Raw genomic sequence first — 57,671 nt, forward strand, 5'->3', positions numbered from 1 at the left:
CTGGCAATGTTACAGAAATCTGTCTGGAAAGCATAGTGGGCGGCAAAGGACCTATATCCTTTCGTAGCTCTGGCATGCAGGCCAAAACCCTCACTTACAGCTACCTTGGCATTGTCAAAGATAAGCCTTCTAGGGATGCCCTTGAAATAATCAAGCATTCTCTGCTGGGCTTCCAAAAAGGATTCCAGATTCTGTGAATAAAATGCCTGTACAAATATGTCGCAGCTGTAGCAGAGCCTTCCGCAGAAGAAGTTGATTTTTGTTTTCTTACCATCCAGATAGATGGTGGCTTCACCCCAGTCGATTTGAATGGCATCGCCTGCATCGTATTCCAATGGGATATCGGCCTGGGGAGGGACAAGCTGTTCTGCCCGTAGATTTCGTACCACTTCCCGAACTGTAGAATAGGAACCAGTAAAGCTTTTTTCTACAACAAGCCGGTCATAGATTCGTTTAGCAGTATGCTGCTGTTTGGACAGCTTTTCTTCCATGTCCTGCTTTAGGCAGGCAATGATAAAGTTTGTGATGTCATCTGTAATGACGTTGTTTGTGCGGGTGTAAGATTTGCGCACATCTGGATGTGTATTGCCTTCACAATACTTTTTGACGGTCTGTCTGGAAATGCCTAGACGTTTAGCAATAGACCGCTGGGATTCACCCTCCGTATAGAGAGTACGGATTTGAGAGTATAAATCCACTTCAATAATCACCTTTCTTTCATCTCCTTGTAAGATTTTTGTACTTCTCAATCTTACAGGAATTTATTTCAAGGTGGTAAACTAATTCAGTGTCAAATAGTGTTGAAGTGGTACACTTTTATAATATCATTTACATGTAGAGTTTAAATCTTAGTGTTTCGCTATTAGGAACTTACTGTGTAGCAAAGAATATTTTAACACATGTTTAGCTATGGCTAAGAAATATTAGTCATGACAAAATTGAGATATAAGGTTTGTTAGAAAATTTATATTTTGTGTGGGGTGTGCAATGGAAATACCTGAATATCTTTTAGAGTGTTTACAAATTAAGAAAATTGAAATGGGTACAGAGGTAAAATCATTTCAAGATGATATGAAAGCATACCTCATTATCTATCCGATTGAAGAAAAGAAAGTGCAAAAATACAAAACAAACTTGCTCCCAATTGTTACCTATGAAATTCGTTATATTCGACATAAGGACACATATACAGATGAAGATTGGGGCGATGATTACGATTATGTTTTAGCCGATACAACAACGAGGATTAAAAGGTCTTTTGTTCAAAGGACTGAAAACGACATGGAACTGGTAAAGCATTTATCCGATTTTACGCTGGATTTCAATCAGTTTAAGCGGTTACTCCCTTTTGGAAGTTTTAACAGTGCATTGGTGAACAATCCTATTAACTGCTATTTGGAAGATACTCAGATGTTTCCACATTTATGGATAGAAGACTATACTACAAAATAAGCATAACGCCGTTCAAGTCTGAAAAACGGTTTATTCATGATTATAGTTGTTTTCGACAGCTTGAAATGACTTAACAATCGTTAGCTACAACGGTTTTAAAGTTCAGTAATAACATGACGAATTTATATACTACGTTATGGTAATGAATCAGTTAATTGTTCATGATAAATGTTTTATGAAAATAGTGAGGTTGATATGAGTAAAAAAATCAAGGATGAATACACGGAATTATTGTGTGAGTGCGAGCGTTCGCAAACATCTAAATTATGGAAATCCTATCAACAATATGTATTGCAATTAAAAACAGAATCAAATTTAGATAGAGAAGATACACTCATTCTTGTAAATGGATTGGCAAAACTGGGATTATATAAACAAGCATTTGGTATTATAGAATCGCTTGACAACCGTAACCATAAAGAAAACAAAATATGGTACGAACTTAAAGTAAATAGTGAGCAAACAGGAGATAATCTTAAAGTTTTTAAATATCTTACATCTAAGAAGTTTGATATTGACCGTATAGCAACAAAACCATTTAGAGACAAAGTAACCAAAGAATTTCAGCAAGCCAAGATAAAGCAAAAATAAGGCTATGGCCTGATAACAGTTAATAAACATAACCGAATCAAACGGCTAAAAATCAAGTGATTTAGCTAATTTATATTAAGCACTATGTGTTTACGGAACATTTATCAATATTTTTCGTTTAACTATAAAACATATAAAAATCCAAAGCAATCGACTGAACAACTATCTGTTTGAAGTGAAAAGTGCCTAAGAAAATCCCAAAAGAAGAAGGGATTATTAAAGTACGAAAAAACCACGGAAAGCGCTGATTAAATCAGCGTAGCCGTGGTTTTTCAGTAGATACGGAGGCAAAATCTCTAAACTAAAATTTAAAGAGATTTTTGCAACACTCCCTTTCAGTTTCCTTGAATTGGCAAGGGACTAAGCTGTTTTTCCGCCTGGCTGGGGAGTTAAGGCATTTGAAAAAAGTGTACATGACTAAGTTCCACATACCCAATATAGGACTTATTCGATATCGTGGAACCGTCAGTGCCAATTAATTTATTTCTTTATAAGTTCAGGACCCAGTGTCACTCATCTGGTGGGATTTCTTTTTGTTGAAGTACATCAGCAGTGTTAATATTAATAAAGCGCTTGAAACTGCTCAGCTAGCTCATAAAGGTGCTAACATTCCATAGTCAGTCCACTAACAAAATAACAGCCATCATTTCTGGCGGCTTGGATTACAGATTAACTTTCCTGCATTCTGCAGGCAGTTCACTGAACCCAAGAAGCAGATTTTTAAGAAAATTTTGAGGTACTTACATAACTTTTCTCCATTCCCACCTTATTAATGATAAATCTAAATAAACAACGATTGGATAAAACATAACAAAAACTGCTCTATTCGGTACATTATTTCTTGAATTAACTACATTTAATTCCATATAAATCATCTCCAAGTTATTCTAAATATGTAAAATACCGGTAATAAGAAATTATGAATTTGAGGAAATACTTTAAAATTCTAATTACAACAGACTATGTGATTCAGTTCCTCTTTTATGTGGATCAACAGGGAAGGCAAGTGACAATGGCAAAAGATGCAACAGAAATGTTATTCCAATATGTCAGGTGCAGCGAATCTAAAAATCCTTCCAGAACTCAAATGATGGAATTGCTTAGTGACACTAGGATGTGTAATCTTGTTCAGGAAATATAATATTGAAGTAGTTATCAAATGATTATCATCATGATAATATTTGAAAATAAATGCAGAATGCTAGAAATGATTTGAAAATGGAGGAAAAAGTATGAAGAAGATTTTACCAATCGTATTGGCTGCTTCACTTGCATTATCCGCATGTGGAAGTAAAACAGTCTCAGAACCAACTGATGGGGTAGCCACAATTCAAGAGACAACGCAGGTGGAAACTGAGACAACGGAAGGTGTGAACGCGAAAGGTTTTGAAGCGACATATGTGGGGAATGGCAGTCTTCCCATTGTTGAGGTTGATGGCAAGCGATATTTCGATTTTTCGTCAGATGACTTTCTGAAGAAGATAAACAACTCCTATAAAGAAACTATGAAGGAACCTGCAGTGTTCAAGATTTCGGACAAAAAGGCCGATATGAACCAAGTTGTTTTTGAAGGCGACAATGGGCTTTACTGTATGGTAGAAACAGACGAGAAGACTAACAAAATCGCTGCTGTCTATGTCATGGGAGGACAGGAAGAGGGAGTTGAACTGAGCAAGATGGCGATTAACATGACCCCCATCCTGATGATCCTTGACCCGAATATGGATTCCAAATATGCTGGAGCGCATCTGGTCGATATTGCACTGGCAGCGCAGATCAACTTTAGCCAGTCCCAGTATGCCTATGAGGGCGTTCATCAAGGGATTCGGGAGCGAATCTATGGGGAAGACAATTTTATCATCTTTAACTTTGCGCCAGCAGACGAATCAGACGAACCAGAGGAGGCTGCGGAATCAGTTTCCGCTGGATCCAAACCGGATTTTGGCAAGCTTTCTGATGACCTGTACAGCTACCAGATTCAAGTGAATGACGATGTATATCAACTCCCGATGACATTTGACCAGTTTACAACGTTTGGCTGGCAGTATGACGGTGACGCTTCCCAAACAATGTTGGCGGGCTCTTATAGTACGTCTTTCAAATTTAAGCTGGGTAAGATGCAGTGTTATGCTGGTATTGCCAACTTTGATGTGAATACCCGTCCATACAGTGAATGTTATATCACTTCCTTGAAGTTTGAGACTTCGATGCTGAAAGATGCAGGGGATGTCACGGTCACTTTGCCAGGCGGAGTCAGTCTCGGGGGGAATTATGATGAGGCGGTCACATTGTATGGCACACCGGGATATGAGTATGACAATGAGACCAGCCGGAGAACCGTTACATATTCCATGTCAACCCGCCAGGAGATAAAGATCGGATCGGTTTTCCAGAACCGGGAGATTATAGGAGATATTGAAGTTGAAAATATGACTAAGCCTGAAGGTTTTGTGGGCGGGGAAGTCAGTGGCGATGTGCCGGAGATTGTGGCAAAATATAAAGAACCAAGTAAGATGAGCGAGAAGTTTGAAGACTTTATCGTAAACTTTGGCGGAAATCTGTACCAACTTCCGGCACCAGTCAGCGTATTTATGGAGAATGGCTGGAATATCGTAAAAGACGCCAGTAAGGAAACTATACCAGGCGGCAGTGCCAGTTGGGTGACACTGATGAAGGACAATCAGGCTCACAAGATGTTGGTCTCAAACTATGATGAGAATGCCACCAGCATCGAAAATGGATTTGTAACTCATCTTGTCAGCGATGTCTATGACAAGAAGACCCCGATTTTCACGGCTAGGGAACTGACAGTAGGAATGACGTATGAGGAGTTGAAGAGTGCATTAGCGGATGTGGATTACGAAAAAGATGAGAGCAGTAGCAAAATGTTTGATTATATCAAAATCTGTCCAGTAGACTCTAAAATCAACTATTACAGTATCAGCGTCTTAAAGGAGACAAATCAGGTAACTAAGATTGAGGTGCAGTACTCGCCGAAGCGGGCGGAATTGATGAACCGATAGTATTTTTTATTTATTCGGAAAGAAATTTTGGCTTCTTTAAAAGAAAATCCAATGTATGTTTCCAATTCATTCAGGAGAGCGGTGCAAAAAGCATGGGGAAAAGATTCAGATTTGTTTATCTTATGTAACATGCGAAGAACGGCACTTCTAACAGGGAAAAGGAGACGGTTAAGGAGAGAACGAGCTTTCAGAAAAAGGTGTCGAAGGCAATTGTTTATTCTTACCGTATTTTGCCTGCTTGCGAAAATAATCCATCTTTGATTCTTTGGAAACACTGGAAAACACTGGAAAACATAGGGCTGCCGTACCGGTTTGATTTCACCGGTACAGCAGCCTTTTTATGGTAATTGGGTATAAATTTCTTTATCATTTAAAATATCCAATGTAATTTTTCCTGCTGTGGAGCCATTGGCCTGTGTCTCCCCCTGAATATTGGTTGCAAACACATAGGTTTCCTCTCCTGTCTCCACAAAGCCGATGAACCAGCCGTTTACATTTTCCCCATCAACAGTTCCTGTTCCTGTTTTTCCGTACAGGGAAGCACCCTTGGAGGAAGAGAGGAATATGGAATCTTTTACTGCTTTTATATTTTCCTGACGAAAAGGAAGCTTATCCTGGCAGAAACGGGCCAAAAGCTTTACCTGTTCCACCGGTGAGATTTTTAAGGAGGACTCGATCCAGTAACGCCCCAGGCCGCCGGATAAGTCCCTGTTGCCATAACCGATGGTGTCCAGATATTGTTTTAACCGGAAAAGCCCGGTCTTTTCGTCCAGGGAAGTGAAATACCAGTTAACCGAATGCTCCATGGCGGAGTCAAGAGTCTGGTCCTGGTTCCAGGCTTTAAAAGGATAGCTGGTCCCATCCCAGGACCGCAGAGAGGCTTCCGGTGTTATGGATCCATGTTCCAGGGCGGCTAAGGCACTGTAGATCTTATAAGTGGAATCAGGGGAAACCCTTCTTGTTCCCGCATCCCGGTTATAGATGCAGTATTGCCCTGAATTCAGCTCATACAGAACAAAGCTGCCTTTGTATCCGCAGAAATAGGAGGTTAAATCCAGCTCGCTTACATTTTCTGCAGCAAAAACATATTGGGAACCGGTGTAGGCATCTGCAGACAGCAGCGGAGTACAACCCAGCACCACGACTGTGATTAAGGTGAAAATAATCCTGCTTTTCACCTTATGCCACCTGGATTCCCTGCGGTAACAGGCAATGTTTAAGATGCGCTTTTTTATTTCTTTTTTTGAACCCCCGATTCTGGCGGCGGAATAGGAAAAAAGGGATATCTTTTCTGCAAAATTTATCAGCGTACTTCCATAATCTAAGTAGCTGTCCGGATCCAGAAGGGATAAGACCGACGAATCGCAGGCGATCTCCCGGTCGCTTTGCATTTCACTGAAAGCAAACCAGACAAGGGGATGGAACCAGTAAATGATCTGTGCCAGGGCCATAAGCCTGTTCACCAGAAGGTCCTTGTGTTTACAGTGTAAAAGCTCATGGAGAAGGATATACCGGATCTCTTTTTTGGAAAGCTCCGAAAGCATATGGATGGGAACAATGATGCAGGGCTTCCATAATCCGGCTGCAATGGGAGAGGATATATAAGCGCTGCTGTAGACCGGAATTTCTTTTTTTATACCTGATTCTTCCCTGCATGTTGCAAATAGATCCCGTACCTCTTTGTTCTGAAGAGGAAGAGAGGATTTTTTCAACTGCCTGATTTTCCAGCAGGAATAGATGTTAAAGCCGGCCATCAATACCATGCCGGCGATCCAGATTCCTGTTAAGACAGAGGGGAGGGCCGGAGGTGCTGCACGGCTTACGGAAACAGAAAAGTCCTGCAGAAAATATTCGGTGGCTGCCGCGGTTTTATAGGCAGCTCCCATGGTTGCGGCATTCCCAGGAGAAAAGCAGCCGCCTAAAAACTGCAGCAGCTTAACCGCACATCCAGGAAACAAAACAGAACAGGGCAGAAACGGGATGGCCAGCACAAACAGAAACAAAAACCACAGATGGTACCGGATTCTCGGAGTCAACTGACGTTTGAATACTTTCCTGGCCAGCAGGATAGCCGCCAGAAGAATGGCCAGGACAATGCTGTTAAGACAGAGGCGTATCATAAATGAACCGGGCATAATCAGTTTTCTTCCTCCTGTCTGTTGAGAAGAAGCTTTCTTAACTCTGCTAAGTCCTCCCCTGATATATGGTCACTGTTTATATAGCTGGTCACCATGCCGGAGATTTTTCCATTGTAAAAACGGTTTAAAAAATGATCATTTTCTTTCTTTAAATATTCTTTTTTCTCCACAAGCGGGGTATAGACGAAAACACGGCCTTCCTTCCGGTAGGTGACGGCACCCTTTTGGACCAGCCTTTTTAAGAGGGTGTGGATGGTCTTTGGGTTCCAATTGGTGGTTTTCGTCAGTGTATCCGTCACTTCGTTGGTACTGATGGGGGAATCATTCCATAGCACCTTCATTACCTCATACTCTGCTTCGGATATTTGCGGCAGATGATTCATATGCGGTCTCCTGTTCTTACAATTGTAATAAAAATATTATAAGTGCAGGGAGCCGGCATGTCAATGGGTTGAAAGGTTCGTGTTAGTGACAGAGGCGATAAGTGTATCACAGATTGTATCTGGCATAGAGTGATCCTTCTTGAAATGATCCGTTTTAAAAATATAAACTGATTTTAAACATGCAACCGTCAGATATTGCATTTACATAACATCCATTTTTCCGTAAAATGAATCCATAAACAAACATGGGAGGTTAAAGAGATGAAATTAAAGAGATTAAGCGGCATTCTGATGGCAGGGCTTATGGCGGCAGGAACATTGGCCGGATGCTCAGGGGGCAAGGCAGATGCCACAACAGCGGCAGCAGGGGGACAGACAACTGCACAGGCAGGAACGGAACAGACCCAGGCAGCAAGCGGGGAGAAGACCGTTATTAAGGTTTGGTCCAAAGACCGGCACGACGCCACTTATGTTCAGAAAAAGGTTGACGAATACAATGCCAATAACACCGATAACATTCAGGTGGATTACCAGCTTTATACGGATAATTACGTACAGGCCATTGATATGGCGGTACAAAGCGGAGAGCTTCCTGATATTTTGGTACAGCAGGACCAGATGTTTGACAAATATGTAAACGAAGGCCAGTGGGCAAACTTTTATGATTACATGGATTCTGATATGAAAGAATACTTTAAGTCCGTAGTTTATCCCGGTTACAATGAACTGGATGGAAAGCTGTATTTCATTCCAACCAGCGGAACTACCTGCCGCCTTTTCTATAATAAAGAGATCTTTGAACGTGCAGGGATTACGGAGCCGCCAAAAACCCTGGAAGAGGTGGTGGAGTATGCCAGAAAAATCAATTCCCAACTGTCCAAAGAAGGAATTTATGGATTTGCAGAAAACATGAAAAGCGCCAGCTCCGGCTTACAGCGTTCCATGAACATCGGCTTAGAGAGAGAGACCGGACTGGTACGGGGGTATGATTTTGCCAAGGGAGAATATGACTTTACCCAGTGGGCAGATACTTTAAAGCTTTGGAAGGAACTGCTGTCTGACGATTGTGCCTTCCCTGGCTGCGAATCTCTGGATATCGACCCATTAAGAACCCAGTTTGCAGCCGGCAAGATCGGTATGTATATGTCCTACAGCCATGCAGAGCCAGGAGTATACCAAAATCAGTTCCCCATGGATTCCTCTAAATGGGATTGCGTTCCCATTCCCACCGTGGGCGGAAAAACCACTGGAAAGCAGTATTTTACCGGTACAGGAAGCTATGTTTTAAATGCCAAGAGTCCTAACGTGGAAAAGGCATTTAAGGTTTATAAGGATATCTTTGCAAATGAGGATTATTTAATCGGATACTACGAAGGCGGATTTGGCGTAAGCATCCTTCCAAACGTTATTGACAAAGCAAAGCCGAGCGAGGATTTCCAGAATAAAAAGTGGCTGCTCATCAGTGACATTGATTCCCTCCTTCCAAAGCCTCCTCACAGTGCTTTTGCATCGGGTATGGTAGTGGAAGGTGAAGATATGTATAAAACCTGCGAATCCATTTATTATGGAGATGCGGATATTGATTCTACCTTAAAGGATTTAACGGACCGTTACAATAAAGCGTATCAGGAAGCAGTGAAAAACGGAAGCGGTCATGAAGTAAAGATTACCAACTATGACCCGATGAATCCAACCTTACAGTAATATCTGAAAGAGGGGCGCAAAATCAGCGAGGCCCCTCTTTCTTTGAAAAGAAAGGAGTATGCAGATGAAAGACTGGAATGGGGGAAGTGCCCTGCTAAGAAGTAAGACTGTGAAAAAGAACCTGCAGGCCTATTCATTTATGCTGCCCAACCTGATTTTGTTCACCGTCTGTTCCCTTTATCCGGTGGTGTGGACTTTGAAATATGTGTTTTACCAGTATGGGGGATATGGAACAGGAGTACCTAGATTTGTGGGCTTGGGAAATCTGGCCCGGGTGTTCCGGGATAAAGTTTATTGGGAAAGTGTGGTCCATACCTTTACCTACGGTTTCGGGAAGGTAATTTTTATCATTCCCCTGGCATTTTTTCTGGCCTTTCTCTTAAATCAGCAAAAGCGGGGGAATGGTGCGGCCCAGAGCATAATATTTTTGCCTACCATTATGAGCTCTGCGGTCATGGGACTGGTATTTTATCTGTTATTTAATGCCTACAATGGGGAGGTCAACCAGTATCTGATGGCTGCAGGCCTGATCCAAAGGCCCATAAACTGGCTGGGGAAAAATCATGCCATGAAAACCCTGATCATGACGGCGGTCTGGGGCGGTGTGGGGAATTACATGGTGTATTTTATAGCCGGAATCCAGCAGGTATCCGGAGAGGCCATAGAAAGCTCCAGGATCGACGGGGCCGGACGGCTCCAGACCATCTGGTACATTATCATTCCCATGCTGGGACCCATATTGAAAATTATTTTAATGCTGGCTATTACCTCAGCTTTTCACGATATTACCAATGTGATGGTATTGACTGAGGGAGGCCCCAACAATGCCACAATGGTCATGTCCCTGTACGGGTACCGTTATTTCTTCCCCATATCGGCGGCAGAGGCCACGGTTCCCCAATACGGCTACGGTGCTGCAGTCAGCGTCATATCTGCAGTGATCGCAGGCCTGGTAACCGTTGGTTATCTGAAAATATCTAAAAAACTGGATGATATCTATTAAGGAGGCGGCAGCATGAAACACTGGAATGAGAAACGCATATCAAAAGCCGCCTGGCTCCCCATGGCCGGAAAATGGGTGTTTCTGGGCATTATGATTCTATTTACCCTTTATCCGGTCATTTATACGGTGCTGGGGTCTTTGAAAACCAATGCGGAGCTGACCCAGGGCGGCGGTTTTTTCCCTGAGAAATGGCATTTTGAGAATTACTACCAGGCTTTTGTTCAGGCCGACTTTACAAAATATACGTGGAACAGCATTGTGGTCAGCGTTTCTGTTACTCTCCTGGCTGTGGTTACCTGTTCTCTGGCCGGTTTTATTCTGGCCAGAAGAGAGTTTGCCGGAAAAAAGGTGCTCCTGGCCCTTTACTTATCCATGATGTTCGTATCCTTAGGGTCGGTTACCTTATATCCGATCTACGAATTACTGCGGACATTAAAGTTAAATAAGTCCATATTTGCCCTTATTGTGGCTCTTACGGGAGGGCAGGCCACCAATGTTTTTCTGGTCATGGGCTTTACCAAGGGGATCCCAAAAGAGCTGGATGAGGCGGCCATCATTGACGGATGCAGCTTATACGGAGTTTATTCCCGGGTCATTCTGCCTTTAAGCAAGCCTATCCTGGCGGTAGTCGCCCTGTTTTCTTTCCGGAATGCCTGGAATGATTATATCACCAGCCTGATCATGACCATTTCCATGCCAAAGCTTCAGACCCTTACCGTGGCGGTTGTCCAGCTAAAATATTCCGTCAATGCCGCAGCCGAGTGGCACATCATGCTGGCGGGAGCTTCCATTGCCATCATCCCTATCCTCATTGTCTATTTGTTTGCCAACCGGCAGTTTATTGCAGGCCTTACGGCAGGTGCAGTAAAAGGATAGGAAAAAGAGCGGGTCCTGTGATATACTGGAAAAAAGCAGACGAGCAGGAAAACGGGAGGAAAGCATGAAGAAATTTATAAACAATTTAAGATTCCGCAGCAAAATCATCTGGCTGTTTGGGATCATGTTTTTCTTTACTACCGCCATCAGCGGATTATCCTATTACAGGTACGCATCCAATGATATTGAAGAGAATTTTAAAGTGGGGGCAGAGGATGTTCTGGCCCAGATCGTGGACACCTTAGGTTTACGGCTGGGGGTCATCAATCAAAGGGCCAAGGGAATGCTGGCCAATTATACCTTTATGGTGACCCTTTCCGATTATCTCAATAATCCCAATGACATCAACCTGGTAAAAGCTCTGGGGACTATTCCTGATTTTATGAGAGACTTTGAGACAGGAGAGGGGCTGATCCACTCCACCTATATTTATACGGATAAAGGGAGTTTTGATAATTTTGTCCGCATGAGAAACTGGGAGTTTGATTTTAAGGAGTCCGTTTTTTACAAAAGCTATAAAGAAAGCGGAGGCGGGGCCATCCGCTGGTTTCCGGTATGGAAGGATGAGATTTTTCAGGACAATGACCAGGTCATTCCCTGTGTCTGGCAGTTCAGTGTTCAGGGCTATGTTGGAATGGAATATCTGGTGATCCAGTTAAAGAAAACAGAGCTGGAACGTCTTTTGGAAGGAAAATACGAATTTTTCGATAAGATACTCATTCTGGATGGGGCAGGAAATGTAATGATAGGTTCTCCTGACATGGATCCTGGTGAACTGATGAAGCTGTCAGAGGCCAGGGAAGAGGGGAGCAATGTCATTACCAGCGACTATCAGTACGAAGGAGATTCCTATCTGGTCACCTTTGAACGTCTTAAGGAAAACGGCTGGCAGATCTATGGGCTGAAATCAAGGCAGAGTTTATTGGGAAGCTTAAACATTCTAAGAAATATGATTTTTGAGATCATGGGAGTTGTATTCTTAATAGGAGTAGCGGTCATCCTGCTTTTATCCCATCAGATGACGGATTCCTTAAGACGGCTGGAAAAGCGCATGAGCTGTGTGGAAAAAGGAGACTTGGGAGTCCGCTTTTTCTATCCCTACAAAGATGAGGTAGGCAGTCTGGCAAAGTCCTTTAACTATATGATCGGAGAGATCCAGAGCCTGGTCCGGAAACAGGAGGAGACCATTGAGGAGCTGAAGCGGGAGAGGGATTATGTGGCGGAAGTCCAGAAGCAGAAGCGGAAGGCGGAATTAAAGGCTCTGCAGGCTCAGATCAATCCCCATTTCCTCTACAATACCTTAAATGCCATCACCTGGCAGGCTGCCGATCAGGGGGCGGAAGAAATCAGCATCCTTTCCAATTCTTTAGGAAAGTTTTTCAGGATCGGATTAAGCAAGGGAGCAGAGGTGATCTCCCTTCGGGAAGAACTGGAACATGTGACAAGCTATTTAGAGATCCAGAGCATTCGGTATCATTCCCGTTTAAGCTATGAAATTCATGTGGATGACAGATGTCTGGACTTCCGGATGATCAAACTGCTTCTCCAACCCCTGGCTGAAAACTCCATTTACCATGGAATCAAAGAGAAACAGGGAGCCGGTATTATAAAAATCTCTGTCAGTGAGGAAGGGTCTGGGGATGAAACGATCACAGAGCTTGAAGTCTGGGACAATGGAGCAGGGATTCCGGAAGAAAAGCTTGCTTTCATCAATGAAACCTTAAAAAAGGGCGGAACAGACTGTGAAGCAGGCTATGGCATTTATAATGTCAATGAAAGGATCCGGCTGTTTTATGGAAAAGAATATGGACTGCATTATGAAAGCAGCTTCGGCCATTGGACAAAAGCGGTTCTTAGGATTCCGGCAATGTCAGGGGAGGTGGAGTGATGTACCGCATATTGATCGTAGATGATGAAGACTATGTAAGAGACTTACTGGTGAGAAACATCCAAAATTCCGCACTGGAAGTGGATGTGGTGGCGGTAGCTGGCGACGGAAAGGAGGGGCTGAGAGCGGCTCTGTTAAACAAGCCGGATATTGTCATTACGGACATTGCCATGCCCTTTATGAATGGCCTGGAATTGATCCGCAGGATTCAGGAGGCCGGGCTTTACAGTAAAAATGTGGTCATAAGCGGCTACGATGAATTTGACTATGCAAAACAGGCTATTTCACTTGGGGTCAAGGATTATCTGTTGAAACCCTTTCTGCCCAGGGAAATGACCGATGTTTTAACCAAGGTGATCCAGGAACTGGACAGTCAGAAGGCGCTGCAGCAAAATATGAGCCTGTTAAAGGAACAGGCCATGAGCCGGGCCGGACTTGCCAGGGAAAAGGCGCTGAAGGCTCTCATAAGGGGGAAGGAGTGCAGGGAGGAACCGGACTTCATACTGGAAGGCAGGTTATATGCAGCAGGAGTGATCCGCATGGAAGGCGGAGCATGGGATTTTAGCAAGCAGGAGCACGTGGAGGAGTTTTTGATGCTCATACGGAACGGTTATCTCTCTGACGGGATCTGCCTGCATGCGGTCAGCTTTGACGGGATCCAGTTGGCGGCTATCTGGTGCGGTGACGGGGAAAATGAGGAGCATTTCCTTAAAAAGATCGGGGCAAGCCTGGAAAAAATCAGCGTGAGCCTGGAGAAATATTACCACATTCAGATAAACGGCGCCCTTGGCCGTGCTTACAGGAGTCAGACCGAGCTGGTGGATTCTTACCGGGAAGCCATGGCTGCGTGGCGGGGAAACTTAGACGCAGAAAAGAGATTCCTGTTTTATGGAGAGGAAGGCAGCCGGAAGGAGGAAACCAGCAGCAGCCAGATTAGGGAGTGGAAAAACCAGATCCGGCTTTCCGTGGGTGCCGGACAGGAGACCCAGGCTCTTACAGGGCTTTCCGGCCTGATGAAGTGTTATGCCTCTCTGTCCAACAGGAAGAATGACTATGTGGGCGTATCGGTGGGGGAACTGGTTTATGCCATTCAAAATGATATGGAGCAGGCTGGATATGACCGGGCGGATACGGAGCCATTATCCTTTATGCAGGACCGGATCACTTACGGCAGCCTGATGGATATGAACCATATGCTGGCCTCCTATATTGAAAAATGCTGCCAGGTGGTACGGGAAAATTCAGAGGAAACCAAGGCGGATGCAGTTGTGAAGCAAATGAAACAGATCATTGAAAACGATTTGCACAAGACGGAGCTGGATTTAGAGGCAGTGGCTGCAAAGGTGCATTTCAGCCCCAGCTATGTCAGGCAGATTTTCAAACAGCACACGGGAGAGTGCTTTGGAGAATACTTGATCCGGAAGCGCATGGAACGGGCTGGGAGTTTGCTGCAGAAAACAAGCATGAAAATCCAGGAGGTGGCAGACCAGTGCGGGTATGAAAACCAGAGATATTTTGCCAGCAGCTTTAAGAAATTTTATGGCTGCACTCCGACGGAATTTAAAAAAGTGGTGGAAGAAGAGCATTTATATTAGGAGGGGTAGAAAAAATGATTCAATTTACGGAACAGGAGATCCGGCATTTAAGGGAAAAACTCCAAAGGCAGCGGTCAGTTGTTAATCGTATTAAAGAAGATGTGGAAGAAATCATGGAAGAGCCGGTTCTGGTTCCCAAAACAGGGATTGCCAACTGGTCCCTTTATTATTACTGCCCGGATTGTTCTGTGAGGCTGACCTTTGACCGGAACGATAAGCATCATCATGGCTGCCCCTCCTGCGGGCGGGTGTATTCCGGTGAACCATATGACAGTACCTGGTGGGGGATCATTAACAGCAGGAATTATACGGCGGCATTTCAGATGGGGCTGATCCACCTGATCACTGGGGAAACTGCCTATGGAAGAAAGGCCGTGGATATCATGATGGAATATTCCCGTTATTATAAGGATTATGAGGTACATGGAAATATTCCTTACAACGGGCCTGGAAAGTCCGGCGCCCAGACCCTTGATGAGGCCAATTTCCTCAGAAGCTTTGCCATGAGCTATGATCTGCTGTCTGATTTCATGACGGAAGAAGAGAAAGAGTTCATCGGAAAGGAAATGCTCATCCCAGGGGCGGAATTTCTCATGGAACACCGGCATAACCAGCTTCACAATCATGAAGTGATCATCAATTCAGCCATTGCGGTCATTGGCCTGATCTTTGGGATAGACCGGTATGTCCGGTTTGCCGTTTATGAACCTTATGGAATCCTGTATCAGTTGGAGAAGGGAATGCTTGCCGATCACATGTGGTTTGAGGGGGCGTTCGGATATCATTTTTACGCCCTTACCAGCTTTTTTGCCTATGAAAAGTTTGCTCTTCATACGCCTCACAGCAATATCACACATCCCAATTACAAGGCCATGATGGAGCTGCTGGTGTCCTATGTGGAACCGGGATTCCGTATTCCTATGCTTAATGATACCAATTACGGACATACCTCTAAAAGCCTGTATTTGTATGAATTTGCTTACCGGGAGCTGGGTGGGGAGAAGCTTCTTTTTGTACTGAACCGGCTTTATGAAGAAGAAAAGAGAGATAATCTGGAAGCATTTATCTATGGGGTTGATGAGCTGCCCGGGTGCACCGTTGAGCCAGGGAATTACCATGTGGAAGAAGGCCGGTCAGGGAGCACGGTTTTAAGAGGGGAGGACGGCAGATATCTGCTGTTTAAGCATGACCGCTACGGCGGGGAGCATGACCATTACGACCGGCTGGATATCAGCTACTTAGCCTGTGGAAAAAGAATTTCCCCGGATCTTGGAACCACCGGATACGGTGCGGTCATGCACTATGACTATTACAAGAATACAGGCTCCCACAATACGGTAAACATCGGAGAGGAGAATCAGGCTCCTGTAAATGCAAGGCTCACCCATTATGAAGAAACGGATGGGGTCGTATATGTGGAGGCGGAAGCGGACTGGACCGTTCCATATGAAATGCCTGACAGCTTTACCATTGTGCAGTGGAAGGAAGAACATTACCGCCCTGTGAAAATGGTGAGAAAGATTGCATGGGCGGAGAATTATTTTGCGGAAGTATTTCAGGTTAAGGGAGCAGATAGAAATCTCCCGGTGGACTGGGTCATGCATTTTTCAGGAAAACGGATCAAACAGCCTGAAGGAATCCAGATAGAAACCTTTTCAGACAGGAAACCATACAGCTACCTTCATCACATGGAAAAGACTGTTCCGGCAGAAGATCAGCCCAGTGTTGTCCACGAGTACGAGGATGGGGGCATCCATACCCGGGTATTTTCCTGGGGGCAGGGGAAGGAACTGTATGCCGGCATGGGTCCGGATAACCCTTCTGTATCTGATATCAACTACCAGATCGAACGGGCCTATGGCCCTGCGGTTGTGTTTGCTCATGTGATCACCAGCAGCAATGAGCCTTGTCCGGTCAGGAATGTGACCTTTGCCCCAGAAGGGGACTGCATGTCCATTCTGGTGGAAGGAGAAAGAGACGGAAGCAAATGGAGCCGGTGTCACAAGATGTAAACCATAGGAAAAGGGCTGCCTGTCATTTGACAGGCCAGCCCTTTTTAAAGATTAAACAGCCGGTTCTTCTTCTGCAGCGGCGTTGGCATTCTTGCCTTTGCCAAGAACACAGGTATAGACGAAAGCTCCGAAGCAGACTGCTGCAAACAGGATTCCAACCGGATAAGCAATGCCGGTGGAAAGCTGGAACCCTTCTTTTGCAATCAGGATGTAGGTACAGGAAACGGCTGACATAAAAGTTGCCGGAAGCGCTGTGATCCAGTAAAAGCGTTTCCTGCGGTATAAGTACACGCTTGCAGACCACAGTGCGATCATGGCTAAGGTCTGGTTGCTCCAGGAGAAATATCTCCATACGATCTGTACGTCAAACTGAGTCAGTATGGAGCCGATTGCCAGAAGGGGAACCGTAAGGAGCAGCCGGTTTTTTACTGGCTTCTGGTCCATTTGGAACCAGTCGGCCAATGTTAGCCTGGCGCTTCTGTAAGCTGTATCTGCAGATGATATGGGACAGGCAATTACACCGATCATAGCGATGACAGCCCCCACCGGTCCTAAAAGTTCAAAGCAGATTTCATAAACAACGCTGGATTGTCCATTGCCCAGAGCGGTCAAAAGACCGCCGGTGCCGTCGTAGAATGCAACACCTGCAGCAGCCCAGATCAGGGCAATTACGCCTTCAGCCACCATTGCCCCGTAAAAAACCTTACGGCCGTCCCGTTCATTGGTCAGGCAGCGGGCCATAAGCGGAGACTGGGTTGCGTGGAAGCCGGAAATCGCGCCGCATGCAACGGATATGAACATGGTAGGCCATATAGGAGTATTTGACGGATGGAGGTTTGATAAGGTGATCTCAGGAATATAGTAGCCTTTCAAGAGAATGGCACCTCCTACTCCCAGCGCCATAACAATCAGACAGACCCCGAAAAACGGGTAAATCTTACCAATGACCTTGTCAATTGGGACAAAAGTGGCTATGAAATAGTATATCAATACCACTGCAAGCCAGAACCGGGCATCAAGCACTTCCGGAGTCAGCATGGCAAGGAGATTTGCAGGGCCGGTAGAGAAGCTGACCCCCACCAGAACCAGCAGGATCACGGAAAACACACGCATGACCTGTTTCATGGTATTGCCTAAATAGGTGCCTGTAAGTTCGGAAACACTGGCACCTTTATGGCGCATGGACATCATGCCCACCATATAATCGTGGACGCCTCCGCCTAAAAGAGTACCTAAGGTGATCCAGAGAAATACGCTGGGTCCCCAGCAGGCCCCGGCCAGAGCCCCGAAAATTGGCCCCAGACCTGCAATGTTTAAAAGCTGGATCAGAAAAATCCTGGGCGTTCCCATGGGTACATAGTCACTCCCGTCTGTCATGGTCAGAGCGGGGGGCTTTCTGTCATCCGGGCCAAATACCTTTTCGGCAACCTTGCTGTAGGTTAAGAAACCGATGATCAGCAGTGCCAGACACACAAAGAAACTTATCATATTCATACCTCCTGTAAAATATTATGAAAACCATTCTTACTTAAAATTGTACTATAATATGTACAAAAATAAATAATATTTGCATGAACGTAAGTGCTAAATGCACAAACGGCAGAATGATAGTCATAAACAGGATGAATGGGATTAAATTCCGATGAGCTGCCTTAGATGTTTGACTTTTTCCCTTCCAACAGGAAGGATATTTTGTTCAAATCCCTGCATCTTGATGGCCATGCTGTTGCTGGCCCAGGGAAACATTTCTGTGATATAGTTTAAATTGACCAGAAAGCTTTTATGGATGCGGCAGAAGCCGTAAGGAGCCAGGCGCTTTTCGTATTCTCCCAGAAGCTGGTTTTCCGTATAATCCTTTGAGACGGTATGTATGATGCAGCTCCTTAAGCAGGTTTCTATGTATACGACCTGACTGATGTCCAGCAGGATGATGGTCCGGTTCACACAGATGGGCATCCGGTTGGAGGAAAAAGGCGGAAGCGTGTTGTCTGCCTGAGGGCTTTCAGCCTGCAGCCGTTGTAAATCCCTGCAGCATTTTTCAAGGACCCGGCGCACTCTTTCCGGTTCAAAGGGCTTTAGAATATAGTTATCAACACCCAGTTCAAATGCCTTTACCGCATATTGGGAATAAGCTGTTGCAAAAACGATCTGGGCTTCCGGCAGCATTCGCTTTACCGCCGAAGCCAGGGTAGTTCCTTCCATATCGTTTAAATTAATGTCCAGGAACAGAATATCAAAAGAATGATCTTCAAGAAGCTCCAGAGCAGCAGCACCGCTGTCGGCTTCCTCAATCTGGCTTTCCGGGAAAACAGACAAAATCTGATGAATCAGTTCACTTCGGGCAGGGCGTTCGTCATCAATCACTGCAATTTTCATAATAATCTCTCCGTAAAATTGTTTTTTAAGTGAGCAGTTGCGGCAAGCTCTTCTTCAAACCTGGATTCGGAAACAGCCAAAGGGATCAGGAAAAAGACTTTGGAACCATTGGCAGAGCTTTGAATAAGAAGTCCGTGATCCTGCCCATAGATGCTCTTTAACCGTTTATGTACGTTCTCCAGACCCACACCGCCATAGCGCTCTCCTGCATACAGCCGCTCAAGAACTTCCTCTGAAAATCCCGTTCCATTGTCAGAAACAGCTATTTCGATTTTATCGTCTGTGGTATTGGCATAAATGGAAACCAGGCGGTTTCCTGTCCGGTCAGCGCCGTACCGTACGGCATTTTCCACCAGAGGCTGGAGAATAAAGGCAGGGACCATGCAGTTTAAGTCTTCCTCTACGTGGATTTCTACTTGAAGCTTTTCTTCAAACCTTGCCTTTTCAAGATCCAGATAGCTGGAGATATGGTAAAGCTCTGTATGAAGGTTCAGCATATACTGGTCATTTTCCAGCGTCTGCCTGTAGTAGGAAGAAAGGGAGCGGAGGAGTTCTCTGGCTCTGTCCGGATTCTCCCTGCTGACGCAGGAGATGGTATTGAGGGCATTGTATAGAAAATGAGGGTTCACTTGAGACTGCAAGGCTTTAAACTCTGCCTTGTGCCGCAGTTTTTTCTGGTATTCCAGATAGGAAAGCTCCAGTTGGGTGGAGAAAAGCCGGGCCAGTTCGGAAGCAAAATTTAAGTTTGACCGGGAATTGTGCCATTGTTTTTTCACCACCATGGTCAGGCTGCCGATGGGGTGATCCATCTCAATCATAGGGGCGGCTACGATCATGTGGTTTTTTAAAATGGGATAAAAAGGATCATCCTTTTTTGCATAATCAAAAATGGTGGGTTTCTGATCGTGAAGAGATGCCAGAATAGGAGCAAGGAGGGAATCTCCTTTTAAGGCGCACAGACCTGGATCGGATTTCATGGCCAGGATCTTCCGGGTATCTGTGATCAGTACGGCGGCACAGGACGTGGAACGATAAATGATTTCCGCAGCAGCCTCCATATCTGGAGTGCTGTATAAGCCCTTACGCAGATGGGGCAGGCTCTGCTCCACGATTCCAAGGGCAAGGCGCATTTTCTCGGCGAACTGGCTGTCCTCTTCCATGAATACCATGTTAAAGGTGCCTAAAAAGATGATCATGCCCAGTGCATTCATGATGATCATAGGAAATGCGATCACCTCCACCAGTTGTAAGGCTGCCTGAAACGGTCTGGAAATCAGAAGTATGATTCCCATCTGTCCGGTTTCCACAAGTGCGGTGATCACAAAGATGCCGGTGCTGTTTATCTTTCCCATTTTAAAACGGCGGGAAAATACAGATCCAACAAAGCCTTCCATAAGGGTGGACAAGGCACAGGAAAGGGCGGTAAAGCCGCCGATATCAAAAAGATAACGGTGAAGTCCTCCCATCAGGGCGGCCCCCATGCCGACCCAGGGGCCGCCTAAGAAGCCGGCTGCCAGCACTCCGATCACACGGGTGTTGACGATGGCACCCTGTTCACGTACACCCGTATAGGTGGAAATAATGCTGACCAGACCGAATATGACTGACAGAGCCGCCATGCATCCAGGGGAATTTTTATCGTACAGAAGCATGCTGCGCACGACCGGTATTTTTGTCAGCAAAGTGGCGATAAGCACCAGGAGACCGATATTTAACAGAAGACTAAAGAACATGGTATCAGGCATGGGACCCCTCCTTTTTGAAACATAAGATATTAATAAAATTATATCAGATAATGAACAAAAATGTAGCATTACTTTTACATTCCGGAGAGGTATGGCTCATATCTCTCTCCATACTGATAAGTGTGAAGGATAATAGCAGTAAAAATAAGATGGAACCGGATTTTTATTATCTGCATATGTTAGGATATGGAAACATTTTATTGATAACATGGAGGCAGGAATAATGTCAGATAATATTCGTTTAGCAGATTTAAAAAGGGGCCAGAAAGCGGTAATTGCAAAGCTGGCTGCCTATGATGATATGAGAAGGCGCTTGCAGGATATCGGTCTTATTGAAGGAACTACCGTGGAATGTCTGGGAAAAAGCCCCTTGGGAGATCCTACGGCATTTTTAATACGGGGTGCGGTGATTGCCCTTAGAAGTGAGGATTCAGGCCGTGTTCTGGTGCTGTCAAAAGGAGAGGGGAAAGAGAAACATCATTGCAGTGAGGAAATGGTGGCTGCCACCGTTTCGTTGGAGGATCAGGTATGGGATTAAGCAGGGAGTCAATGGGAATAAAGTCTGTGGACTGCGGCCTGGAAATTAAAAAGCGGAAGGAAGAGGATAAAGTCATTGCGCTGGCCGGAAATCCCAATGTGGGTAAGAGTACGGTGTTTAACCAGCTTACGGGAATGAATCAGCATACTGGAAATTGGCCGGGAAAGACCGTAGCCAATGCTCAGGGCTGGTGCTCGGACGGCCGGCAGGGATACGTCATGGTGGATATTCCCGGCTGCTATTCCCTGATGGCTCATTCCGCAGAAGAAGAGGTGGCCAGAGATTTTATCTGCTTTGAAAACCCGGATGCAGTGGTGGTTGTCTGTGATGCCACGTGTCTGGAGAGAAATTTAAATCTGGTGCTGCAGATCCTGGAAGCCGCTTCTAACGTGGTGGTCTGCGTAAACCTTATGGATGAGGCCAAAAAGAAAAAGATTTCCTTATGTCTTGATTTGTTGGAACAGCGCCTTGGCGTTCCGGTGGTGGGAACGGCGGCCAGGAGCAACAAGGGGCTGGATCAGATTTACGGAGGTTTAAAGCGCTGCCTGGAACAAAAGGAAGAGGAAAAGGAAGAGGACAGACCGGTTCTCATTCAGTACCCCCAATATATTGAAGAAGCCATTGCCAGGCTTTTGCCGTCAGTGGAACATGGGGCAGAAGGAAAGACAGAGGCACGCTGGCTGTGTGCCAGACTGCTGGATGCCAACGGGAATCTGCTGGATGCCGTAAGGAAATACCGAACTGCTGTGGCTGAATCCGAAGAAGTGACCGCCTGCCTTGCTGAAATCTGGGAGGAATGGAAGGCCGCCGGTATCAGTCAGGAACAGGTAAGCGATGATATGGCTACTGTCTTCGTGAAAAAAGCGGAATATTTATGCGAAGGTGTTTTGGAATATGAAAACCAGACCTACGACCGGAAGGACCGGAAGCTGGATCTGCTTTTTACCAGTAAGGCCACGGGCTTTCCCATTATGTTCCTGATTTTGCTTGGGATCTTCTGGATCACCATAACAGGAGCCAATTATCCTTCAGAGATGCTGAGCACCGCGCTGTTTAAAGTAGAAGCGTGGCTGGGCGGGCTGGCCGATGCCGCCGGTGTACCAATCCTCCTGTCAGATTTGCTGATTCATGGTGTTTACCGGGTCCTGGCCTGGGTGGTATCGGTTATGCTGCCTCCCATGGCAATCTTTTTCCCGCTGTTTACTCTCTTAGAGGATTTTGGATATCTTCCCAGAGTGGCATTTAATTTGGACCGCTGCTTTAAACGGTGTTCTGCCTGCGGAAAGCAGGCGCTGACCATGTGACAGAAGAAATCTATGCTTTTTTATTTTATAATAGACTTGACACTTTTTCAATGAAATGGTATAGTTACACCTATAAACTGTAACTAAAAATAGTACAGAATAACTGCAGAATAATATAAAAGCCGGTAAATATGGCATAAGCTTAAAAGGAGGTACAGTATTTGGGATTTTCTATTGATGTGAGCATTCCTGTTTTGACCGTGTTTCTTCAAGGGGTAATCAGTTTCTTTTCCCCCTGTGTGCTTCCCCTTATCCCTCTTTATATCGGGTATCTGTCGGGAGGAACGGGAGTCCGGGGAGAAGACGGGCGGATCTATTATAAACGCAGCAAAGTCATGCTTCACACACTTTGCTTTGTCATTGGAGTCAGCTTTGCGTTCTTCCTGCTGGGGCTGGGATTTTCTGCTCTTGGCAGCTTTTTTAAATCAAACCAGCTTCTATTTGCAAGAGTGGGGGGAATCCTGGTGGTTATGTTCGGTTTATACCAGTTGGGAGTCTTTGGCACTTCTTCGGTCCTGGGAAAGGAACGGAGACTGCCTTTTTCCCTTGGCAACCTGGCCATGTCTCCCTTGACTGCCCTCATAATGGGATTCACCTTCAGCTTTGCCTGGACCCCATGTGTGGGACCGGCACTTGCCAGCGTGCTTCTCATGGCAGCCTCGGCAACCACGAAGACCATGGGCTTTGTCCTGATCGGAGTGTATACCCTGGGGTTTGTCCTTCCATTCCTGGCCGTGGGATTCTTTACCACCTCAGTCCTTGAATTTTTTAAGGCTCATGGAAATATGGCAAAGAATGCAGTAAAAGCCGGCGGCATACTTATGGTATTTATGGGGATTTTAATGTTTACCGGAAAAATGAATGCGGTGACAGGATATCTTTCCTCCATTCCGTCTCCTGCGGTCACAGAATCAAGAGAAGTGCCGGAGACAGAAGAGACTACAAAAGCATTGGAAGAAGAGGCCACATCTGAGCCGGAAAAAACAGAAGAATCAGACGGGGAAAATCAGCCTCTTCCAGCAGTGGATTTCACTTTAACGGATCAGTTTGGCAACACCCATTCCTTATCTGATTATAAGGGAAAGACCATATTTTTAAATTTCTGGGCAACCTGGTGCCCTCCATGCAGGGCAGAGATGCCGGATATTCAGAAAATATATGAAGCCGCCAATACAGAAGGGGACGATGCTCTGATCGTTCTGGGAGTGGCGGCACCTAATTATGGAAGAGAAAAGGATGAGGAAGGAATTAAACAGTTTCTGAAAGAAAACGGATATACGTATCCGGTGTTGATGGATCAGACTGGGGAGTTGTTTACGGCTTACGGAATATACTCTTATCCGACCACGTTTATGATTGACCGGGATGGAAATGTATTTGGTTATGCAAGCGGTCAGCTTTCCGAAGACACCATGAGCAGTATCATAGAGCAGACCATGAAGGGCGAGAAGAAATGACCTGGTGGTTTTCGTCGATAAAACAGGAAGATTAAAAAATGATATCGTATTTAAGGGCAATCCAAAGCTGCGGAAAGATCTTTGGATTGCCCTTTTTATAGTCTGAATTTCTAGGTAAGATCTTTTTCCAGGACCTTGCGCAGGCGGTCCCGGTTGTAAATGAGATGAAGGGTCATGGCATCCTGTGCGGCGATGGCGTCATTTTTTTGTATGGCATCTACAATCGCCATATGTGTCCTTATGGTTTCCTCTTTTAATGCGGAATGGGTGATGTCAATAAACATATCAATGGCATGCATGATAAGGGGTTCAAGCTGGGGTACGATAACATTTTCGCTGATCTCTGCGATCTTGGCATGGAAGAGGGCGTCGGCCTCTGAGTGGGATTTCCCTGTTTCCCAGCATTCCGCTACCCGGTTTGCCAGGAGGAGAAGCTCCCCGGCTTGTGCGGGAGTGGCCTTTGAAGCGGCCAGGGCGGCTACCCGGGGTTCGATCATCATGCGGAACTCTAAAAGGTCTGCCACCAGTTTTTCCTTATTTTCTATAAAGGTGAAGCCCAAAGGATCATCAGACACTCCTGTATTGCGGCAGACGTAAATTCCCGACCCTTGCTGGACCATCAGGATATTGCGTGAAACAAGAGCACGTATGGCTTCCCGCAGGGTGCTTCTTCCCACTCCCATAAGGGAGGAAAGCGTGGTTTCGTTAGGAAGCTGTGCCCCTTCTTTTAATTTGTTATCAATAATGTATTTAATGATTTTTTCCGTTGTTCTGTCGGCAAGAGATTTATGAGTTGAGGCCATAGTAAATTCCTTTCATTTGCTCAATCGTCTTATTTGATTATAAACGTAATTTATGATTCCTTCAAGTATGAATAATTCCGATGAATAATAAGTGGATAATGTATTCAGCAGATGACTTTGACATGGCAATAAGGCATAAAATGACAAAATACGTAAAAATACGGGTAATATCCAGGAAAACTATAATAAAAACAAAGAATGACCATAAAGAATGATTGACAATCATATGATGAATTATTATAATTTAGAATATAAAGGATATGATGAATATGAAAGGAGCGATGTTATGATTAGTCAGGAGATTCGAAAGCTGGCTCCGGAAATGGACCCGCTGCGGATGGGCATGGGCTGGAAGGCAGAAGACCTTTCAAAAATGCAGATCATGGTGGAAAGCACCTTTGGCGACAGCCATCCCGGAAGCGCTCACCTGCTGGAACTGGTGAACAGGACAGCAGATGGGGTGAAGGAGAAGGGAGGAAAAGCGGCGAGGTATTTTACAACAGATATTTGCGACGGAATGGCCCAGGGGCATGACGGCATCAACTATTCCCTGGTTTCCCGGGATACCATCTGTAATATGATTGAAATTCACGCAGGGGCAACTCCCTTTGACGGAGGGGTATTTATTTCAAGCTGTGATAAGGGAGTGCCTGCCCATCTCATGGCAATCGGCAGGGTGAACATGCCTTCCATTCTGGTCACCGGCGGTGTCATGGATGCCGGTCCGGATCTGCTTACCCTTGAGCAGATTGGAAAGTACAGCGCTATGTGCCGGAGAGGGGAACTGGAGCCTGAAAAACTGGAATATTATAAGCAGCATGCCTGTCCATCCTGCGGAGCCTGTTCCTTTATGGGAACGGCGTCCACCATGCAGGTCATGGGAGAAGCCCTTGGCCTTATGCTTCCGGGATCAGCTCTTATGCCGGCAACCTGCCCGGATTTAAAGGCTGTAGCTGAAACTGCGGGCCATCAGATCATGGAGCTTGCGGCAAAGGGTATAAGGCCACGAGATATGGTCACCATGGAATCCTTTGAGAATGCCATCATGGTGCATGCGGCCATATCCGGCTCCACCAATTCCCTGATACATCTTCCGGCCATTGCCCATGAATTCGGTTTGGAAATAGATTCTGAAATTTTTGACAGGCTGCACAGGGGGGCCCATTACCTCCTTGACATCCGGCCTGCCGGAAAGTGGCCGGCCCAGTACTTCTACTATGCAGGCGGAGTACCAAGGATCATGGAAGAGATCAAGTCAGTGCTTCATTTGGATGCAATGACAGTGACCGGTAAGACTCTGGGTGAAAATCTGGAAATCTTAAAGCAAAATGGCTTTTATGATAAATGCGATGAATATTGCGCAAAGGTGGGAGTGAAAAAGGAAGAAATCATCCGGCCCTTTGAGGAGGCCATCGGAAGAGACGGTGCCATTGCCATATTAAAAGGAAATCTTGCGCCGGAAGGTGCGGTCATCAAGCATACCGCATGTCCTAAGGAGATGTTTCAGGCAGTGTTAAGTGCACGTCCCTTTGACAGCGAGGAAGAGGCCATCGATGCGGTCCTGAACCACCGGGTGAAGCCGGGAGATGCTGTATTCATCCGCTACGAAGGCCCAAAGGGAAGCGGAATGCCGGAAATGTTCTACACCTCTGAGGCCATCTCATCGGATAAGGAGCTTGGATGCACCATTGCCCTGATCACTGACGGGCGTTTTTCCGGGGCTTCCACCGGTCCATCCATCGGGCATGTTTCACCGGAAGCGGCAGAAGGCGGACCCATTGCCCTGGTAGAGGAAGGGGATATGATCCAAATCGATATTCCCGGCCGGCTCCTTGCAATCGTGGGCGTAAAAGGCCAGCGGAAGACAGAAGGTGAGATGGAAGAGATCCTTAAGGAACGGCGGGAAAGATGGCAGCCAAGGCCGTCAAAATACCAGTCAGGAGTATTGAAAATATTCAGCGAACGAGCAGTATCCCCTATGAAGGGCGGATATATGGACTGATGAAATGTATAGGAAAAAGGGTATGGCAGAGCGGCTGCCATGCCTTTTTTTCATTCCTGAGTCTTTCCTTAGGGGGTAAACAGTGCCTGCATGTGATGGGGTATATGGTACAAACCCATTTGAATAAGATTTCTCAGGAGGTGCATGAAATGGATTCATCAGATCAGGTAGCCTATGAGGAAAAAAACATGACCGTAAAGGTGGAGCGGGTTTTTATTGGTGAAAAAACAGCAAAGGAACTGGTTTTGGAATTGTTGAAAAAACGTAGGGAGGCCGGGGAGTTTCGGCCATGACCGGAGCCAGGCATGATCGCTCCGGCACCAGGCTCAGGATGCTTTGCCCTTATGCCCGGGATAGCGGCTTTGAAAATTACTGAAGTATGTGTGTGATGGCGATAAAGCAGGATTTAATCAACCCTTTATGGTGAAGGGGACCGGTTAAGTCCTGTTTTTTATACCCAATTTGAGCAAATTTCTGGTTTGGTGAACAGAAATCACAAGCAAGGCATACTTTTGTGGATAAAAGTGGGTTTGAAATTGAAAATATCAAAATATTGCCCATAAATTTTTATAACATCCCTATTGATTTGTGCAACCTGTTGTGATATGATCAAGTAACTGGATTAAATAAAATAAATATAACTAATTATCTTGATAATAACAGATTTTATTTAATCAAGTATAGAGAATAAATAAAATTAATATGCAAAATCATATTATAATAAAGTTTAAAAAAACAAAACAGAAGGTATTTTCAAAAAAGGAGGAAGCACATGAAGATCACAAAATTATTATCAATGGGAATGGCGGCAGCTATGACAATTACCATGGCAGGATGCTCCGGCGGGGCTGGAAAATCCGCAGCAGTTCAACCCGAATCTACAAAAGGACAGGAAACAGCCGGTGCAGCGGACCAGGGGGAGACAACTGCCCAGGCAGGGGGAGCGGCGGATCGTAGCCAGGAGCTGGTTGTGTATTCCAATTCCACTTCAAATGGGCAGGATGAATGGCTTTTAAAGGCCGCCAAAGAGGAAGGCTTCAAGATTCAGATCGTATCGATTGACGGAAGCGCCTTAGCGGACAGGCTCATTGCGGAAAAGAATAATTCTGTGTGTGACGTGGTATTCGGTTTAAACGCAGTAGAATATGAACGCTTGAAAAAGGAAGAACTTCTTGTAAAATATGAACCGGATTGGATGCAGGATGTGGACATGTCCTTAGGCGATGCTGATGGCTACTATTATCCCACTGTAGTTCAGCCCCTTCTTCTGGTTTACAACAAGGACATCATAACCGATCCGCCAAAGGATTGGCCAGATTTATGCGATCCCAAGTACAAGGGACAGTATAACTTATTTCGGTTACAGGGCGGTACAGCCAAGATGATCTTAGCCAGTATCATCGCCCGCTATCCGGACCCGGACGGGGAATACGGCGTATCAGAGGAGGGCTGGGAGGTTGTAAAGAACCTTTATGAAAACGGCTATTACCAGCAGGATGGCGACGACTATATCAGCAATGTGATTGACGGCACAGTGCCCATGTCCGAGCTTTGGGGAGCGGGCGTGATCCGTTACCAGAAGGAACGGGATGTGGAATTCGGGCTCATGCTTCCTGAAATCGGAGAGCCATTTGTAGTGGAACAGGTGGGAATCATAAGCGGAACCAAGAAGGAAGCCCTTGCAAAGGATTTCATTAACTGGTTTGGAAGCGCAGAGATCCAGAAGGGCTGGAGCGACAGCGTGGGAGCTATTCCAGCCAATGAAAAGGCCCTGGATATGATTGACGACCAGGGGATTAAGGACTTAATGAGCAAGGTGAAGATTCAGGAGGTAGACTGGGCACTGGTTTCTGAGCATGTAAATGACTGGGTGGAAAAGGTTCAGTTAGAGTATCTGGAATAAAGGCAGAGGAGGCGAAGAGAGCGGTCAGTAAAAAGAATCTGGCACGCTCTCCTTTCTCTCCAAAAGGCTGAGGAAAACGGACATGCCTGCATACATATTTGTCGGCCGCCCCGGAGACGGCGATCCGGCAGCCGGGCAAAACAGCCGGCTTAACATAAATCTCTTTATAAGTGCAGCGGCGCGTTTAAGGAACGGATAAAGGAGACGCATATGATAGATTTTAAAAATGTGGAGATCAGTTATGGGAACTTTACAGCGGTAAAGGATTTAAACCTGACCATAAAGGAAGGGGAGTTTTTTACCTTCTTAGGACCCTCCGGATGTGGAAAAACCACTACCTTAAGGGCACTTGCGGGGTTTAACATCCCTTCCGGAGGCCAGATCTTCATTGACAACAAGGAGGTTACAAAGGAACCGGTGGAGAAGAGGAAAGTTGGAATGGTATTCCAGAGCTATGCCCTGTTCCCCACCATGACGGTTTACGAAAATATTTCCTTTGGGCTCAATGTACAGAAGGTGGAAAAGGTCGAGATAAAAAGGCGGGTTCAGGCTGTGGCGGAGAAAATACATATCAGTGAGGAACAGTTAAAACGGAATGTATCGGAGCTTTCCGGAGGCCAGCAGCAGAGAATCGCTCTTGCCAGAGCCATTATCCAGGAACCCAAAATCCTCTGCTTAGACGAGCCCTTATCTAACTTGGATGCCAAATTGAGGGTGGGCTTAAGAGGAGAACTGAAACGCCTTCAAAGGGACTTGAACATCACCACCCTTTATGTAACCCATGACCAGGAGGAGGCTATGAATCTCTCTGACAGAATCGCGGTGTTTAATAATGGTTTTATTGAACAGGTGGGAACGCCTTATGATATTTACAATCATTCTGCCTCTGAATTTGTCTGCGATTTTATTGGAGACATCAACCGTCTGGAAAAAGATGCCGTCAGCCTGATCAAGTCCCAGACCGGCTGCGGCCTCAATCCGGAGATAACAGGCTTTGTCAGGATTGAGCGGCTTCTTTCCACCCCAAAAGATGGGTATGCCAGGCTGAAAGGAAGGGTCACAGAGTTGGAATACAATGGAATGATTGCAAAATATACGGTTTCAATTGGAAACCAGACTGTGAAATGCGTGGAGAAAAATGACGGCAGGGAATTTTTAAAACCTGGACAGGAAATGGAGTTGTTTGTTAATCCGGCTGATATTATGCAGTTTTCATAAAAAGTGACCTGGCAGATTGGAGGAAAAGATGAATATAAATCATAAAAAAATGAGGATAACTCCGGGAGCCATTGCCATAAGAGCCGCCTTGTTCTGGTTTATCCTTGCGTTTATCCTGTTTCCAAACATCAATATTATTATAAGCGTCCTCCACGAGGACGATCATTTCAGCACCGACGCCATTACCAAGCTTTTAAGCTCTAAAAGGGCAGTGAAAAGCATGATAAACAGCTTTGTGTTGGGAATCGGTCTGGTGGTTTCCGTCAACATGGTTGGGACCCTGGTGGTGCTTTTTACAGAATACTGGGACATAAAGGGAGCGAAAATTTTAAGGCTTTCCTATATGACTTCCTTAATTTACGGCGGCGTTGTGCTTGCAACCGGCTATAAGTTTGTATACGGCTCCAAGGGGGTCATTACAAAGGGTCTTGTAAGCCTGTTCCCGAATATGAACGCCAACTGGTTTACCGGGTTTGGAGCAGTGCTTTTTGTGATGACCTTTGCGTGTACCTCCAATCACATCATATTCCTGACCAATGCCATAAGAGCTCTGGATTTTCATGTCATAGAGGCTGCTAAAAATCTGGGTGCTTCCGATGGCAGGATATTACTCAAGGTGGTGCTCCCCTCATTAAAGCCAACTCTCTTTGCCTTGACTATTATGACGTTTTTAACTGGTATCTGCGCCTTATCTGCACCTTTAATGATCGGGGGAAGCAAGTTCCAGACCATTAATCCTATGATCGTAAGCTTTGCCCAGTCCCCGGGTTCCAGAGATTTAGCCGCGGTTTTGGCTATGCTTCTGGGGCTTATCACCATTGTACTGCTGGTCATCATGAATCGGATGGAGAAAAAGGGGAATTATATCTCGGTTTCAAAGACAAAGGCAAAGATGATAAAACAAAAGCTGCGCAATCCTTTGGCAAACATAGTGGTCCATGGTCTGGCATGGATTATGTTTGTGATCTACATGCTGCCCATCTGCTTTGTAATCCTGTTTTCCTTCTGTGATGCCCTGGCAATTAAAACCTCCACGTTTTCCTTTCATGCCCTCACCTTTAAGAATTATGTGGCCCTCTTTACCAAGCAGGATGCCTTTAAGCCTTACCTGGTCAGCATTATCTATTCCGTGGCTGCAGCCCTGATCGCCTGCATGATCAGTGTAATTGTGAGCCGGTTTGTACGGCAGGGAACCAGAAAATCAGATGGGATATTCGAATACGGACTTTTGATCCCCTGGATGCTGCCCACCACCTTTATGGCCCTGGGGTTGATGTTTACTTATGACAAGCCCAGGCTTTTGGCAGGGAATCAGGTGCTCATCGGAAGTGTCTGGATTATGCTCATCGCCTATATTGTGGTGAAGCTTCCCTTTTCCTTACGCATGATCCGGGCAGCCTTTTTCGGCGTGGAGGACAGCTTGGAGGAAGCGGCTAAGACCATGGGGGCTTCCACTTTCTATACCATGGTAAAGGTCATTCTGCCGGTTATCATGCCCACCGTGGTGTCTGTAATGGCAATGAATTTTAACAGCCTGCTTTCAGATTATGACTTATCTGTCTTTCTTTATTCGCCCAAATATCAGCCTTTAGGTGTTATAATAAAGGCAGCCAGCGACGAGGGCGTCAATGAAAATGCCCAAGCTATGGCCCTGGTTTATTCGGTGGTGCTTATGATTCTATGCAGTCTTGCCCTTTATTTAACTCAGGGAAACGGCGCGGCCAAAATAAAAAATAAGCTCAGTAGAACAGCGGGCTGATTGATAAAAAAGAGGAGGACAGACCTATGAAGCGAATGACTAGCCCTGACCGTATGAAATTTGTGAATGAAAAGAACATTTTAAGGTTAATTCACGAAAATCCCGGAATCTGCCGGAAGGAGATTGCAGAGAGGGTGAACGTATCATCCCAGACAGTGACCAATCTGGTGACAGGTCTTATAGAACGGAAGGTTTTACTGGAATACCATCCGGCTCTGGGCATCAAAGGCCGCAATCCAGTGGCTTTGAAAATCAATTATTCCGGCTTTTATATCCTGTCATGCGACATTAATATTGAAACAGTCTCCGTATACTTACATTCCCTGGACCAGTCCGTTCTGGCCCAGGTCCAAAGGCCTGTGAATCAGAAAATGGATGTGCTTCTGGCGCTTAAGGACATCTTGGGGGAGGTGCTTTTGGCAGGAGGGAAAAATCTTCCCATAAAAGCCTGTGTCATCAGCGTGACCGGTGTTATTAATGAGGACAGGGGCATTGTCATAGAGGCTGGAAAGCTTAACTGGTACAATTTGGAGTTGGTAAAGGAACTGGAATATTTAGGTTTTCCCGTACTTTTGAGAAATGACGTAAATATGATTTCCTGTTATGAAAAATCCAGGTATCAGGCTGATGAAAATTTTATGGTTGCAAAGTTGGATGTAGGAATCGGCTCCTCCTTTGTTCTGGGCGGACGTGTGTTGAGAAGCACAAACAACGCAGCAGGAGAGCTGGGCCATGTGACGGTCTTTTCTTCGGGAGAGGAGCGGCCCTGTGTCTGCGGGAAGTCCGACTGTCTCACCAAATTCATTTCCCAGGAGGCTCTGGAATTTGAGTACGGAAAGCCCTATGGGGAACTGGTGGAGGCCGTGAACCGGAAGGAACCGGAAGCCATCCGGCTGATTGAGCGCATGTGCGGCTATCTGGCCCCTATTCTGGCTAATGCCATCATCCTGCTGGACTTAGACACTATCGTGCTGTGCGGTTGCAGCGTGGACTGTTTTAAATCAGTGCTCTATCCCTGCCTGGATAAAAGTGTCAGAAAGCTTTTGAGCTATTGGGTTTCCTTTAAACGCCTGGAAATTCATTCCAATATTAAAATGACAGAGATAGGGACCCAATTTTTACTGGATTATTACTTTAACAATGAAGATGTTCTGCTTTTTGAATAGGAAGACAATGGATAATTATTTGAGTTTAACGGACAAAGACTGGCAATATGGGAGTTACTTCAGAAAGGACTTTCTGGGGGATACCCTGTATACCTGCTGTTTTTATAAAGAAATCAGCTTTATTCAGGATGGCTCCTCCATTCTCATCCAGGATGGCTTTGGGGAAGAAATGCTCCGGTCAGGAATGATTACACAGGCCGAAAAGGAAGCGTATGAGAACCGGGTCAGGGATTTTTTTGAGAAAATAGAATGTTATGATGAATGGAGCCTTGAACAGATTTATGAAAGGGTGCATCGGATCAGAAAGCATTCCATGGGAGCCGGGGCAATGGAATCGTTCCAGAAAACCCGGGCTCTCAAAAGAATGCGCCCGGGGACCCGGACAGGCATCGATCAGAGCTGGGAGAAGAATAAGCTTTTGGCAGAAAAAAAGGCCTTCCTGTTTATTCTGGGAGCGCCTGAATATTATGGATGCATGGAAAAGGACATGGAAACAGCTCTGGCACTGGGGAAACAGCTTTACGCGGTCACAGGCGGGACTCCAGGAGACAGCCTTATGACGAAACAGGCGTTAAAAGAGATTCTAAGGGATAAGTTTCCCGTGACGTTTCTGGAAACGGGACTGGGATGGAACCTGTCCCAAATTCCCAGTGAAAGGGAGCTTCAAGGATGCATTGACCAGGACCTTGCCTGTTTGTTTTTTTATGGAGAGGATGGATTTTTCCAGTGTAAGGACCTGAAGGTTCCGGCGCTGGTCCAGGCGGTTCCAGCCAGCTTCTGTGCCAGGGCCTTGGCTGGTGAATTTGAGGAGGGGAGGTTCTGCACCATTTATGTGCCCCCTCATTTTAATATTTATCCCTATGTCCGCTTAAGGGAGAGAAGCCGAATCACCTTCAAGCAGTTAGATTACCTATCCAGCGCCTATGGGCCGGAGATTTACCGGAAGAGCCTGAAGGAATTATACCAGTCTTATCCCCAGGTGTTTTTAAATATTTATGGGGAAAGCGGAGGGCGTCTTGAGGACAGCCCGGAGTTTCCTATTAAAGTAAATGGAGAGATAAGGGGAAAGGATTATTATGGTTCCTTCTGCTCCTTAAAGGAAGACTCCATTCGAAAGTTTTTTAACACCATATCCGGAATTTCTTATGTGTCCGCTTACATGGATGGAGAAACCATGGAGGAACGGGAAATTCAATGGGAGGGTAAGGGGAGCCCGGAAGGCATTCTGGTCCAGGGGGTGATTGTGGAAAAAGCCGCCCTTTCCAGGGTGATTCTGTCAGAACATGCTGCAAAGTCTCCCAGAACGGTTATGAGAGAGGCAAAGCAGAGAGGGGCCTTTCAGATTGTTTCTAACTTTCTGTTTTTTCTGACGCCCAAGCTGGCAGCGTTTTATAATCAGCTCAGGATTAAACGGCCAAGAGAACAGATTTGGTTTGACAGCCTTCATATTGATTATATGCTGGACCGAACTGGCGAAAGGACCATGGAAACCTTTCCCCTGTACCGGAAAGCCTGTATTGCCATGAGAAAAGACGGGACTTTTTCCTTTTTTCAATTCCGTTTAGGCGGCGGAACCATAACTATGGGAGGGGTGAGTCTTAGGTGGACGCGGGAAGGGGTGGACCCGGAGGAAGGCCAAAACCCGCAGTACGGTCCCAAAGAGAAGGAAACCATAAACACACAGAAGAAAGAGACTGTATGGGTATTCACCCCATTGCGTTCCGCAAAGCATGAGAAAGCAGATTCGGAAAATTATTATGAGCTGGTGGGGAAAGGCAGGTTTAATTTGGTCATCATCCATAAATACCTGGTCTGCGCCAGAAAAGGAGAGGTCATGCTTCCCGGCATCGGGGTGGTTTTGTCGGTTCCGGAGGAAATGGGAGATGAGCTTTTAAGACACTGGAAATTAAATGACCTGGGGGATGGATATTATGAGTGCGGGAATCTGCCCTTTTCCCTTTGTTTAGATCCACCGGATGGAATCAGTCAGGATGCCTGGGATCAGGTTTTGTGGGCTTATGGAGGGGGAATGTCCCTGATTAAGGCCGGGGAAGGTGTTTTTGAAACAGAAACTTCAGAATCCTTAAGGGCAGAGGGCTGGTTAAGCCCCTTGTCCATACAGACTCAGGAAAGCCCCATCCATCAGTTGGAAAAGCATCCCAGGACCGCAGTGGGCGTGACAGAAAGAGGCAGATTTTTTGTCATGGTATTTTCCGGCAGAAGCAGTCTGTCAGCAGGAGCTGATTACAGGGAAATGAGTCGCATTGCCAGGCATTTGATTCCTGACGTGGTGGAAATGATGAACGTGGATGGAGGGGGATCCTCTGTTCTGGGAGCTGTATTTGACGGAAATTTTATGGAATTGAGCTATCCGGCAACATCCTACAGCAGTTGTGCTGGGATGGTGCGCCAGATTAATACGATGTTAGTTTTAAGCCAATGAGAAGGAACGCTTATGTACTGCAAGATGCGCAGAGAATGGAGGGAAAATGATAAAATTTGGGACCGGGGGCTGGAGAGCCATTATAGGGGATGATTTTACAAAAGAGAATATACGTATCCTGGCAAAGGCTATGGCGGATAAGATGAAGGCCGAAGGGGTGGACAAAGAAGGGATTGTCATTGGATATGACAGGCGGTTTCTGTCAAAGGAAGCCGTGATTTGGACCTGTGAGGTGCTGGCTTCCCAGAATATACCATGCTGGTTTGTGAACCGCTCTGTTCCAACTCCGTTAATTATGTATTATGTGATGAAGCATGAGTTTCATTATGGCATGATGGTGACAGCCAGCCACAATCCTGCTCTTTATAACGGAATCAAGGTATTCACCTACGGAGGCAGGGATGCGGATGAGAGTCAGACAAGGGATATTGAACAATATATTGAAAGAGTGAAGTCCCCCAGTGTGGAAAGCCTCCGGTATGAGGAAGCAAAAGCCAATGGTCTGGTAAAGGAAATCTATCCCATGAACGAGTATATTGATGACATCATAAATAAGATTGATATGGAATCCATTAAAAAAAGTCATTTAAAGGTAGCCTTAGACCCCATGTATGGAGTAAGCAAAACGGCTTTAAGCACCATCCTGATTTCCGGGCGCTGTGATTTGGATGTAATCCATCAGGAACACGATACTTTGTTTGGAGGAAAGCTTCCGGCTCCCACGGCTGACACCTTAAAAGTTCTGCAAAACCATGTGATGGAATGGAATTATGATTTGGGTATCGCAACCGACGGGGATGCGGACCGTTTAGGCGTTATTGACGACAAAGGACATTTCCTTCACCCCAATGATATTCTTGTCCTTTTATACTATTATCTGGTAAAATATAAGGGCTGGCATGGTCCTGTGGTGAGAAATCTGTCTACCACCCATAGGCTGGACAAGGTGGCCGGTAAATTCGGTGAAACTTGTTATGAGGTGCCGGTTGGTTTTAAATACATTTCCGCTAAAATGACAGAGACAAAAGCCATTTTGGGAGGGGAATCCTCCGGCGGTTTGACTGTGGCTGGCCATATCAATGGAAAAGATGGGATTTACGCCGCCTCTCTTCTGGTGGAAATGGTGGCTGTAACCGGAAAGTCTTTATCCCTGCTTATAAAGGATGTGGAAGAGGAATGCGGAAAAATGCACATGGAGGAACGGTCCTATGAGTTTAGCCAGGAAGAAAAGGATCGTCTCACAGATGTGCTTTTTGAACAAAAGAAGCTTCCTGATTTATCAGGCTATGGCGTGGACCGGATTTCCTATTTAGATGGGTGTAAGGTATATTTTGATAATGAAGGCTGGGTCAGCGCCAGATTTTCCGGTACAGAGCCTCTGCTCAGGATTTTCTGTGAGATGCCGGATAAACAGCAGGCCAGGGATTTGTGCGGCTTGTTTGAGAAATATTTAGAGTTATAGAAACGAGATAAAAAGCCAAAGTCAGTATGAGAGCAAGTTCTTTTTTTAATGAAATTTCCGATCTCACCAGATTTTGTTCTGAGATTTCCCGATTGAAAAAATTATACGGCATCATAAAGCCATCTGTTTTAAAAATGTATCCGCCCGGATTATTGTCATTGATAAACCGGACGGGTTTTTTTGCGTGCGGCCAGATTTTGAAAGATGACTTAAATGATCTGTTTTTTTCTGAAAGGCATCATATTCCGGCAATGGAAAGTCCATAACCGGTGTAAGCCTGAAAAAATTTGATAACAAAAGGTGTAACAAAAATAATAATGGAAATATTTCAAGATGTAACCAGTTTGTAATTGTATTTTCATATTATATGTAAAGAACTATAAACAGAAGAGAAAAAGTCTGAAACAATAAATTACAACAGGTGAAAAGGTGAAATTGATCATGGTAGAAAGCCAGTGCTGTCACGTTTAAGCGGTTTCCCGGAAGGATTGTTAGTTTTGTATGATTCCTTAGGCGCGTGAAGGTAATTAGGAAGGAAAAGGAGGAAAAGAAGCAGCGTTTGCAGTATAAGCCAAAGATTACCATGGGTTTACCCTTAAGTTAATTGGTATTATTTAGATAGCTTAGGCTGGAAGGAGAGTTGTATGAAGAAATTAAAAAGAAGGTTCAGACAGAGCCTGGCAGGTTTCCTTGCATTTTGTCTGACTATGACATCATTTCATATGGTGTCATGGGCAGATGTGGGGAAGGCATTTGAAAATGAGAATGCCACTTTTTTGATAAGTGGAAACGAATTGCGGGATTCTGCACAGGCTGCAATCGATTCAGGGGAAATATTCCATGTGGAGGACTTAGGCCTTGGGGATGAGGATTTATCCCTAAAAAAAGAATATGAGAAATTATTTGGAAGAGGGCTGGTGTATGAATTTATGCCCAGCTATGACATGGATGAAGAGGCCGGTGCCTATGGGGCAGAGCTGAGGATGTTCGTCCGTGTACCTAATCATGGTGGATCTCTTCTCACAGGCAATGAAGAAATCATCTTCCTGTATGTAAACGAATCTGAAAGCAGGATTACTTTCCGGTGTGATATTGACGGTTACCTGACTCAGAAGGTCAGCGTAAAAGCTTTTTCTGAAAACGCCTCGGCCATTTCCGGAACCCCCGGAGCCGGTGTAAAGCCAGATGTGGCAGAACCTGGTGGGAGCGGTGCGAATCAGGAGGAGGCAACAACTCCTGGTGATCCGTCAGGCAGCGGGACAGAGGAAAACCCCAGTGCCCCGTCAGGCAGCGGGACAGAGGAAAACCCCAGTGCCCCGTCAGGCAGCGGGACAGAGGCAAATCCCAGTGACCCATCAGGCAGCGGGACAGAGGGAAACCCCAGTTCCCCGTCAGGCAGCGGGACAGAGGCAAATCCCAGTGCCCCATCAGGCAGCGGGACGGAGGGAAACCCCAGTGACTCATCAGGCGGTGGGACAGAAGTAACCCCCAGTGGCCCGGCAGACAGTGGGACAGAGATAAAACCAGGCGACCCATCAGGCGGCGGGACAGAGATAAATTCCGGTGAGTCTCCATCTGGTGATGATAAAGAAGCAGAGGCTGGAAATCCTGATAGTGTTTCTGAAGATGACGGAGCAGCGGTTGGCAGCAGTCAGGATAAAGGAAACAGTGACAGTCAGTCAAGGCATGAAGACAAGTCCGTTGAAGGCCAGGAGCCTGCAGATGTCCAGGTCTCTGTTTCAAGGCATGTGCTTCCAGTTCTCACAGATTCTTTCTATGCTGTATCCACAGCCTCAGAAGCGGATGAAGCGCCCATTGGCGGAACCACCGGAGGAAAGTCTTACGGTGCGGTGCTGCTGGACGAATCCTGTTATGCAAGGGCATATACTGCTACTTTAAACCAGCTTCACGTTGACGTATCGGCAGAAGGCTATCAAGTGACTTACACAGTAGAACCGGCTGGAACGGCATATGCAGAAGGCCCTGAAATGATAGGTGAAAACCAGGCTCTTTCATTTACCGTGACGCCGCAGATTGGTTATGAGGTCAGTGCTGTTACAGTGAATGGAGAGACATTAGAAGCTGAGGAAGCAGAAGGTTCCGATGCATCAGCTCCTGGAACGGGGCACTATACCATAACTGAGGTGACGGGGGAACAGGAGGTTGTGATCACTACGGCTGCCACCGGAGAGCATCCGGAGTTTAGGTTTGAAAAAACGATGAACGGAGTTACGGTCAGCCTTTACGCGGAACAGGGAATTCTTCCGGCAGGAACAGAAGCAAGGATTACAGAAGTAACTGATAAGGTAAAGGATGCTGTCCGGGAAAAATCTGCAAATGTGACAGGAGAAGAGAGCACAGTCAACGATGTGCTGGCATATGACATTAAGCTGTATTATAACGGCGAAGAGCTGGATAATAGCTGGAGCGATCATGGATATGTTGACGTGACCTTTGCAGGCGCACCGATTAAAGAGAAGAGCCAGGCCGCAGACAGCATTGATATTCTGCACTTGAATATGGACGTGGATGTGGCAGCAGAGACGGTAGACAGGGTTTCTGCAGAAGAGGTGACGGCTTTAGAGGCCGTAGCTGCTCCGGTTATGGTTGACAGTGAAAATGCGGTTGATGAGGTTTCCTTTGAGGCGGAGCATTTTTCAACCTACACCATTCGGTTTGTCAGTATTTTATCATGGGCGGATTTAAGAATCCATTTGATGGATATGGGTACTGGTAAAGAAATTGATTATTCAAATGGAATGATTACAGAATCAGTTTTACCTGGAATTCCATATAGTGTTTCGTATTATGCTGGTGTGGTACTTGACAGACTAAATCTAAGTAAAGAGTATACTTTTGTAAAAGCTACTTTGAAAAATGATGACAAAGATCCCTCGTTTCAATCTTTTTATTTCCTATTGGGAACTCTGTATAATTATGATACCTGGGAAAGCATCAATGGCCATGTATATTTTTGGTTTAATTCCAAGAAGTCCACGCTGACTTATGATGCAAATACAGGGCAGCTTCCTGTTCCTGCTTCCAAACAATATGAAAAGGGAAAACCCGTAAATGTTGAATTTACTTCTCTGCCGGCAAAACCGGGATATGTATTCCTCGGATGGGATGAAAACAAAAACGCTGTGTCACCAACGTATACGGAAAGCGGTACCAGATCATTTGTCATGCCTGAGAAAAATGTAACTTTGTATGCAATCTGGGGACCGGCAAGTTCCACGGCATTTCATGTAAATTACTGGCTGCAGAAATCAGATACAGTGGGGGATAAGGCTGGAGATTTTAAGCTGGCGGACGGATCTCCGGAGACAGAATATGCGGCTACTGAAAGTAAAATATATGATAGCGCTTATGCAAAAATCATTAAAGGATATTTGTATCTTGAAGGGCTTATTGACAGTAAGACCGAAGGAACAGTAAATGGGGACGGCACTACCGTATTAGATCTTTATTATCTTGAGAAATTTAATATAGAGGTGACTGGGGATTCCATAAGCAGAGCCTACGATGGCACTCCATTGACCGGTGGGTATCAGTTGACCGGCGGAAATCTTCGTGACGGTGACCGGCTGGAGGTGGTTTTAAGCGGTTCCATTACAGAGGCGGGGCAGGTAACAAACCATATTGAAAGCATTGGGGTCAAGGATGCTGGTGGAACGGTTGTTACTGATAAGTATGATATCAAATCCAATGATGGAATTCTCACGGTAACCAAAGCTCCGGTGACAGTGACGGCTGAAGATAAGGCGAAGAAATACGGAGAGGACGTACCGGCTCTGACGTATACGGCAGAAGGACTTAAAAACGGAGAAACCCTTGAAGGGCTTAATGTTAAGATAGAGCCTTATACGGGAGCAACCAAGGCCAGTCCTGTTGGGGATTATGTGATCACCTTCAGAAATCAGGCAACGGAAACAAAGAACTATGAGATCAGCTATAAGGATGGAACTCTGAATATAGGAAAGTACCCGGAAACCATTGTGGTTAAGGCGCTGGATGGGTCTAAAATATACGACGGAACAGAACTGACCAATGCAGGGTACCGAATGACAGGAAGCCTTGTAGATGGAGACTATATTGACCATGTGGTCATGACTGCGGATTCCAGGATAAAGGACGCAGGCACGCAGAGCAACAGAATAGACTCCGTTGTTATCAGGAATGGAGCCGGCCAGGATGTAACAGCCAGCTATTCAGGACTGACAACGGCAGAAGGGACCTTGACCGTAAGCAAGGCTCCGGTGACAGTGACGGCTGAAAATAAGACCAAAAAATACGGAGAGAACGTACCGGCTCTGACGTATAAAGCGGAAGGCCTTAAAAATGGAGAAACCCTTTCAGGGCTTAATGTGAAGGCAGAGCTTTATACAGAAGCAACCAAGACCAGCCCTGTGGGAAATTATGCAATCATGTTCAGGAATCCGGTAAAGGAAACAAAGAACTATGAGATCAGCTATAAAGATGGAACCCTGAATGTAGGCGTTTTCACAGGAGCCGTTGAAATCAGGGCATTAAGTGCAGTTAAGGTCTACGACGGAAAGGAATTGACGAAATCCGCGTACAGTGTGAGAGGAAGCCTTGCCAGCGGAGATTATATTGATAAGGTGGTTATGACAGAGGATTCCAGAATAACGGATGCAGGCCTGCAGAAAAACAGTATTAAGTATGTTGTCATTAAGAATGCAGCCGGAGCGGAGGTAACTGCCAACTATGGGAACTTAAAACTGGCTGATGGCCAGTTGATCGTAACAAAGGCCGTTGCATTTGTAATAGCAAAGTCAACGTATAAGGTATATGGAGAATCCAACCCCAGGCTGGAATACGAAAACACAGGTTTTGTAAACGGAGAGACACCCTCAGGCCTTGGGATAGAACCAAAGCTGGAAACCAATGCTGATGAAAAGAGTCCGGCAGGCGTTTATCCCATTACCTTTGATGCTCCTGTAATAAGTACGGCCAACTATTTAATTACCTATGTTCCAGGAATATTGGTTGTAAAGCGGAATGCAGCGGATATCGTGATTACGGCCAAGAACGGGATCAAGGCATATGATGGAACAGCACTGACAGAGGGAGGATACGAAGTAAGCGGCCAGCTTGCATCAGGGGATTATGTTTCCAGCGTAGAGATGACCAGGGAATCTTCTATAACAGATGTGGGAACACAAAGAAACCAGATCAAGTCTGTGGTGATTAAAAATGCGGCAGGGGAAAACGTGACGAAAAACTACAGCAGTTTAAAGACTGCAGAAGGAACCCTTACGGTCAGTCAGGCACAGGTGATGGTGAAGGCTGCAGATAAGGCGAAAAACTATGGTGAGGAAATACCTGCTTTAACCTATACAGTGGAAGGTCTTAAAAATGGAGAAACCCTTGAAGGGCTTCATGTAACCGTAGAGCTTTATACGGAAGCGACAAAGGCCAGCCCAGCCGGAGATTATGAGATTTCTTTCAGGAATAAGGTGGAAGAAACAAAGAATTATAAGATCACCTATGAAGACGGAAACTTAAGTGTGGGAAAGAATGAAGGAACCCTTGTAATCACGGCGTTAGATGCAGAAAAGGCATACGACGGAACAGAACTGACCAGGTCAGAGTATACCGTGACAGGAAGCCTTGAAGACGGAGACTATATTGATAAGGTCGTCATGACAACAGATTCCAGGATAACTGATGCTGGCACACAGAAAAATAAGATAGACTATGTTGTCATCAGAAATGGAGCCGGCCAGGATGTAACAGAAAGCTATGCAGGACTGATCATAGCAGAAGGGACCCTGACGGTTAATAAAGCCCAGATTACGGTGACGGCGGCAGATAAGACAAAAAGGTATGGAGAGGAAGTACCGGCACTGGAGTATACGGTAAAAGGTCTTGAAAACGGAGAAACTCTTGAAGGGCTGGGCGTAAAGGTCATATTATCTACAGAAGCGGCAAAGACCAGTCCCGCCGGTGCTTACAATATTATCTTCAAGGATCCGGAAAAGGAAACCAAGAATTACAGGATCGGCTATGAAGATGGAATCCTGGTGGTGGAAAAGAACGGGGAAGCCCTTGTAATCACGGCATTGGATGCAGAAAAAGTCTACGACGGAAAGGAACTGGCCAGGGCAGAATACAGCATGGAGGGAAGTCTTAAAGCGGGAGACCATATGGATAAGGTGGCCATGACAGAGGATTCCAGGATAACCAATGCAGGAACACAGAAGAACAGAATTGCCTACGTTGTCATTAAAAATGCAGCCGGGGTTGATGTGACGGACAGCTATTCAGGACTGGTAACAGCCCATGGGACCCTGACCGTCCACAAGGCAGATATAACAGTAACTGCGGCCAATAGGTCAAAGACCCAGGGAAGCTCTAATCCGGAATTAACTTACAGTATTCAGGGCCTTATAAATGGAGAGACCCTGGAAGGACTGGGGCTTAAGCTGCAACTGACCACGGAAGCTACTGGAAGCAGCGGGGCAGGCAATTACGCCATTCGGTTTGTTGATCCGGTTTCAGCTATAGCAAATTATAATATTTCTTATGGGGAAGGAGTGTTAACGGTAGAAAGAAGAAGCTCAGGGGGAAGCTCAGGAGGCAGTTTTGGAGGAGGCAGCGGTTTAACACCCAATTCCAGCCGGCCATATGCATCAGGAGGCCCTGGAGACAATGCCGTTATGGTTGAACCGGAACCTGTTCCGCTAGCTGTTTTACCGGGAGATGGGAATGGGGCAGACAGTATCCTTCTCATCGATGACGGCAGCAGACCGCTGGCAGGTCTTCCAAAGACTGGCGACAGATCACCCATTCAGGGATTTGCAGCAATTATATCAGGAATTTTGCTAGCTGCTTACGCAGCCGTCAGCCGCATGAGAAAAGAAGAAGAGAGATGATTTAGAAGTAGGGTAAGTAAACCATAACAAGGGGAGAGGAGGGGGCTGTAAAATGGCTGGTTTAAAGCCGTTGAGCGGCACCTTTCTCCGTATAAGTTAAATCAGTGCTGAAATCCTGGATTGTGGGTCTCAGCACTGATTTTTCATGCACTTTAATAAGGAATATATCTTTGGCTTTATTTTATATGAAAATTAAATGGTGCAAAATAGGAAGACATGCAGAAAAATTTCGTATATATTAGGAATATAAGAAGGAGGTAAATCTTATGAAACATACGGCATTTATTAAAACCACGCTGGGGATGATCGGAATATCTGAAACGGCTGGGTTTATTACGGAATTATTTTTTGCAAAAGATGTCTGTGAAATCTCCGGCAGGCAGAAAACGCCTTTGCTGGAGAAAGCAGAAAAGCAGATTAAGGAGTATCTGGACGGGACAAGCAGGGCATTTGACCTGCCCCTGGCTGCCATTGGAACGGAATTTCAAAGAGCCGTATGGGAAGCCCTGGGCAGAATTCCATATGGAGAAACACGAAGCTATAAGCAGGTTGGGGAAATGATCGGCCGGCCGGATGCTTCCCGTGCTGTGGGAATGGCAAATAACAAAAATCCGATTCTGATCCTGACGCCGTGTCATCGGGTAGTCGGCTCAGACGGTAAGCTGACAGGCTATGCGGCTGGCTTGGAAGTCAAGGAACAATTATTGGAGCTGGAGCGGAAACATGCCGGCCGTTGAAATGAAATTCTTTGACTACGGCAAAAAGGAAGTGGAATATCTCGCCTCAGCAGATCCTATACTTGGCGCCGCGATGACACGGCTGGGATGGGTAGAGCGCCAGGTAATTCCTGACCCGTTTGCGGCTCTGGTCTATGCTGTCATAGGCCAGTTGGTATCTGCAACTTCAGCAAACACTGTATGGAGCCGTATGCAGGAACGTTTGGGCGATATCACTCCGGAAAACCTGTGGGCTGTTTCAGCCGATGACATCCAGCGCTGCGGTATGATCATGAAAAAGGCTGTTGCCATCTCTGAACTGTCAAAAGACATTTTACAGGGAAAGGTATGCCTGGACGATTTGCGGGAGCTGCCGGACCAGGAGGTCGTCCCCCGCCTGACGGCTATAAAAGGAGTGGGGCTTTGGACCGCGGAAATGCTGCTCATCAACTGCCTGGAACGCCCCGATGTGGTCAGTTGGGGCGACATGGCCATTCGCCGGGGAATGGAAAAATTATATGGATTTCCCAAACTGGCAAAGAGCGAATTTGAAGTATGCAAAGACCGGTACTCGCCCTATGGCTCGGTGGCTTCCATTTATTTATGGAGACTTTCAGAAAACAAAAACAAAGGAAGAGAAAAGGATCATGTTGAAAAGACTGCCGCCCATTGAAACAATATATGAGGTTTCCCGGGAGGGCGGGGATCATTGCGTGACGGTTGGGGAAAATATAAAGCAGCAATTAATAGCGCTTTCAGAAGAAGACTACCGCGTGTTCTCCTCCGGCCTGTTCCCCAATACGGATCATGTGTTAGGTGTCCGCCTTCCCATACTGCGTAAAATAGCAAAACGGCTGGCACAGTCAGATTGGAAGGAATATCTGCAAACAGCAGGGGAGGATTCCTTTGAGGAAATCATGCTGCAAGGCATGGTGATCGGCTGTGTAACGTGTCCGGTTGAAGAGCGGCTCCTCTATATCAAGGAGTTTGTCCCGAAAGTCCACAACTGGTCGGTATGCGACAGCTTTTGTGCAGGACTTAAATTTACCAGGAACCATTCGGACCGGGTATGGGATTTTCTCAAGCCCTACTTTCAATCAGAACGGGTATTTGACATCCGGTTTGCGGTTGTGATGCTGATTTTCTATTACATTCAGGAAACAACGGTCAGTGAAGTGCTGAATATTCTGGACGCCTTACAGCACCAGGGCTATTATGCAAAGATGGCAGTGGCGTGGGCAGTATCCGCCTGCTATGTTCAGTATCCGGAGCGAACCATGGTTTATCTGAAGAATAACTGTTTGGATGATTTCACTTACAACAAGGCATTGCAGAAGATTACGGAATCCTTAAAAGTGGACAAAGAGACAAAAAATCAAATCCGGGCAATGAAACGGAAGCCATGAAAAATTGCGCAGAAAAAATGAAAGGAAGTATTTCAATATGCTGACAGAAGAGGAGAAATGGAAGGCCGCTCTGGCATGTGATGAGGCTTATGACGGCAGATTCTGCTATGGAGTAAAAACAACAGGTATTTTCTGCCGTCCTTCCTGCAAATCCAAAAGTCCTAAACGGGAAAATATTGAGTTCTTTGATACGGCGGAGCAGGCCCGTGAAAGCGGGCTTCGCCCCTGTAAACGCTGCCGGCCTGATTTACTGGAATTTCAGCCTCAGAAAGAGAACGCGGAAAAAATTAAAGGGGTTTATGATCTTTATTTCGCTGATCATAGCCGCTTAATAGAAGAATTAAAAGGGCTTGGGCTCAGCAGAAACAGAATCCACCAGTTATTTCAGAATCAATATGAAAAGACTCCGGTGGAATATTTAAACGGTTTGCGTGTAGACAGGGCAAAGGAACTCCTGGCCAATACGCCGGATAATATCTTGCCCATTGCCTTACAAAGCGGTTTTGAGAGCCTTTCGGCTTTTTACACCCAGTTCAGGCGGGTAACTGGCGTTTCTCCCAATGAATACAGGGAGGGTTTTACTGGGAAGGATGCTAATAAATGACTGCCTGGGGGTATCTTGGGACGCCTAAAATGTATATGCATGAAGGTGGCACTGACTCATGTGGATTTTGTAATGTCAGATAAAAAAACCATAAAATTTGATTATAAACAGTATAATCTTGTGGAAAGGCCGGAACGGTTTGCGCTGATTTCCTCCTCTCTGTCAGGTATCCCTTTTGAAGGGCTTGATTCTTATGAAAATGGCAAAGGCAGTATGAAGGGGATGCTTGCAAAGGTCATTCCCTTATTTGATCAACGGGGGGAAGTATGGATAGAGCTTGCATTGTAACCTGGCTGGCGGAATATTTAATGGTACCAAGCGCTGCATTGCAGGAGTTTGTAAAATGGGAGCCAATGGACGAAGCCAATGTGAGAGCAAGTATCACCTGGGAAGGTATAAACGCAGAGGGCATTTTTACTTTTGCTGAAACCGGGGAACTGCTCTCTTTCCGTACCAGTGACAGAGCGCTGTAAATATGGACGGCAGCGAAACAGAAGCGGATTGGTCGGCTTATTTTCGTGAATATTATTCCATAAACGGAATATTGCAGCCCAAAATCATTCAGTCTGCCTGGCACTATCAGAGTGGGGATTGTATTTACTTTAATCAAAATGGATCAGCGGTTTCCAGCCGGTATCAATAATCAGATAAAATTGATATAATTTTCATTTATCGTGTCAAAGAGATACGCAACTTTTTTCAAAATAATTGTAACGAATTCGATTCTCCGCAGTCTTATGTATGAAAGCGAGGTGAGAAGGTGGCGGACTTCGATGAAATATACAGTCTTTACTTTAAGGATGTCTATAAATATGTTCTGTCAATAAGCAGGGATGAAATGATCGCAGAAGAGATAACACAAGAAACATTTTTTAAGGCATTAAGAAATATCCATAAATTTGATGGCAAGTGCAAGCTCTATGTCTGGTTATGTCAAATTGCAAAAAATACATTTTACACATACAAAAAGAAAGAAACGTATCATGAGGACCTGACTGAGGCTGAAGATATTCTGGCAGATGTAAATATTGAGCAGCGGCTGTTGACAAAAGAATCTGTATTTAACATTCATAAAGTACTTCATGGCTTAGACGAACCCTATAAGGAGGTTTTTATGCTGCGGGTATTTGGAGATTTATCCTTTTCACAGATAGGGAGCTTATTTGAAAAGACAGAAAGTTGGGCGAGAGTCACTTACTACCGGGCAAAAATGAAATTAAAGGAGAGAATAGAATGCGTATAACCTGTGAAATAATAAAGGACTTGCTCCCGTTGTATCATGACAATGTATGCAGTGAGGACAGCCGTAAATTAATTGAAGAGCATTTATCGACCTGTGAAAAGTGCCGTGACGAATTGGAACAGATTGACATGGAAATAAAAACAATCAAAAATACGGAGGATGTTAAAATTATGCATAATATTGCAAAAAGGTGGAAGCAGGATAAATTGTCGGCTTTTTTTACAGGCACATTACTTTTTTCTATTATTGCCAGTGTTGGCTGCTTGGTGGCATATAATATGATTGGCAGTTATGTGACTGCAGAAGGATTTCTGGTAGAGCCGTTTGCTTTGATTCCACTTTCCTATTTGTTTGGATTGGCCGCACTATTGTCAGGTCTTGTTTTGGGGACTATGGCTATAAAGAGGCGCGTACAAAAGGAAAAATAATTGTTGGGGAGATTATGAGGCCCTTCTTATGGGGAAGTGGTCATGATTACACAAATAAATGCTCTTAAATCGAGAAAGCCTCCATAGTATATGGTACAAACCTGCCGGAATAAGATTTTTCAGGAGGTGTATGAGATGGATTTGTTAAATCAGGCAGCCTATGAGGAAAAAAGCTTCATTACAAAGGCAGAACATATCCCTGCAGGGGGAAAAAATGTAACAAGGATGATTTCGGAATTGCTGAAAATATGGCGTGAGGCAGGAGCGTTTCCATTATGAACGCGCCAAGGAGCGGCGGTCTGCCAGCCTGCTACAGGGCGGCGCTCTACATGCGGCTGTCAAAGGATGACGATGGCCCAGGGGAAAGTTCCAGCATCAGCACTCAGCGCAAAATGCTTTGCTCCTATGCCATGGAAAATGGCTTTGACATATACAGGGAGTATGTGGATGATGGATACAGCGGAACAAATTTTGACCGCCCGGCCTGGAAGCGGCTGTTAAAGGACATAGAAGCAAAACAGGTGAACCTGGTGATCACCAAGGATTTGTCCCGCCTTGGCCGGGATTATATCATGACAGGACAGCTTACGGAAATCTATTTCCCTTCCAGGGGAATCCGTTACATAGCGGTCAATGACGGGTATGATTCCGACAGTCCCTGGAGCGATATCGCCCCTTTTAAAAACATTATAAATGAAATGTACGCCAGGGATACTTCAAAAAAGATCCGCAGCGCCTTTCAGACGAAAATAAAAGAGGGGGCATTTATTGGGAATTTTGCGCCCTATGGCTATGAGAAGGACCCGGAGGATAAAAACCACCTTCTCGTTGATCCCGTGGCTGCTGTCATTGTCCGGGAGATCTTTCAATGGGCAGAGCAGGGAGAGGCCCCATCCCGGATTGCTGAGCTTCTAAATCAGAGAAATGTTCTGACTCCTGCCATGTACCGCTGTGCCGGACGTCCCTATTTGAATCCGGACACTTACTCAAAAAGGAAAGAATGGACATCAGGCACGGTCTGCAAGCTGTTAAGCAATCCCGTATATTTAGGCCATATCGTCCAGGGAAAAACGGTGAAGGTTTCCTTTAAAAGCACCGTGACCCTTCGAAAACCCAGGAAAGAGTGGGTGGTGGTTGAGGATATGCATGAGCCGCTTATTTCCAGAGAGGTTTTTGAACGGGTAAGGAGACGGAGTGTTTCCCGTAAAACAGCGGCGGAAACAGATTTTACCAATATTTTTTCCGGGTTTGCCAGGTGCGGGGACTGCGGCAGGAACATGTCCTCCACAGGTGCAGGAGGGAAAAATAAGTCCCGCAAGCTGGTATGCGGAGGATATAAGCTGTACGGAAGAAGGGAGTGCACCAATCACTTTATGGATTACCAACTTCTTTATAAGGTGGTACTGGAGGAAATACGAAGTCTCCTTTCCTTTACAGAAGAGGAAACGGCAGAAATTGACGAAGCGCTTCGGAAACCATTGGTCCCGAGAGAAATGCCCGGTGAAAAAAAAGCGGTGGCCTCACTCAAAAGGAGAGAGAGTGAGCTTGAATCCATGATCGGAAAGTTCTATGAGGACCGGGTAAACGGAAGGATCGGGGAGGAGAGGTTTTATAAAATGCTGGACTCTTGTGAAAAGGAAGAAAAAGAAATCCGGGAAAGTCTGGCTCTGATCCAAAGATCCTGTCCTCCGGCACAGGAAGGAGAGCCTGCTGTTTCCGGTCTGCTTTCCCGGCTGTTGGAAGAAATAAGCCAGGAAAAGGGGCTTTCCTCTGATTTGCTGGGAAAATTCATAGACAGGATCGAGGTTTTCCAAAGCGGCGAAGGGGAAGAGGGGGAGAAAGGCAATAAATGCAATAAGTGCCAGACCATCCGGATCTATTACAGGGTGCTGGCTCCGGCAGAAGAAACAGATGGTTTGGCATAAATTTCCGCTATCATGTGCATGGGGTTTGGATGCAATGCGGCCGGAATCATCGGCTGCCGGATCATCGATTCCCCAAGAGAACGTCTGATCGCCATGATCACAAATAATTTTGTGCCATGCAACGGGCGTTTTCCTACCATGATCGCCATCATAACCATGTTTTTTGTAGGAGGAGCAACCGGTGTGTTTTCTTCTATATTATCGGCGGCGATCCTGTCATGCGTGATTGTTTTGGGAATTGTTATGACCCTCGTCATATCAAAGCTTTTGTCGGCCACCATATTAAAAGGGGTTCCCTCCTCTTTTACCCTGGAGCTGCCCCCCTACCGGAGGCCTCAGATCGGCAAGGTCATTGTGCGTTCCATATTTGACCGCACCTTATTTGTGTTGGGGCGTGCCATCGTAGTAGCGGCACCGGCAGGCCTGGTCATCTGGCTTCTGGCCAATATAACCGTGGCAGATGCGACCCTTCTGGCCCATTGTTCCGGTTTCCTGGATCCCTTTGCCAGGCTCATGGGCTTAGATGGAGTCATTCTTCTGGCCTTTATTCTGGGTTTTCCGGCCAATGAAATCGTGGTACCCATCATCATCATGGCCTATATGGCGGAAGGAAGTCTGTTGGAAATCAGTGATTTATCCGTCTTAAGGGAGCTTCTTGTGGCCAATGGCTGGACCTGGATCACTGCGGTCAGCACCATGCTGTTCTCTCTGATGCACTGGCCATGTTCCACCACCTGCCTTACCATCAGGAAAGAGACACAGAGCATGAAATGGACGGCTGTTTCCTGGCTTGTGCCCACTGTAACCGGGTTTGTGGTATGCTTTTTATTCACGGCCATTGCAAGGGCCTTCACCTGATGTTTAAAATACCCTTTCTTTGTCTACAATAGGGGTAGAATCCCAAATGGGAAAGGAGGGTGAAGCGTGTGAGCAGAATCTACCACGTTTACGCCCTGTCAGACCGGTTGAAAGCCAAAAGAATCGAAGGCGAGATTGCCAAGGTTGACGGGGTGAAAGATATCAGAATCTCGGAAGACTTAAAAGAAATGGATATTGAGGTTGATACGGGAAGAATATCTGCTGTTATGGAGCGGGTGGTAAACATCTGCAGCCGGATATGCTATGGATGTGAAGTGAAATATAAGTTTATTTAAACGGACACGAAAAAAGGCGGCCGACAAGGCTGCCCTTTTTTCATGTGCGATCATCAGTGAGCGCTTTTTGCATACTCACCTATTTTTTTGTCCATGTTGGAAATATGCTTTGTGAGCCAATCCACTACCATTTGGTTGGCGTTTAAAATCACCAGTAAGTTGCCTCCGGAAGATTTATATTCACTGCGTAGTTTATCCAGTTGTGCGATGAAAGCGGTATGAGCCTGTTTCTGTTCCCCATAGGCGGGATAGTGAATGCTCATCATATATTTTTCTTCGTCTGCAAAATGCTTCTTTGTGTAATCATCCAAAAAATCAAGAAGCTCTCCAACGTATTCCTTGGCCCGGTTGTTTTTTCCTGCCTCAAACAGCTTTTCTGCTTTCTCGAACCACGTTTTATGCTGATCGTCAATCATTGATATCCCTACGGATAAATTTGGTGTCCACGGCATAGCAATTCCTCCTAAAGTTAATGAAAAAGTTTTATATATCTTCTTACATTTTATAATAAAATTCCAGAAAATTCAACTGTTGATATAAAATGGAAGGACATTTTTCGTAAAAATGTGAAAATTCTATCATAATATACGCCTGTATAGGGAGAGGGAGAAAACCCCCGCCAAAATATGCAGATGAATTGACGTTCCTTCCCGGTAATGTTATAATTTTTATTTAGTATACAGTAAGGGAGAACGAACCCCATGGGGGGATACCATTATGCCCAAAAGCATGGGCAGGAAAGAGGAAACATGGAGACAGAAGGAATCCGTCTGAATAAATTTTTAAGTGAAGCCGGGGTATGTTCCCGAAGGGAGGCGGACCGCTTCATTGAAGCGGGAAAGGTTTCCATAAACGGACAGGCTGCTGTACCCGGCCAGAGGGTTCTTCCCGGCCAGTCAGTCACCATAAAAGGCCGCACGATCCAGGCGGGAAAGGGAGATCAAAGCCATAAAGAAGAGTCGGTTTTTCTGGCAGTCCATAAGCCTAAGGGAATCGTATGCACCACATCGGATAAGGACCGCGCCCCCAACATCGTGGATATGGTAGGTTATCCGGTGAGAATCTATCCTGTGGGCCGCCTGGACAAGGATTCCGAGGGGCTGATCCTCATGACCAACCAGGGCTCTCTGGTGAATAAAATGATGCGCGGCGGAAATGCTCATGAAAAAGAATATCTGGTGAAGGTCAACCGCCCGGTCACCGATGATTTCATCAGTCATATGAAAAAGGGAGTTTTCCTTCCGGAACTGAATGTGACAACCAGGCCTTGCCGTGTGACTAAGGCAGGAGAAAAAGCCTTCCACATTATCCTGACCCAGGGACTAAACCGCCAGATCCGCCGAATGTGCGGCCAGCTTGGCTTTGAAGTACGGATGTTAAAACGAATGCGGATCATGAATATTGAACTGGGAGATTTAAAAGCCGGCGCTTACCGGCAGCTTTCGAAAAGGGAGTACCACCAGATGAAAGAGGCCTTAAAGGGCTCGACAAATCTTTCTCATAAAGAACAGAAAAAGGAGAAGTCTGATGGACGGTAAAATAAGCAGAATGAAAGAACTGGTTAACCTTCTTACGGCTGCAGGAAAGGTTTACTACCAGGAAAGCCGGGAGATCATGAGCAATTTTGAATATGACAGGCTCTACGATGAACTAAAGGAGCTGGAGGAGGAGACAGGCGTCATTTTTTCCAAAAGCCCCACCCAGAATGTGGGATACCAGGTTTTAAGCGAGCTTCCCAAGGAAGCCCACGAAAGCCCCATGCTTTCCCTTGATAAAACCAAGAGCGTAGAAAGCCTGCAGGAGTGGCTGGGCAGCCAGAACGGAGTGCTGTCCTGGAAGCTTGACGGGCTGACCGTAGTTCTTTCTTATAACCATGGGACCCTTCAGAAGGCCGTGACCAGAGGAAACGGAGAGATCGGAGAGGTCATCACAAATAACGCAAAAGTATTTTCCAATATTCCTTTAAATATATCCCATGAGGGAGAGCTTATCCTGCGGGGGGAAGCAGTGATCAAGTATTCGGATTTTAACAGGATCAACGAAGAGATCGGAGAGGTGGCCGCCAAATATAAAAATCCCAGGAACTTATGCAGCGGTTCCGTAAGGCAGTTAAACAACCAGATCACAGCCCAGAGAAATGTGAACTTTAAAGCATTTTCCCTTGTAACGGCAGAGGGTGTTGATTTTAAAAACTCCAGAAAAGAGCAGTTTGAATGGTTAAAGAGGCAGGGCTTTGGTGTGGTGGATTATCAAATGGTGACCGGAGATACCCTGCCGGAGGCGGTGGAGGAGTTTTCCAAGGCCATTTCCAGTTATGATATTCCATCAGACGGGCTGGTGCTTCTGTTTGATGATATCGCTTACGGAGAATCTCTTGGCCGTACGTCCAAATTCCCCCGTAATGCCATGGCGTTTAAGTGGGCCGATGAAATCAGGGAAACCAGGCTTGACCACATCGAGTGGAGTGCGTCCAGGACCGGGCTTATTAACCCGGTGGCAATCTTTGACCCGGTGGAGCTGGAAGGGACCACGGTAAGCCGGGCCAGCGTCCACAACCTAAGCATTATGGAGGCCTTAGAGCTGGGAGAGGGAGATGAGATCACGGTTTATAAGGCCAACATGATCATCCCCCAGATCGCCGACAATATGACCAGGAGCAAAAAGATACGGATCCCCGATCAATGTCCCGTCTGTGGAGGAAGTACGGAGATCCGCAATGTGAATGATGTCAAGAGTTTATACTGCATCAATCCGGACTGCCAGGCCAAGCGGCTGAAAGGCTTTACCCTTTTTGTCAGCAGGAATGCCTTGAATATTGATGGTTTGTCGGAGGCGACCCTGGAGAAATTTATCGGAGCCGGATTTATCCGGGAATTTGCAGATATTTTCCACTTAGAGCAGTATGAGGAAACCATCACCCAGATGGAGGGCTTTGGAAAGAAGTCCTATGACAACCTGATCCAGGCGGTGAAAAAGGCCTCCCATACGACTCTTCCAAGGCTGATCTATGGCATGGGGATCGCTGGAATCGGCTTGGCAAATGCAAAGATGCTGTGTCAGGAATTCAAGTTTGATTTTGGGAAAATGCGGGTGGCAGAGGAAGAGGAGCTGATCTCAGTTCCCGGTATCGGCAAAGTACTGGCGGATGCATGGATTACTTATTTTAAGGAAGAGAAGAACAACCAGATGGTGGACCGCCTGTTGTCAGAAGTCACCATTGAAGGCGGGGCAGAAGTCCGGGGGGACGGAATCTTTGAAGGCATGGTATTTGTCATTACAGGCTCTGTGGATCATTTTGAAAACAGGAAAGCCCTTCAGGAGGCCATTGAAGCCCATGGAGGCAAGGCCACAGGTTCGGTGACTTCCAAGACAACCTATTTGATCAACAACGATACAACGTCCAATTCCTCCAAAAATAAAAAGGCAAAGGAACTGGGAGTGCCCATTATTTCAGAAGAGGATTTCATAAAGATGCTGGAGGAATAAATTATGCCCATTAAAGTACAAAAGGATTTACCTGCAAAAGCCATACTGGAAAAAGAGAACATTTTTATGATGGATGAGGACCGGGCTTTAAGCCAGGACATCCGTCCTCTTCAGATTTTGATCATCAACCTCATGCCGATAAAAGAGGAGACCGAGACCCAGCTTCTCCGGGCCTTGTCCAACACTCCCCTGCAGGTGGACGGTACCTTTTTGATGCTGGAGAGCCACACTTCCAAGAATACGTCGGCCAGTCACTTAAATAAATTTTACGTTTATTTTGACGAGGTAAAGAAAAGAAAATTCGACGGCATGATCATCACCGGAGCGCCGGTGGAGAACATAGAATTTGAAGAGGTTAATTACTGGGAAGAGCTAAAGAAGATCATGGAATGGAGCAAGACCCATGTGACCAGTTCCCTTCATATCTGCTGGGGGGCTCAGGCGGGCTTATATTACCATTATGGCATACCAAAATACAAAAGAGAGAACAAGCTGTCCGGCATTTACCGGCATAAGGTTCTGGACCGGAAGGTCCCCCTTGTGCGCAGCCTGGATGATTATGTGATGGCACCTCATTCCCGTTATACGGAGGTGAGGAGAGAGGACATTGAAAAGCATCCGGAGCTGGTGATCCTGGCAGAATCAAAGGAGGCCGGGATCCTTCTGGTCATGAGCCGGGACGGAAAGCGGGTATTTGTCCAGGGACATCCGGAATATGACCGCATGACTTTGGATGGGGAATATCACCGGGACCTGGGGAAGGGATTGAAGCCTGAGATTCCATGTAATTATTATGAAAATGATGACCCTGATACAGTGCCTGTACTGAATTGGAGGAATGGGGCCAATACGCTGTATGGGAATTGGCTGAACTTCTATGTATATCAGATCACGCCTTATTTGCTGGAGGCGGAGGATGGGGATGACGCTGTGAAATAGAAAGGTTTTTTGTGGATATTTATAGTGCGGCGAAAGATATGAGGCTATTGTAAATTATAGTAAAATAACGGTATTTGTTGCGGAAGAGTGGAATATTTAAGATATAAGAATGTGCTTTGCGGGAGACGGTTAAATTATAAGATCGTATAATAAAAAATTGGTTCTCTTAATAAGTCCATATGCCTGTAAGAATATAAGTATATGGACTTATTTTAGTGCCTGAAATTTGGCCTTTCCGGTATGGTACTATTGGAAATGTTATCATTAAAGCAATTTCTTAAGAAAGCATTTATTATTCAAAATGGAAGCGATATAATTTTATGAGTACGAGACTTTCTTCATAAGAGTTCGAATTATATCTAATTTTTGCAGTTATTCTTGTATTATCATTAAAACTAAAGTTCTGAAGATCTTGCGCAATAAACGAAAAATACTGAGTCTCGTTTGTTTGAACTTGTCCATAATCGCATGGTGTTAAAGTATAAATGTCGACCATGGAAAATTGTTTTACTAAACCATTAGTATTAACTTCAATGATTGGATCTACAGTGAATTCTTGGTTACTTTCGTTTCTAAACATGCAAACGATTAAATGGTCCAATTGGGGATTATCTGTTCCTGCTATAAACAGGAAGGTTAATCCTGGAGTGTCATCCTCGATAATTCGACCTGTATAGTCAACTCTATAGCCTTCTGGCGTATTCCAATTATAGGTTAAGCGGCCATCTTCATAAAGATAATATTTTAACTCATTGACCTCTATTACTCCAGTTTGCATATAACCATTTTCATCAAAATGGTATTTCTCTGTGTCACTAAGAGTTAACCAATCATTTATGACATAACTGCCATCATCATTTTGATAATACCAGCCAATATTGTCTTGTTGCCATTGACCCGCAAATGCGGTAGTTGAAATTCCTAGAGTTATACCTATGATACATAACAGGAATTTAATTGATTTCATCATATTTATTCTCCTTGTATTTAATTTATATAACAAATGTACTCTGGATTTTATGTTTCTATGGGAAATTATACTATATCTATACAACATCAAGCAATACTATACTTCGAAAACAAAATTCGGAAAAGCCCAGAAAATCTTTATTATATAAGTTTAGGCAACTGGCGTATGAATAGAAGGGAATAAAACAAAAGAGGGTATGCGTTTCACAAACGTACACCCTCGGCAGGAACATAAAGAAATGTCCTATTATCACCAATTTTATTCTGATATAATTCTCGAAACAGTCTAAAAGTTTAATACTTTTTCTATAAGATTATTATTCAATAAAAAAATCTTCTCCTTATCCGGAACATGAGGAGCCTTCTCCGTATTGGCATATCCCAGCAAAACGGAACAACCAAAAGCATAACCATCAGGGAATCCCAGACGCTTGCTGAATTCTGCCGACCGAGTCCCGCTGGCAAATGCCAACCCGGTAAATCCGCACATAATGTTGGCTATGCCCAGAGAGGTTGCAGCCAAAGTGATATTCTGACACAAGATGCCACAGTCAATCAGTGCAGGAGCATATTGTGCCGGATCAATAGGGACGGCAATCATGCATGGCGCCCCATAGAATAATCTTCCGCCACGTTCCATAATTCTGTTATATGAGGATTTATCTTCCATGCTGGCCAGATAGGACATACCCTCGGTTTCCAAATCGTTTATCAAATCTTTGTCTTTTACAACAATAACTCTCCACGCCTGGCGGTTCATTCCGCTTGGCGCCTGTATTGCGGCTTCTGCAATGGCCTGGAGTATCTCGTCAGACGGCATTTCATTTTTAAAATCACGGCAAGAATACCGTTTTGCTATTACATTTAATGTTTCATTCATTCGATTCCCTCCTTTTGACATTTAGATATTTAGGATCATTTATATAATCATACCATACATAAAAGAATATTCCTATCGACGAAGAGTAGACTGTATTTTTTGAAATTTCAGATACCAAATAAAATCCGCATTCTTGTAAAAATGCCGGAATTCAGGCTTTTTCTGCCTGAAATAGTCGTGA

The 57,671-nt window shown here is 45.5% G+C and carries 43 protein-coding genes and 3 pseudogenes; 36 read left to right on the forward strand and 10 right to left on the reverse strand.

The genetic code is table 11. The features are described 5' to 3' along the window. On the reverse strand, window positions 1–710 hold a 710-nt coding region (gene istA / locus ACYVD3_RS16395), incomplete at its 3' end, for an IS21 family transposase (protein WP_460643559.1). A gap of 277 nt (window positions 711–987) precedes the next feature. On the opposite strand from istA, the gene ACYVD3_RS16400 reads away from it, so the two are divergent. The 3 genes from ACYVD3_RS16400 (at window position 988) to ACYVD3_RS16410 (ending at window position 5,066) form a co-directional block, all read left to right on the forward strand. Then, entirely contained in the window at window positions 988–1,452 is a 465-nt protein-coding gene (locus ACYVD3_RS16400) for a hypothetical protein (protein WP_460643560.1), read from the forward strand. Window positions 1,453–1,647: 195 nt separating this feature from the next. Then, window positions 1,648–2,043, forward strand: a complete 396-nt coding sequence (locus tag ACYVD3_RS16405; RefSeq protein ID WP_460643561.1) for a hypothetical protein — start codon at window positions 1,648–1,650, stop codon at window positions 2,041–2,043. A 1,232-nt stretch (window positions 2,044–3,275) separates the two neighbouring features. Then, entirely contained in the window at window positions 3,276–5,066 is a 1,791-nt protein-coding gene (locus ACYVD3_RS16410; protein ID WP_460643562.1) for a hypothetical protein, read from the forward strand. 338 nt (window positions 5,067–5,404) lie between these two features. Here ACYVD3_RS16410 and ACYVD3_RS16415 read toward each other — a convergent pair whose 3' ends face one another. Next, a complete protein-coding gene (locus tag ACYVD3_RS16415; RefSeq protein ID WP_460643563.1) occupies window positions 5,405–7,201 on the reverse strand; it encodes a BlaR1 family beta-lactam sensor/signal transducer in 1,797 nt (598 codons plus the stop codon). Window positions 7,202–7,203: 2 nt separating this feature from the next. Then, window positions 7,204–7,587 (reverse strand): BlaI/MecI/CopY family transcriptional regulator, encoded by a 384-nt coding sequence (locus tag ACYVD3_RS16420; RefSeq protein WP_460643564.1) that lies wholly within the window; start codon window positions 7,585–7,587, stop codon window positions 7,204–7,206. Between the two features lie 261 nt (window positions 7,588–7,848). Here ACYVD3_RS16420 and ACYVD3_RS16425 point away from each other — a divergent pair, with 261 nt between their 5' ends. The 6 genes from ACYVD3_RS16425 (at window position 7,849) to ACYVD3_RS16450 (ending at window position 16,665) form a co-directional block, all read left to right on the forward strand. After that, window positions 7,849–9,291, forward strand: coding sequence for an ABC transporter substrate-binding protein (locus ACYVD3_RS16425; RefSeq protein ID WP_460643565.1), 1,443 nt, complete (start codon window positions 7,849–7,851; stop codon window positions 9,289–9,291). A 64-nt stretch (window positions 9,292–9,355) separates the two neighbouring features. Next, window positions 9,356–10,294 carry a carbohydrate ABC transporter permease gene (locus tag ACYVD3_RS16430; RefSeq protein ID WP_460643566.1) on the forward strand — a complete coding sequence of 313 codons (939 nt, stop codon included), beginning with the start codon at window positions 9,356–9,358 and terminating at the stop codon, window positions 10,292–10,294. A 12-nt stretch (window positions 10,295–10,306) separates the two neighbouring features. Further along, window positions 10,307–11,170, forward strand: a complete 864-nt coding sequence (locus ACYVD3_RS16435; protein WP_460643567.1) for a carbohydrate ABC transporter permease — start codon at window positions 10,307–10,309, stop codon at window positions 11,168–11,170. A 64-nt stretch (window positions 11,171–11,234) separates the two neighbouring features. Beyond that, window positions 11,235–13,058, forward strand: coding sequence for a histidine kinase (locus tag ACYVD3_RS16440; protein WP_460643568.1), 1,824 nt, complete (start codon window positions 11,235–11,237; stop codon window positions 13,056–13,058). Further along, a complete protein-coding gene (locus ACYVD3_RS16445; protein ID WP_460643569.1) occupies window positions 13,058–14,653 on the forward strand; it encodes a response regulator transcription factor in 1,596 nt (531 codons plus the stop codon). Before ACYVD3_RS16440 ends, ACYVD3_RS16445 begins: the two co-directional genes overlap by 1 nt. Before the next feature lie 14 nt (window positions 14,654–14,667). After that, a complete protein-coding gene (locus tag ACYVD3_RS16450) occupies window positions 14,668–16,665 on the forward strand; it encodes a heparinase II/III domain-containing protein (RefSeq protein WP_460643570.1) in 1,998 nt (665 codons plus the stop codon). Between the two features lie 51 nt (window positions 16,666–16,716). Here the strand turns inward: ACYVD3_RS16450 and ACYVD3_RS16455 are convergent, their stop codons facing one another. The 3 genes from ACYVD3_RS16455 to ACYVD3_RS16465 form a co-directional block, all read right to left on the reverse strand. Then, window positions 16,717–18,153, reverse strand: coding sequence for a carbon starvation CstA family protein (locus ACYVD3_RS16455; RefSeq protein ID WP_460643571.1), 1,437 nt, complete (start codon window positions 18,151–18,153; stop codon window positions 16,717–16,719). A gap of 144 nt (window positions 18,154–18,297) precedes the next feature. Continuing rightward, window positions 18,298–19,041: a LytR/AlgR family response regulator transcription factor gene (locus ACYVD3_RS16460; protein ID WP_460643572.1), complete on the reverse strand. Its 744-nt coding sequence runs from the start codon at window positions 19,039–19,041 to the stop codon at window positions 18,298–18,300. Beyond that, entirely contained in the window at window positions 19,038–20,786 is a 1,749-nt protein-coding gene (locus ACYVD3_RS16465) for a LytS/YhcK type 5TM receptor domain-containing protein (protein WP_460643573.1), read from the reverse strand. Before ACYVD3_RS16465 ends, ACYVD3_RS16460 begins: the two co-directional genes overlap by 4 nt. A gap of 223 nt (window positions 20,787–21,009) precedes the next feature. On the opposite strand from ACYVD3_RS16465, the gene ACYVD3_RS16470 reads away from it, so the two are divergent. The 3 genes and pseudogenes from ACYVD3_RS16470 (at window position 21,010) to ACYVD3_RS16480 (ending at window position 24,085) form a co-directional block, all read left to right on the forward strand. Then, on the forward strand, window positions 21,010–21,324 hold the full coding sequence (locus ACYVD3_RS16470; RefSeq protein ID WP_460643574.1) for a FeoA family protein: 315 nt from the start codon (window positions 21,010–21,012) through the stop codon (window positions 21,322–21,324). Next, window positions 21,315–22,625, forward strand: a pseudogene (locus ACYVD3_RS16475) (FeoB small GTPase domain-containing protein); the annotation flags it as partial. The gene ACYVD3_RS16470 and the pseudogene ACYVD3_RS16475, both read left to right, overlap by 10 nt. 164 nt (window positions 22,626–22,789) lie before the next feature. Continuing rightward, entirely contained in the window at window positions 22,790–24,085 is a 1,296-nt protein-coding gene (locus ACYVD3_RS16480) for a redoxin family protein (RefSeq protein ID WP_460643575.1), read from the forward strand. Window positions 24,086–24,195: 110 nt separating this feature from the next. Here ACYVD3_RS16480 and ACYVD3_RS16485 read toward each other — a convergent pair whose 3' ends face one another. Continuing rightward, complete coding sequence (locus tag ACYVD3_RS16485) at window positions 24,196–24,888, reverse strand: FadR/GntR family transcriptional regulator (protein WP_460643576.1); 693 nt, start codon at window positions 24,886–24,888, stop codon at window positions 24,196–24,198. Window positions 24,889–25,174: 286 nt separating this feature from the next. On the opposite strand from ACYVD3_RS16485, the gene ilvD reads away from it, so the two are divergent. From ilvD to ACYVD3_RS16590, 21 genes and pseudogenes are all read left to right on the forward strand, one after another. Further along, entirely contained in the window at window positions 25,175–26,890 is a 1,716-nt protein-coding gene (gene ilvD, locus ACYVD3_RS16490; RefSeq protein ID WP_460643577.1) for a dihydroxy-acid dehydratase, read from the forward strand. Between the two features lie 149 nt (window positions 26,891–27,039). Further along, on the forward strand, window positions 27,040–27,183 hold the full coding sequence (locus ACYVD3_RS16495; protein WP_460643578.1) for a hypothetical protein: 144 nt from the start codon (window positions 27,040–27,042) through the stop codon (window positions 27,181–27,183). A 479-nt stretch (window positions 27,184–27,662) separates the two neighbouring features. After that, window positions 27,663–28,793 carry an extracellular solute-binding protein gene (locus ACYVD3_RS16500; RefSeq protein ID WP_460643579.1) on the forward strand — a complete coding sequence of 377 codons (1,131 nt, stop codon included), beginning with the start codon at window positions 27,663–27,665 and terminating at the stop codon, window positions 28,791–28,793. Window positions 28,794–29,003: 210 nt separating this feature from the next. Next, entirely contained in the window at window positions 29,004–30,011 is a 1,008-nt protein-coding gene (locus ACYVD3_RS16505; protein WP_460643580.1) for an ABC transporter ATP-binding protein, read from the forward strand. 28 nt (window positions 30,012–30,039) lie between these two features. Further along, window positions 30,040–31,770 carry an ABC transporter permease gene (locus ACYVD3_RS16510; RefSeq protein ID WP_460643581.1) on the forward strand — a complete coding sequence of 577 codons (1,731 nt, stop codon included), beginning with the start codon at window positions 30,040–30,042 and terminating at the stop codon, window positions 31,768–31,770. A gap of 26 nt (window positions 31,771–31,796) precedes the next feature. Then, on the forward strand, window positions 31,797–32,936 hold the full coding sequence (locus ACYVD3_RS16515) for an ROK family transcriptional regulator (RefSeq protein WP_460643582.1): 1,140 nt from the start codon (window positions 31,797–31,799) through the stop codon (window positions 32,934–32,936). A gap of 7 nt (window positions 32,937–32,943) precedes the next feature. Further along, window positions 32,944–35,379: a phosphodiester glycosidase family protein gene (locus tag ACYVD3_RS16520; protein WP_460643583.1), complete on the forward strand. Its 2,436-nt coding sequence runs from the start codon at window positions 32,944–32,946 to the stop codon at window positions 35,377–35,379. A 46-nt stretch (window positions 35,380–35,425) separates the two neighbouring features. Then, the gene (locus tag ACYVD3_RS16525; RefSeq protein WP_460643584.1) at window positions 35,426–36,841 is read left to right on the forward strand and encodes a phosphoglucomutase/phosphomannomutase family protein; all 1,416 of its coding nucleotides are present in this window, start codon (window positions 35,426–35,428) and stop codon (window positions 36,839–36,841) included. 644 nt (window positions 36,842–37,485) lie between these two features. After that, window positions 37,486–43,740: a doubled motif LPXTG anchor domain-containing protein gene (locus ACYVD3_RS16530; RefSeq protein WP_460643585.1), complete on the forward strand. Its 6,255-nt coding sequence runs from the start codon at window positions 37,486–37,488 to the stop codon at window positions 43,738–43,740. A gap of 266 nt (window positions 43,741–44,006) precedes the next feature. Continuing rightward, window positions 44,007–44,477, forward strand: a complete 471-nt coding sequence (locus ACYVD3_RS16535; protein WP_460643586.1) for a methylated-DNA--[protein]-cysteine S-methyltransferase — start codon at window positions 44,007–44,009, stop codon at window positions 44,475–44,477. After that, the gene (locus ACYVD3_RS16540; protein WP_460643587.1) at window positions 44,464–45,129 is read left to right on the forward strand and encodes a DNA-3-methyladenine glycosylase family protein; all 666 of its coding nucleotides are present in this window, start codon (window positions 44,464–44,466) and stop codon (window positions 45,127–45,129) included. The genes ACYVD3_RS16535 and ACYVD3_RS16540 overlap by 14 nt, the downstream gene beginning before the upstream one ends. Further along, complete coding sequence (locus ACYVD3_RS16545; RefSeq protein WP_460643588.1) at window positions 45,104–45,862, forward strand: DNA alkylation repair protein; 759 nt, start codon at window positions 45,104–45,106, stop codon at window positions 45,860–45,862. Before ACYVD3_RS16540 ends, ACYVD3_RS16545 begins: the two co-directional genes overlap by 26 nt. A 37-nt stretch (window positions 45,863–45,899) precedes the next feature. Further along, on the forward strand, window positions 45,900–46,466 hold the full coding sequence (locus ACYVD3_RS16550; protein ID WP_460643589.1) for a bifunctional transcriptional activator/DNA repair enzyme AdaA: 567 nt from the start codon (window positions 45,900–45,902) through the stop codon (window positions 46,464–46,466). Window positions 46,467–46,538: 72 nt separating this feature from the next. After that, window positions 46,539–46,939 (forward strand): annotated as a pseudogene (locus ACYVD3_RS16555) (DUF6544 family protein). 2 nt (window positions 46,940–46,941) lie between these two features. Then, window positions 46,942–47,109 (forward strand): DUF6544 family protein, encoded by a 168-nt coding sequence (locus ACYVD3_RS16560; RefSeq protein WP_460643590.1) that lies wholly within the window; start codon window positions 46,942–46,944, stop codon window positions 47,107–47,109. A gap of 117 nt (window positions 47,110–47,226) precedes the next feature. Beyond that, entirely contained in the window at window positions 47,227–47,709 is a 483-nt protein-coding gene (locus ACYVD3_RS16565; protein WP_460643591.1) for an RNA polymerase sigma factor, read from the forward strand. Further along, window positions 47,700–48,137, forward strand: a complete 438-nt coding sequence (locus ACYVD3_RS16570) for a DUF3955 domain-containing protein (protein WP_460643592.1) — start codon at window positions 47,700–47,702, stop codon at window positions 48,135–48,137. Before ACYVD3_RS16565 ends, ACYVD3_RS16570 begins: the two co-directional genes overlap by 10 nt. 135 nt (window positions 48,138–48,272) lie before the next feature. Continuing rightward, a complete protein-coding gene (locus ACYVD3_RS16575) occupies window positions 48,273–48,416 on the forward strand; it encodes a hypothetical protein (RefSeq protein ID WP_460643593.1) in 144 nt (47 codons plus the stop codon). Beyond that, complete coding sequence (locus ACYVD3_RS16580; RefSeq protein WP_460643594.1) at window positions 48,413–50,062, forward strand: recombinase family protein; 1,650 nt, start codon at window positions 48,413–48,415, stop codon at window positions 50,060–50,062. The genes ACYVD3_RS16575 and ACYVD3_RS16580 overlap by 4 nt, the downstream gene beginning before the upstream one ends. A 12-nt stretch (window positions 50,063–50,074) precedes the next feature. Then, a pseudogene (locus ACYVD3_RS16585) lies at window positions 50,075–50,920 on the forward strand (nucleoside recognition domain-containing protein); the annotation flags it as partial. A 68-nt stretch (window positions 50,921–50,988) separates the two neighbouring features. Then, window positions 50,989–51,216: a hypothetical protein gene (locus tag ACYVD3_RS16590; protein ID WP_460643595.1), complete on the forward strand. Its 228-nt coding sequence runs from the start codon at window positions 50,989–50,991 to the stop codon at window positions 51,214–51,216. A gap of 53 nt (window positions 51,217–51,269) precedes the next feature. On the opposite strand, the gene ACYVD3_RS16595 is transcribed toward ACYVD3_RS16590, so the two are convergent. Further along, window positions 51,270–51,668 carry a bacteriohemerythrin gene (locus tag ACYVD3_RS16595; protein ID WP_460643596.1) on the reverse strand — a complete coding sequence of 133 codons (399 nt, stop codon included), beginning with the start codon at window positions 51,666–51,668 and terminating at the stop codon, window positions 51,270–51,272. 297 nt (window positions 51,669–51,965) lie between these two features. On the opposite strand from ACYVD3_RS16595, the gene ACYVD3_RS16600 reads away from it, so the two are divergent. Genes ACYVD3_RS16600 through metA form a run of 3 tightly spaced genes read left to right on the forward strand, consistent with a single transcriptional unit; the run spans window position 51,966 to window position 55,641 of the window. Continuing rightward, window positions 51,966–52,754 (forward strand): pseudouridine synthase, encoded by a 789-nt coding sequence (locus ACYVD3_RS16600; protein ID WP_460643750.1) that lies wholly within the window; start codon window positions 51,966–51,968, stop codon window positions 52,752–52,754. Beyond that, window positions 52,744–54,702 (forward strand): NAD-dependent DNA ligase LigA, encoded by a 1,959-nt coding sequence (ligA, locus tag ACYVD3_RS16605; protein ID WP_460643597.1) that lies wholly within the window; start codon window positions 52,744–52,746, stop codon window positions 54,700–54,702. The genes ACYVD3_RS16600 and ligA overlap by 11 nt, the downstream gene beginning before the upstream one ends. Before the next feature lie 3 nt (window positions 54,703–54,705). Next, window positions 54,706–55,641, forward strand: coding sequence for a homoserine O-acetyltransferase MetA (metA, locus tag ACYVD3_RS16610; protein WP_460643598.1), 936 nt, complete (start codon window positions 54,706–54,708; stop codon window positions 55,639–55,641). A gap of 292 nt (window positions 55,642–55,933) precedes the next feature. Here the strand turns inward: metA and ACYVD3_RS16615 are convergent, their stop codons facing one another. Beyond that, entirely contained in the window at window positions 55,934–56,611 is a 678-nt protein-coding gene (locus ACYVD3_RS16615; RefSeq protein ID WP_460643599.1) for a hypothetical protein, read from the reverse strand. Window positions 56,612–56,896: 285 nt separating this feature from the next. After that, window positions 56,897–57,490, reverse strand: a complete 594-nt coding sequence (locus ACYVD3_RS16620) for a nitroreductase (protein WP_460643600.1) — start codon at window positions 57,488–57,490, stop codon at window positions 56,897–56,899. Window positions 57,491–57,671: the final 181 nt, after the last annotated feature.

Source organism: Lacrimispora brassicae (assembly GCF_054772055.1).

Coding starts and splice junctions, on each gene's coding strand:
- ACYVD3_RS16400 (WP_460643560.1), top strand. CDS start 988: ATGGAAATACCTGAATATCTTTTAGAGTGTTTACAAATTAAGAAAATT.
- ACYVD3_RS16405 (WP_460643561.1), top strand. CDS start 1,648: ATGAGTAAAAAAATCAAGGATGAATACACGGAATTATTGTGTGAGTGC.
- ACYVD3_RS16410 (WP_460643562.1), top strand. CDS start 3,276: ATGAAGAAGATTTTACCAATCGTATTGGCTGCTTCACTTGCATTATCC.
- ACYVD3_RS16415 (WP_460643563.1), bottom strand. CDS start 7,201: ATGCCCGGTTCATTTATGATACGCCTCTGTCTTAACAGCATTGTCCTG.
- ACYVD3_RS16420 (WP_460643564.1), bottom strand. CDS start 7,587: ATGAATCATCTGCCGCAAATATCCGAAGCAGAGTATGAGGTAATGAAG.
- ACYVD3_RS16425 (WP_460643565.1), top strand. CDS start 7,849: ATGAAATTAAAGAGATTAAGCGGCATTCTGATGGCAGGGCTTATGGCG.
- ACYVD3_RS16430 (WP_460643566.1), top strand. CDS start 9,356: ATGAAAGACTGGAATGGGGGAAGTGCCCTGCTAAGAAGTAAGACTGTG.
- ACYVD3_RS16435 (WP_460643567.1), top strand. CDS start 10,307: ATGAAACACTGGAATGAGAAACGCATATCAAAAGCCGCCTGGCTCCCC.
- ACYVD3_RS16440 (WP_460643568.1), top strand. CDS start 11,235: ATGAAGAAATTTATAAACAATTTAAGATTCCGCAGCAAAATCATCTGG.
- ACYVD3_RS16445 (WP_460643569.1), top strand. CDS start 13,058: ATGTACCGCATATTGATCGTAGATGATGAAGACTATGTAAGAGACTTA.
- ACYVD3_RS16450 (WP_460643570.1), top strand. CDS start 14,668: ATGATTCAATTTACGGAACAGGAGATCCGGCATTTAAGGGAAAAACTC.
- ACYVD3_RS16455 (WP_460643571.1), bottom strand. CDS start 18,153: ATGATAAGTTTCTTTGTGTGTCTGGCACTGCTGATCATCGGTTTCTTA.
- ACYVD3_RS16460 (WP_460643572.1), bottom strand. CDS start 19,041: ATGAAAATTGCAGTGATTGATGACGAACGCCCTGCCCGAAGTGAACTG.
- ACYVD3_RS16465 (WP_460643573.1), bottom strand. CDS start 20,786: ATGCCTGATACCATGTTCTTTAGTCTTCTGTTAAATATCGGTCTCCTG.
- ACYVD3_RS16470 (WP_460643574.1), top strand. CDS start 21,010: ATGTCAGATAATATTCGTTTAGCAGATTTAAAAAGGGGCCAGAAAGCG.
- ACYVD3_RS16485 (WP_460643576.1), bottom strand. CDS start 24,888: ATGGCCTCAACTCATAAATCTCTTGCCGACAGAACAACGGAAAAAATC.
- ilvD (WP_460643577.1), top strand. CDS start 25,175: ATGATTAGTCAGGAGATTCGAAAGCTGGCTCCGGAAATGGACCCGCTG.
- ACYVD3_RS16495 (WP_460643578.1), top strand. CDS start 27,040: ATGGATTCATCAGATCAGGTAGCCTATGAGGAAAAAAACATGACCGTA.
- ACYVD3_RS16500 (WP_460643579.1), top strand. CDS start 27,663: ATGAAGATCACAAAATTATTATCAATGGGAATGGCGGCAGCTATGACA.
- ACYVD3_RS16505 (WP_460643580.1), top strand. CDS start 29,004: ATGATAGATTTTAAAAATGTGGAGATCAGTTATGGGAACTTTACAGCG.
- ACYVD3_RS16510 (WP_460643581.1), top strand. CDS start 30,040: ATGAATATAAATCATAAAAAAATGAGGATAACTCCGGGAGCCATTGCC.
- ACYVD3_RS16515 (WP_460643582.1), top strand. CDS start 31,797: ATGAAGCGAATGACTAGCCCTGACCGTATGAAATTTGTGAATGAAAAG.
- ACYVD3_RS16520 (WP_460643583.1), top strand. CDS start 32,944: ATGGATAATTATTTGAGTTTAACGGACAAAGACTGGCAATATGGGAGT.
- ACYVD3_RS16525 (WP_460643584.1), top strand. CDS start 35,426: ATGATAAAATTTGGGACCGGGGGCTGGAGAGCCATTATAGGGGATGAT.
- ACYVD3_RS16530 (WP_460643585.1), top strand. CDS start 37,486: ATGAAGAAATTAAAAAGAAGGTTCAGACAGAGCCTGGCAGGTTTCCTT.
- ACYVD3_RS16535 (WP_460643586.1), top strand. CDS start 44,007: ATGAAACATACGGCATTTATTAAAACCACGCTGGGGATGATCGGAATA.
- ACYVD3_RS16540 (WP_460643587.1), top strand. CDS start 44,464: ATGCCGGCCGTTGAAATGAAATTCTTTGACTACGGCAAAAAGGAAGTG.
- ACYVD3_RS16545 (WP_460643588.1), top strand. CDS start 45,104: ATGTTGAAAAGACTGCCGCCCATTGAAACAATATATGAGGTTTCCCGG.
- ACYVD3_RS16550 (WP_460643589.1), top strand. CDS start 45,900: ATGCTGACAGAAGAGGAGAAATGGAAGGCCGCTCTGGCATGTGATGAG.
- ACYVD3_RS16560 (WP_460643590.1), top strand. CDS start 46,942: ATGGACGGCAGCGAAACAGAAGCGGATTGGTCGGCTTATTTTCGTGAA.
- ACYVD3_RS16570 (WP_460643592.1), top strand. CDS start 47,700: ATGCGTATAACCTGTGAAATAATAAAGGACTTGCTCCCGTTGTATCAT.
- ACYVD3_RS16575 (WP_460643593.1), top strand. CDS start 48,273: ATGGATTTGTTAAATCAGGCAGCCTATGAGGAAAAAAGCTTCATTACA.
- ACYVD3_RS16580 (WP_460643594.1), top strand. CDS start 48,413: ATGAACGCGCCAAGGAGCGGCGGTCTGCCAGCCTGCTACAGGGCGGCG.
- ACYVD3_RS16595 (WP_460643596.1), bottom strand. CDS start 51,668: ATGCCGTGGACACCAAATTTATCCGTAGGGATATCAATGATTGACGAT.
- ACYVD3_RS16600 (WP_460643750.1), top strand. CDS start 51,966: ATGGAGACAGAAGGAATCCGTCTGAATAAATTTTTAAGTGAAGCCGGG.
- ligA (WP_460643597.1), top strand. CDS start 52,744: ATGGACGGTAAAATAAGCAGAATGAAAGAACTGGTTAACCTTCTTACG.
- metA (WP_460643598.1), top strand. CDS start 54,706: ATGCCCATTAAAGTACAAAAGGATTTACCTGCAAAAGCCATACTGGAA.
- ACYVD3_RS16615 (WP_460643599.1), bottom strand. CDS start 56,611: ATGATGAAATCAATTAAATTCCTGTTATGTATCATAGGTATAACTCTA.
- ACYVD3_RS16620 (WP_460643600.1), bottom strand. CDS start 57,490: ATGAATGAAACATTAAATGTAATAGCAAAACGGTATTCTTGCCGTGAT.